The sequence below is a fragment of the Neorhizobium sp. NPDC001467 genome (genome assembly GCF_050275975.1).
Classification (GTDB): domain Bacteria; phylum Pseudomonadota; class Alphaproteobacteria; order Rhizobiales; family Rhizobiaceae; genus Neorhizobium.
In genome coordinates, this window is record NZ_JBNNPS010000001.1 from 224,319 (window position 1) to 279,416 (window position 55,098).

General features: G+C 62.8%; 50 protein-coding genes and 4 pseudogenes (2 of these 54 running past the window's edge). 22 read left to right on the forward strand and 32 right to left on the reverse strand.

The window, feature by feature from the left end:
* Both ACQKKX_RS01100 and ACQKKX_RS01105 read left to right on the forward strand, forming a co-directional pair.
* Positions 1–1,088: the 3' portion of a glutamate synthase subunit beta gene (locus ACQKKX_RS01100; protein WP_427567992.1), read on the forward strand. It extends 367 nt beyond the left edge of the window; the window shows 1,088 of its 1,455 coding nt (coding positions 368–1,455); its start codon lies off the left edge, out of view; its stop codon occupies positions 1,086–1,088.
* Positions 1,089–1,194: 106 nt separating this feature from the next.
* Complete coding sequence (locus ACQKKX_RS01105) at positions 1,195–1,665, forward strand: hypothetical protein (protein ID WP_427569313.1); 471 nt, start codon at positions 1,195–1,197, stop codon at positions 1,663–1,665.
* Here ACQKKX_RS01105 and ACQKKX_RS01110 read toward each other — a convergent pair.
* Complete coding sequence (locus ACQKKX_RS01110; RefSeq protein ID WP_427567994.1) at positions 1,649–2,905, reverse strand: SGNH/GDSL hydrolase family protein; 1,257 nt, start codon at positions 2,903–2,905, stop codon at positions 1,649–1,651. The two genes, ACQKKX_RS01105 and ACQKKX_RS01110, sit on opposite strands and share 17 nt — an antisense overlap.
* 83 nt (positions 2,906–2,988) lie before the next feature.
* On the reverse strand, positions 2,989–4,203 hold the full coding sequence (locus ACQKKX_RS01115) for a lytic murein transglycosylase (protein WP_427569314.1): 1,215 nt from the start codon (positions 4,201–4,203) through the stop codon (positions 2,989–2,991).
* Positions 4,204–4,412: 209 nt separating this feature from the next.
* Between ACQKKX_RS01115 and galU the strand changes: the two genes are divergently transcribed.
* The gene (gene galU / locus ACQKKX_RS01120) at positions 4,413–5,297 is read left to right on the forward strand and encodes a UTP--glucose-1-phosphate uridylyltransferase GalU (protein ID WP_427567996.1); all 885 of its coding nucleotides are present in this window, start codon (positions 4,413–4,415) and stop codon (positions 5,295–5,297) included.
* A 67-nt stretch (positions 5,298–5,364) separates the two neighbouring features.
* Here the strand turns inward: galU and ACQKKX_RS01125 are convergent, their stop codons facing one another.
* The gene (locus tag ACQKKX_RS01125; protein WP_427567998.1) at positions 5,365–6,924 is read right to left on the reverse strand and encodes an outer membrane beta-barrel protein; all 1,560 of its coding nucleotides are present in this window, start codon (positions 6,922–6,924) and stop codon (positions 5,365–5,367) included.
* Positions 6,925–7,556: 632 nt separating this feature from the next.
* On the opposite strand from ACQKKX_RS01125, the gene ACQKKX_RS01130 reads away from it, so the two are divergent.
* Positions 7,557–8,531, forward strand: coding sequence for a KpsF/GutQ family sugar-phosphate isomerase (locus tag ACQKKX_RS01130; protein ID WP_427569315.1), 975 nt, complete (start codon positions 7,557–7,559; stop codon positions 8,529–8,531).
* Between the two features lie 69 nt (positions 8,532–8,600).
* Here ACQKKX_RS01130 and ACQKKX_RS01135 read toward each other — a convergent pair whose 3' ends face one another.
* From ACQKKX_RS01135 to ACQKKX_RS01145, 3 genes are all read right to left on the reverse strand, one after another.
* Positions 8,601–9,059 (reverse strand): NfeD family protein, encoded by a 459-nt coding sequence (locus ACQKKX_RS01135; RefSeq protein WP_427568000.1) that lies wholly within the window; start codon positions 9,057–9,059, stop codon positions 8,601–8,603.
* A 5-nt stretch (positions 9,060–9,064) separates the two neighbouring features.
* Positions 9,065–10,087: an SPFH domain-containing protein gene (locus ACQKKX_RS01140; RefSeq protein WP_427568001.1), complete on the reverse strand. Its 1,023-nt coding sequence runs from the start codon at positions 10,085–10,087 to the stop codon at positions 9,065–9,067.
* 98 nt (positions 10,088–10,185) lie between these two features.
* Positions 10,186–10,557, reverse strand: coding sequence for a helix-turn-helix domain-containing protein (locus ACQKKX_RS01145; RefSeq protein WP_427568003.1), 372 nt, complete (start codon positions 10,555–10,557; stop codon positions 10,186–10,188).
* A gap of 206 nt (positions 10,558–10,763) precedes the next feature.
* Between ACQKKX_RS01145 and queC the strand changes: the two genes are divergently transcribed.
* A complete protein-coding gene (gene queC, locus ACQKKX_RS01150) occupies positions 10,764–11,450 on the forward strand; it encodes a 7-cyano-7-deazaguanine synthase QueC (RefSeq protein ID WP_427568005.1) in 687 nt (228 codons plus the stop codon).
* 275 nt (positions 11,451–11,725) lie between these two features.
* Positions 11,726–13,288: an FAD-dependent monooxygenase gene (locus tag ACQKKX_RS01155; RefSeq protein WP_427568007.1), complete on the forward strand. Its 1,563-nt coding sequence runs from the start codon at positions 11,726–11,728 to the stop codon at positions 13,286–13,288.
* On the opposite strand, the gene ACQKKX_RS01160 is transcribed toward ACQKKX_RS01155, so the two are convergent.
* The 7 genes from ACQKKX_RS01160 to ACQKKX_RS01190 form a co-directional block, all read right to left on the reverse strand.
* Positions 13,276–13,965, reverse strand: a complete 690-nt coding sequence (locus ACQKKX_RS01160; RefSeq protein ID WP_427568009.1) for an SDR family oxidoreductase — start codon at positions 13,963–13,965, stop codon at positions 13,276–13,278. The genes ACQKKX_RS01155 and ACQKKX_RS01160 overlap by 13 nt on opposite strands.
* A 19-nt stretch (positions 13,966–13,984) precedes the next feature.
* Positions 13,985–15,019, reverse strand: coding sequence for a ferrochelatase (hemH, locus tag ACQKKX_RS01165; protein ID WP_427568010.1), 1,035 nt, complete (start codon positions 15,017–15,019; stop codon positions 13,985–13,987).
* 139 nt (positions 15,020–15,158) lie between these two features.
* On the reverse strand, positions 15,159–17,165 hold the full coding sequence (locus tag ACQKKX_RS01170; RefSeq protein WP_427568012.1) for a 5'-nucleotidase C-terminal domain-containing protein: 2,007 nt from the start codon (positions 17,163–17,165) through the stop codon (positions 15,159–15,161).
* Positions 17,166–17,339: 174 nt separating this feature from the next.
* Entirely contained in the window at positions 17,340–18,503 is a 1,164-nt protein-coding gene (locus tag ACQKKX_RS01175) for a hypothetical protein (protein ID WP_427568014.1), read from the reverse strand.
* 204 nt (positions 18,504–18,707) lie between these two features.
* Positions 18,708–19,076 carry an outer membrane lipoprotein Omp10 gene (omp10, locus tag ACQKKX_RS01180; protein WP_427568016.1) on the reverse strand — a complete coding sequence of 123 codons (369 nt, stop codon included), beginning with the start codon at positions 19,074–19,076 and terminating at the stop codon, positions 18,708–18,710.
* Positions 19,077–19,224: 148 nt separating this feature from the next.
* Positions 19,225–20,676, reverse strand: a complete 1,452-nt coding sequence (locus ACQKKX_RS01185; protein WP_427568018.1) for a homospermidine synthase — start codon at positions 20,674–20,676, stop codon at positions 19,225–19,227.
* A gap of 136 nt (positions 20,677–20,812) precedes the next feature.
* A complete protein-coding gene (locus ACQKKX_RS01190) occupies positions 20,813–21,793 on the reverse strand; it encodes a heme-dependent oxidative N-demethylase family protein (protein WP_427568020.1) in 981 nt (326 codons plus the stop codon).
* Positions 21,794–21,902: 109 nt separating this feature from the next.
* Between ACQKKX_RS01190 and ACQKKX_RS01195 the strand changes: the two genes are divergently transcribed.
* Positions 21,903–23,198: a hypothetical protein gene (locus ACQKKX_RS01195; protein WP_427568022.1), complete on the forward strand. Its 1,296-nt coding sequence runs from the start codon at positions 21,903–21,905 to the stop codon at positions 23,196–23,198.
* Here the strand turns inward: ACQKKX_RS01195 and ACQKKX_RS01200 are convergent.
* Positions 23,187–24,080: a LysR family transcriptional regulator gene (locus ACQKKX_RS01200; RefSeq protein WP_427568024.1), complete on the reverse strand. Its 894-nt coding sequence runs from the start codon at positions 24,078–24,080 to the stop codon at positions 23,187–23,189. The genes ACQKKX_RS01195 and ACQKKX_RS01200 overlap by 12 nt on opposite strands.
* 112 nt (positions 24,081–24,192) lie before the next feature.
* Between ACQKKX_RS01200 and ACQKKX_RS01205 the strand changes: the two genes are divergently transcribed.
* Positions 24,193–24,927: an SDR family oxidoreductase gene (locus ACQKKX_RS01205; RefSeq protein ID WP_427568026.1), complete on the forward strand. Its 735-nt coding sequence runs from the start codon at positions 24,193–24,195 to the stop codon at positions 24,925–24,927.
* An 11-nt stretch (positions 24,928–24,938) separates the two neighbouring features.
* Positions 24,939–25,274, forward strand: a complete 336-nt coding sequence (locus ACQKKX_RS01210; RefSeq protein ID WP_427568028.1) for an Atu4866 domain-containing protein — start codon at positions 24,939–24,941, stop codon at positions 25,272–25,274.
* Between the two features lie 170 nt (positions 25,275–25,444).
* On the opposite strand, the gene ACQKKX_RS01215 is transcribed toward ACQKKX_RS01210, so the two are convergent.
* The 3 genes from ACQKKX_RS01215 to ACQKKX_RS01225 form a co-directional block, all read right to left on the reverse strand.
* A complete protein-coding gene (locus tag ACQKKX_RS01215) occupies positions 25,445–26,104 on the reverse strand; it encodes an aminotransferase class IV family protein (protein ID WP_427568030.1) in 660 nt (219 codons plus the stop codon).
* Complete coding sequence (locus tag ACQKKX_RS01220; RefSeq protein ID WP_427569316.1) at positions 26,053–27,213, reverse strand: aminodeoxychorismate synthase component I; 1,161 nt, start codon at positions 27,211–27,213, stop codon at positions 26,053–26,055. The genes ACQKKX_RS01215 and ACQKKX_RS01220 overlap by 52 nt, the downstream gene beginning before the upstream one ends.
* Positions 27,214–27,413: 200 nt before the next feature.
* A complete protein-coding gene (locus ACQKKX_RS01225) occupies positions 27,414–29,291 on the reverse strand; it encodes a M3 family oligoendopeptidase (protein WP_427568031.1) in 1,878 nt (625 codons plus the stop codon).
* A 195-nt stretch (positions 29,292–29,486) separates the two neighbouring features.
* Between ACQKKX_RS01225 and ACQKKX_RS01230 the strand changes: the two are divergent.
* From ACQKKX_RS01230 to ACQKKX_RS01240, 3 genes and pseudogenes are all read left to right on the forward strand, one after another.
* A pseudogene (locus tag ACQKKX_RS01230) lies at positions 29,487–30,678 on the forward strand (sigma-54-dependent transcriptional regulator); the annotation flags it as partial.
* 149 nt (positions 30,679–30,827) lie between these two features.
* Positions 30,828–31,010: pseudogene (locus tag ACQKKX_RS01235) on the forward strand (helix-turn-helix domain-containing protein); the annotation flags it as partial.
* A gap of 377 nt (positions 31,011–31,387) precedes the next feature.
* Complete coding sequence (locus tag ACQKKX_RS01240; RefSeq protein ID WP_427569317.1) at positions 31,388–33,139, forward strand: DUF882 domain-containing protein; 1,752 nt, start codon at positions 31,388–31,390, stop codon at positions 33,137–33,139.
* Between the two features lie 657 nt (positions 33,140–33,796).
* Here ACQKKX_RS01240 and ACQKKX_RS01245 read toward each other — a convergent pair.
* The 4 genes from ACQKKX_RS01245 to ACQKKX_RS01260 form a co-directional block, all read right to left on the reverse strand.
* Positions 33,797–34,135 (reverse strand): hypothetical protein, encoded by a 339-nt coding sequence (locus ACQKKX_RS01245; RefSeq protein WP_427568033.1) that lies wholly within the window; start codon positions 34,133–34,135, stop codon positions 33,797–33,799.
* Between the two features lie 227 nt (positions 34,136–34,362).
* Entirely contained in the window at positions 34,363–34,641 is a 279-nt protein-coding gene (locus ACQKKX_RS01250; protein WP_427568035.1) for a DUF2312 domain-containing protein, read from the reverse strand.
* 111 nt (positions 34,642–34,752) lie between these two features.
* Positions 34,753–35,061, reverse strand: a complete 309-nt coding sequence (locus ACQKKX_RS01255; protein ID WP_427568037.1) for a DUF1244 domain-containing protein — start codon at positions 35,059–35,061, stop codon at positions 34,753–34,755.
* A gap of 33 nt (positions 35,062–35,094) precedes the next feature.
* Entirely contained in the window at positions 35,095–35,889 is a 795-nt protein-coding gene (locus ACQKKX_RS01260; RefSeq protein WP_427568039.1) for an N-formylglutamate amidohydrolase, read from the reverse strand.
* 273 nt (positions 35,890–36,162) lie between these two features.
* Between ACQKKX_RS01260 and ACQKKX_RS01265 the strand changes: the two are divergent.
* The 3 genes and pseudogenes from ACQKKX_RS01265 to ACQKKX_RS01275 all read left to right on the forward strand — a co-directional run.
* Positions 36,163–36,573: pseudogene (locus ACQKKX_RS01265) on the forward strand (DUF1036 domain-containing protein); the annotation flags it as partial.
* Entirely contained in the window at positions 36,573–38,012 is a 1,440-nt protein-coding gene (gene pyk / locus ACQKKX_RS01270; protein ID WP_427568041.1) for a pyruvate kinase, read from the forward strand. The pseudogene ACQKKX_RS01265 and the gene pyk, both read left to right, overlap by 1 nt.
* 79 nt (positions 38,013–38,091) lie before the next feature.
* A pseudogene (locus ACQKKX_RS01275) lies at positions 38,092–38,622 on the forward strand (GNAT family N-acetyltransferase).
* A gap of 9 nt (positions 38,623–38,631) precedes the next feature.
* Here the strand turns inward: ACQKKX_RS01275 and ACQKKX_RS01280 are convergent.
* The 6 genes from ACQKKX_RS01280 to ACQKKX_RS01305 form a co-directional block, all read right to left on the reverse strand.
* Positions 38,632–39,672, reverse strand: coding sequence for an alpha/beta fold hydrolase (locus ACQKKX_RS01280; RefSeq protein WP_427568043.1), 1,041 nt, complete (start codon positions 39,670–39,672; stop codon positions 38,632–38,634).
* 172 nt (positions 39,673–39,844) lie between these two features.
* Complete coding sequence (locus ACQKKX_RS01285; protein ID WP_427568045.1) at positions 39,845–40,363, reverse strand: tetratricopeptide repeat protein; 519 nt, start codon at positions 40,361–40,363, stop codon at positions 39,845–39,847.
* Positions 40,364–40,756: 393 nt separating this feature from the next.
* Positions 40,757–40,882: a type B 50S ribosomal protein L36 gene (gene ykgO / locus ACQKKX_RS01290; protein ID WP_006726873.1), complete on the reverse strand. Its 126-nt coding sequence runs from the start codon at positions 40,880–40,882 to the stop codon at positions 40,757–40,759.
* 321 nt (positions 40,883–41,203) lie between these two features.
* Positions 41,204–42,262 carry a 5-(carboxyamino)imidazole ribonucleotide synthase gene (locus ACQKKX_RS01295; protein ID WP_427568047.1) on the reverse strand — a complete coding sequence of 353 codons (1,059 nt, stop codon included), beginning with the start codon at positions 42,260–42,262 and terminating at the stop codon, positions 41,204–41,206.
* A gap of 19 nt (positions 42,263–42,281) precedes the next feature.
* Complete coding sequence (gene purE, locus ACQKKX_RS01300) at positions 42,282–42,749, reverse strand: 5-(carboxyamino)imidazole ribonucleotide mutase (RefSeq protein WP_427569318.1); 468 nt, start codon at positions 42,747–42,749, stop codon at positions 42,282–42,284.
* Between the two features lie 41 nt (positions 42,750–42,790).
* A complete protein-coding gene (locus ACQKKX_RS01305) occupies positions 42,791–42,994 on the reverse strand; it encodes a YdcH family protein (protein WP_427568049.1) in 204 nt (67 codons plus the stop codon).
* 399 nt (positions 42,995–43,393) lie between these two features.
* On the opposite strand from ACQKKX_RS01305, the gene ACQKKX_RS01310 reads away from it, so the two are divergent.
* Complete coding sequence (locus tag ACQKKX_RS01310) at positions 43,394–43,570, forward strand: YdcH family protein (RefSeq protein WP_427568051.1); 177 nt, start codon at positions 43,394–43,396, stop codon at positions 43,568–43,570.
* Between the two features lie 228 nt (positions 43,571–43,798).
* Here ACQKKX_RS01310 and ACQKKX_RS01315 read toward each other — a convergent pair whose 3' ends face one another.
* Positions 43,799–44,563, reverse strand: a complete 765-nt coding sequence (locus tag ACQKKX_RS01315; RefSeq protein ID WP_427569319.1) for a sulfite exporter TauE/SafE family protein — start codon at positions 44,561–44,563, stop codon at positions 43,799–43,801.
* A gap of 213 nt (positions 44,564–44,776) precedes the next feature.
* Between ACQKKX_RS01315 and ACQKKX_RS01320 the strand changes: the two genes are divergently transcribed.
* Positions 44,777–45,430, forward strand: coding sequence for a thiamine phosphate synthase (locus ACQKKX_RS01320; RefSeq protein ID WP_427568053.1), 654 nt, complete (start codon positions 44,777–44,779; stop codon positions 45,428–45,430).
* Positions 45,431–45,438: 8 nt separating this feature from the next.
* Entirely contained in the window at positions 45,439–46,545 is a 1,107-nt protein-coding gene (locus tag ACQKKX_RS01325) for a tetratricopeptide repeat protein (protein WP_427568055.1), read from the forward strand.
* Here the strand turns inward: ACQKKX_RS01325 and ACQKKX_RS01330 are convergent, their stop codons facing one another.
* Positions 46,546–46,896 (reverse strand): hypothetical protein, encoded by a 351-nt coding sequence (locus ACQKKX_RS01330; protein WP_427568057.1) that lies wholly within the window; start codon positions 46,894–46,896, stop codon positions 46,546–46,548. It lies immediately after the preceding gene.
* A gap of 222 nt (positions 46,897–47,118) precedes the next feature.
* On the opposite strand from ACQKKX_RS01330, the gene ACQKKX_RS01335 reads away from it, so the two are divergent.
* The 3 genes from ACQKKX_RS01335 (at position 47,119) to ACQKKX_RS01345 (ending at position 50,190) form a co-directional block, all read left to right on the forward strand.
* Entirely contained in the window at positions 47,119–47,919 is an 801-nt protein-coding gene (locus ACQKKX_RS01335) for an inositol monophosphatase family protein (protein WP_427568059.1), read from the forward strand.
* A 138-nt stretch (positions 47,920–48,057) separates the two neighbouring features.
* The gene (locus tag ACQKKX_RS01340) at positions 48,058–49,155 is read left to right on the forward strand and encodes a flagellar motor protein MotA (RefSeq protein WP_427568061.1); all 1,098 of its coding nucleotides are present in this window, start codon (positions 48,058–48,060) and stop codon (positions 49,153–49,155) included.
* A gap of 3 nt (positions 49,156–49,158) precedes the next feature.
* A complete protein-coding gene (locus ACQKKX_RS01345) occupies positions 49,159–50,190 on the forward strand; it encodes a peptidoglycan -binding protein (RefSeq protein WP_427568063.1) in 1,032 nt (343 codons plus the stop codon).
* Positions 50,191–50,193: 3 nt separating this feature from the next.
* Here ACQKKX_RS01345 and ACQKKX_RS01350 read toward each other — a convergent pair whose 3' ends face one another.
* A complete protein-coding gene (locus ACQKKX_RS01350) occupies positions 50,194–51,129 on the reverse strand; it encodes a helix-turn-helix domain-containing protein (RefSeq protein WP_427568065.1) in 936 nt (311 codons plus the stop codon).
* Positions 51,130–51,317: 188 nt separating this feature from the next.
* Here ACQKKX_RS01350 and ACQKKX_RS01355 point away from each other — a divergent pair, with 188 nt between their 5' ends.
* Positions 51,318–52,085 carry an SDR family oxidoreductase gene (locus ACQKKX_RS01355; protein ID WP_427568067.1) on the forward strand — a complete coding sequence of 256 codons (768 nt, stop codon included), beginning with the start codon at positions 51,318–51,320 and terminating at the stop codon, positions 52,083–52,085.
* Positions 52,086–52,129: 44 nt separating this feature from the next.
* On the opposite strand, the gene ACQKKX_RS01360 is transcribed toward ACQKKX_RS01355, so the two are convergent.
* Both ACQKKX_RS01360 and ACQKKX_RS01365 read right to left on the reverse strand, forming a co-directional pair.
* Positions 52,130–53,401: a glucoamylase family protein gene (locus tag ACQKKX_RS01360; protein WP_427568069.1), complete on the reverse strand. Its 1,272-nt coding sequence runs from the start codon at positions 53,399–53,401 to the stop codon at positions 52,130–52,132.
* Positions 53,402–53,496: 95 nt separating this feature from the next.
* Positions 53,497–55,098 carry the 3' portion of an ABC transporter transmembrane domain-containing protein gene (locus ACQKKX_RS01365; protein WP_427569320.1) on the reverse strand. 147 nt of this gene lie beyond the right edge of the window, so 1,602 of the gene's 1,749 nt are visible here — the last part of the coding sequence; its start codon lies off the right edge, out of view — the gene reads right to left on this strand; it ends in the stop codon at positions 53,497–53,499.

The window sequence follows — 55,098 nt, forward strand, 5'->3', positions numbered from 1 at the left end:
AGGCGATTGCCGACAAGGCCTATGAACTGGGCTATATCGTGCCGCAGCCGGCGACGGTGAAGACCGGCCGCAAGGTGGCGATCATCGGCTCCGGCCCCGCCGGCATGGCCGCTGCCCAGCAGCTCGCCCGCGCCGGTCACGAAGTTCATGTGTTCGAGCGCGAAACGAAGGCCGGCGGCCTGCTGCGTTACGGCATTCCAGACTTCAAGATGGAGAAGAACTTTATCGACCGCCGTGTCGAACAGATGACCGGCGAAGGCGTCACGTTTCATTGCGGCGTCAATGTCGGCGTCGACAAGCCGACGGAAGAACTCATGGCCGAACATGACGCCGTGATCTATTGCGGTGGTTCGGAAACCCCGCGTCCGGCCGGCATTCCCGGCGTCGAACTGCACGGCGTCTACGATGCCATGCCGTATCTCGTTCAGCAGAACCGCCGCGTCGGTCGCGAAAACATCGATTCGACGGGCTGGCCGGCAGAGCCAATCCTTGCCGGCGCCAAGCATGTCGTCGTTGTTGGCGGCGGCGATACGGCATCGGACTGCGTCGGCACGGCTTTCCGTCAGGGCGCCGTCAAGGTGACCCAGCTCGATATCCGTCCGATGCCGCCGGAAAAGGAAGACAAGCTCGCCGTCTGGCCGTTCTGGGCGACCAAGATGCGCACCTCGTCTTCGCAGGCCGAAGGCGCCAACCGCGAATTCCAGGTGGCGACGCTCGAATTCGTCGGCGAGGACGGCATGCTGACCGGCGTGCGCTGCTGCCAGGTGGACGAGCGTCGCAAGCCGATCGCCGGCACGGATTTCATCATCAAGGCCGATCTCGCCTTCATCGCCATCGGCTTTTCCGGCCCGATGACCACGGGCGTGCTGTCGGAACTGGACGGCAAGCTGACGCTGAATACCGACCGTCGCGGCTCCACCAACGTCGTTGCAAACGAGCGCGACTACAAGACCTCGATCGACAAGCTTTACGTCGCCGGCGACGTGCGTCGCGGCCAATCGCTGGTGGTCTGGGCGATCCGCGAGGGCCGTCAGGTGGCGCGTGCGGTGGACGAGGCGCTGATGGGCGCTTCGGTTCTGCCGCGGTAAGCGCAGTCGCTTCGTTATCGAATATCGGCCCTCTCGCTCGCCGCGAGGGGGCTTTTTTTGCCGTCATCGTTTGACGGAAAAGCGGAATCAACGCACCTTCCTAGCCATGTACATCCTCACGCACGGCATCAAGAAAAACCCGGAAAAGCGATGGGCCCTGCCCGATCGCATTTTCTTCGGGCATGGCGCCTGCGCATTGTTGGCTGGCACTTTTCTGCGTTTACCTCCGCTACTCGGCTTTCATGCGGAGCGCATTATTCCTGCAGATGATTTTGCCGGTGGCCATGCCTATGTGACGGATGGCGTCATCGTCTTTGATTATCACGGATATTCGTTGCGCGAGCGGTTGCTGGCGCACCATGCCAAGGGCTGGTCGAAGAGATATCCGGGCTGGAGCTGTTCAATCGAAACCGTCGATTTCGATCTGCTCGACACAGCGGAACTGAACAGCCGCAAAATGCTGGGGCCGGATCAGTATCTGCATGACGTCATCCCGCGCGCGCAGGCCTTCATCGACAAGGTCGATCATCCAGCAGCTTCCGACAGAGCGCGCGCCCTGCTTACTGCGTCGTCTTGATGCGGTAATCGTCCACACGACCCACCGGGGCCTGCGGCAGCTCGCCGCGTGTGACCAGAAGATCGCGCGCGGATTGGCTGGTTGCCGGTGCCGGAGCGCCGGCGCCAAGGAGTTCCTGGCCACCGTCGAGATCCGGGTCGGAAAGCGCGATCGGCTGGGTCGATACGATGCCGGTATTGGGCGTTCCGGGAAGCACGGGGAGCGCCGGCAGGTTGCTGCCGTCGAGGTTGACCATGTCGGCCGCCGGCGCATCGCCAAGGTGGCGGCGGGCGACCTTTTCAACGTAGAAGGCAAGCTTGCGGCGTCCGGCTTCCGTCATGTTGATGCCGTCGGAACTGCGCAGGCGCACCTGCTGGCCGTTGACGTCCGAACCGGTTATGACGAACTTGCCCTCCTCATCCACGAACCCGTCCCAGATATCAACGAACTCGCCGCCGATTTCCTCCGTCTGGGTCCGGTAGATGGTGTTGAGCGTCACCGCGTCCGCCGTCATCGACGCCGACTGAAAGGCGGGCAGGCCGACCCATAGCAGCGGCAGGTCGTGGTCGCGAACGATCTGCCCGAACTCCTGCACGCGCTGCTTGTAGATCTCGAACCAGCGTTCGGTGCGGAATTTTTCACGCGCGTCATTGCTGTCGATCTGCTGGCGGTCATTGGCGCCGATCATCACGACGACGAGCGCCGGCTTTTCGTTGGCGATCAGCTGGGGCAGGCCCTGAGGCCAGTCGTAATGGTCCTGGCGCACCAGACCGGATGCCGTCTTGCCCTCGTCGACCACGACGACGCCCGGATTTTCGGCGAATGCCGCTTCCAGCCCGCCGGCAAGCCGCCCGGCCAGAAAGTCGCCGACGACGAGCACTTTCCTCGCATTGTCGAGCTTTTGGGCGGGTTCCGGTTTCGTGGGAACTGAGGTGACGGATGTTGCCGGCGCGGTGCGCACAGGCCGGCGCGGTGCGCCTGCTGTGGTAGGAGCAGGGGCGGGGGCGGCCCGCCGCTTGCGGCGCGGCTGCATGTCCATGACGGACGAATCGCGCCGGCTCCGATCGTTGAAGAACAGGTCCATCAGCGTGCGGCGACGCGGCTGCTCGTAGCGCCGCTCCTCCAGATAGTATCGTCTTTCCTGCGCCGCGGCAGGTTCGGCATGGATCGGCAGGGTGGCGATCAGCGCCATTGCCGCCAGCAGGAAGCGCGCGCCGCCGGTCTTCAGTCGGGTGCCGAGGGGGAGCCGTGCAGACGTCATGTCCCTGCTGTCCATCTCATTGCGGGCTGCGTCTGGATCGCAGCCCGTCTTTCCAGCGGTTGATGTTCCGATCGCGCCTTACCTCAGCGGATCGCCTTCAAGAGCGAATGCGACGGTTCGCCATCCTGCTGCATGCCGAGACGCTTCTGGATGGCGGCAATGGCGGCCTTCGAACCGGAGCCGAAATTGCCGTCGACTTCGCCGTCATAATAGCCGAGCTCCTTCATGCGCGACTGCAGCTCGAATTTCTCCGAGATGTCGAGCGTGCCTTCGGGGCGCGGCCAGCGCTGCTGCATGCCGCCGTAGCCGGCAATCTGGTCGGCAAGAAGGCCGACGGCGAGCGCGTAACTATCGGCGGCATTGTATTTCTTGATGGTGAAGAAGTTTTTCATCATCAGGAAGGCCGGACCGTTGCCCCCGGCCATCAGCTTGAGGGTCGCACGATCGCCGCCGCGCGGAAAACCCTTGCCGTTGGGGCGGGTAAAGCCGAGCGCGGCCCATTGGGCGATCGTCTTTGTCTGGCCTTCATATTTTGCCGCACCGGCGGGCAGGGCTGCCTCGTAACCCCAGGTCTTTCCCGAGACCCAGCCGTTCTTGGACAGAAGGTTGGCGGCGGTGGCCAGCGCATCGGGGATAGAATGCCAGATATCGCGCTTGCCGTTCCCATCGGCATCGACCGCGTAAAGAAGGTAGCTGGTGGGGATGAACTGCGTATGGCCCATGGCGCCGGCCCAGGAACCGGTCAGCTGCTTCGGCGTCACGTCACCCGCCTGGAGGATCTTGAGGGCGGCGATCAGCTGGGTACGACCGAACTTGGCGCGCTTGGGATCGGCCCAGGCGAGCGTTGCCAGCGCCTGCGGCACGTGATGCAGGCGTTCCGGGTTTTCGAGCGCCGCGCCGTAATTGGACTCCATCGACCAGATGGCCAGGATGATGTTCTGGTCGACGCCGGACTGCCGCTCGATGGCGTTGAGGAGACGCGCATGGCGGGCCTTCATCTCGCGACCGATCTTGACGGTATAGGGGTTCACGCGGCTGTCCAGATAATCCCAGATCTGCGACTTGAACTCGGGCTGATACTGCGCCTTCTGCAGCACGTCCCGGTCAGGCGTGGTGATGCCTGCAAACGCCTTGTTATAGGTCGCGCGGGTAATGCCGCTCTGGGCCGCAGTGTCGTAGAAATTTGCGATCCAAGCCTTGAAACCTTGGTCTGCCTGAGCATCTATCGGAGTGGTCGCGAGCGTCATGCCGGCGATCATCGAGAGGGCGAGCGCTTGAAAGCGACGGGTGCGAAACATGGTCATCGACTGCGTATCCGTTGTTCTTCCAGTCAGGGTTTTCACCGGTGATGGCGGCCGGCCTGCGGTCAGTGTAGAACGTCAGAATAAACAAATTCTTTACCATGAGACCATTGATCTGTCATTGCCCCGAAAAGGTTGAAATATATCCCTAGAGGCCTTTGGCGGGCGACCGACAGACAAATAGATTGTGCTTTTAGGAGGCATGAGTGGGACACCAAAAGATTCGTAAGGCAGTATTTCCGGTGGCAGGCATGGGGACGCGCTTTTTGCCCGCGACCAAGGCCGTGCCGAAGGAAATGCTCACCGTCGTCGACAAGCCGGTCATCCAGTATGTGGTGGACGAGGCGATCGAAGCGGGCATCGAACATCTCGTGTTCGTCACCGGTCGCGGCAAAGGCGTAATCGAGGATTATTTCGACATCCAGTTCGAACTGGAAGCCCTCCTCAAGGAGCGCAACAAGAATGCCGAACTGACCATCCTGTCCGACCTCCTGCCGCAGGCCGGCATGGCGAGCTTCACCCGCCAGCAGGCGCCGCTCGGTCTCGGCCACGCCGTCTGGTGCGCGCGCGATATCGTCGGCAACGAGCCTTTCGCCGTGCTTTTGCCTGACATGATCATGTCGGCCGAGAAGGGCTGCCTCAAGGGCATGGTCGAGCTTTACGAAAAGACCGGCGGCAACATTCTCGCCGTCGAGGAGTGCGATCCGGAACAGGCTCACAAATACGGCATCGTCGGCGTCGGCGAGACGGTCGGCGAAGGCTTCAAGATCACCGAAATGGTCGAGAAGCCGGCCAAGGGTACGGCACCGTCGAACTTCTTCATCAATGGCCGCTACATCCTGCAGCCGGAAGTGTTCGATATTCTGGAAACCCAGGAGCGCGGCGCCGGCAACGAAATCCAGCTTACCGACGGCATGCTGACGCTGGCCAAGTCACAGGAATTCGCGGCCTACAAGTTTACCGGCGAGACCTATGACTGCGGCGCCAAGGATGGCTTCATCCTCGCCAACGTCGCCTTTGCGCTGAAGCGGGCCGATATTCGTCCGACCGTCGAAAACGGCCTGAAGGCGCTGGTGTCCAAGCTCGGCTGAGTTCTGGTGAATTGAATGAGAGAAGGCTTCGGGGTGATGCTCCGGGGCCTTTTTCGTGTCCGCAAGATCACCGCCGCAGCGTCAGGCCGGCACCGATCTGCACGGTCCTGGTCGGCGAAGTGCTGGCGTTTTCCTCGTGCTCGTAGGTCACGTCGCCTGTCAGGTCGAGATAGCGATTGATCCGGTAGGTGATGCCGGCGCCGAGTTCGTAGGTGCTTTCGTCGCGACCGGATGGGAAGTCGCGCAGCGTCGTGGCGCCGGTCAGCCGGGCGATCAGGTCGTTTCGCAACTGGTGCTGCACGGCCGTGGAGAAGCGGTATTCCGCCCAGCCATTCGCACCCGGAGCCGTTGCATCCTGCAAGGTGGTGCGCAGGCCGAAATCGATGTCCGTGCCGCGGCGTGGCGACCAGGTGGCGTTGCCGTCCAAGGCCAGCGCGCCGAGATCGCTCAGGCGGCCGTCATCATATCTGGCGACGACATAACCGACGCCCAGCTCGCCACGCAGCTTTTCGGAAAAGTCGAATTCGACGCCGGTGCGGGCGGCGTAATTGTTGGACGAGCGTCGATAACCGGAAGAATCGACGCGTTCGTCGTAGACGGCGCGGCCGGCGGCAAATTCGAGGAAGGGAATGATGGCCGGCGACAGTTCGTAGCCGATACGCAGGCGGCCGTCGAAACCGGTACGGTCACGGTCGGAGCGGCTGACGCGGGTTCCATCGGAAAGATCGACATCGCCATAGACCGAGCGCGCTACCGCAACCGCCGCCGTGCCGCGCAACACGCCGAAATCGCGCTCTACGGCCGCCCCGCCGCCGAAGCGCTGAACGGTCGACTGGGTGCTGGCGCCGGCCACCGCGTTGGGGTCGCTGTTGCTTTCGCGCTCCAGCGCGTAATTGCCCGTCAGGTTGGCGATCGTATCGTTGGAAAGGTCGAGCCGCAGGTCGGTGTCGATGCGGCCTTCCGGTTCGAAATCGGCGCTGTTGCTGGTGCGACCGGACAGCGTTTTCTCAAACGTGCCTTCACCCGTCACCGTCAGCGCGTGGCGCGACCAGTCGGAGGAGAGTGTGCCGCGGATGGCGGTGGACAGATAGTTGCGGCTGGCCCGGCCGTTCACCGTGCGCTCGGTTTCGTGGTTGACGCTCTGGTTGACGCTTGGCCGCAGGGTGAAGGTGCCGAGCCGGACGCCCATGCCGTCGTCGCTCCGGGTCAGCGGATTGTCGATGCCATCGCGATCCGGCTCTGGCGGGTTGAGCGGTCCCTCGACCGGCTGGTTAAGGTCGAGTTCTGCCAGTGGGGCGGCATCGTCAGGGCCGCGCGGATCTCCCGCTGCCTGCCCGTCCATGGGCTGGCGCGGATCGCCGAACCCGGCCGGCGCAGCATCGGGATCGGCATATGGGTCGCCGGCCGGATCAGCGGGATTTGCAGGCATTCCCGCGAGCGGCGTGATGCCGTTCGACGCGCCCAGCGCGCCGGTGGACGGGCTGCGTGCGGCGGCCGTCGTCCTGTAGGAGGTGCCGCTCGTCGCGGTCGCGGCGGAGGTCGGGCGAGTGCCGGATTGGCCGGAATAGGGGCTTTGCGCGCTCGGGGCGCCGGGCATCAGGAGCGTCGAGGCGAGAAGGACGAGCATTGTGCCGCGGACCGGTCGGTTGCGGCCGGGCATGCACGGGCGTGGCGCGGCGGTAGCACGCGAGGGACCGGCCGCGGATATCTCCGTCGCCGAAGCCGCCCGTCCAAGGGCCGCTGCCGATCGAGCCTGGTATCCTTTGCCGTTCATCGCGTCGCCTGAGGAGGGTCAATATTATCCAAGGGTAAATCAGCATGGTTAACGAAGCGTTGCGTTGCCGCCACCAGGAGTGTGAGGGCATGACCGGTGCGCGGTGACGGATGCGTTCGCAATGGAATTGGGGGCGATGGGCGTCGCGGAACTGTAAGCACCGGCAGAGCGGGTGAGCAGTCTTGGTCGATGTTGGAGACTGGCGGACCGAAAAAACCGGCGGACTGGCAGACTTGCTAACTGGTAGACCGGCACGCTGGCAGAGGCCAAGCGGTCGAGGATGCAGGCTAAGAGGGAAGGCCGCAGGCCCCCCGAATTGCGACGCGCCGCCGCAACAGCCTCGGGACAAGGGCACTCCAGCTGCCTTGCAGGCCGCGGCGACGAGGCACGACATGACGTTCGGTGCGAGCCGGCCGGCGTCCCCGATGGACTCCGGGCCGCAACCGCGATACATGCTCGCCATGACCCAGAACCCATCCGCGACCATGCCCGAAACCGATGTCATCCAGTCCGCGCTACGAACCGTCGCGTTCGAAAAACAGGGGCTGGATGCCCTTGAAGCGGCCCTCAGTGATGGACTGGCCGAGCCGTTTCGCCGGGCGATCGATCTGATCCTCGCCACGACGGGGCGCGTCATCGTCACCGGCGTCGGCAAAAGCGGTCATATCGGTGTGAAACTGGCGGCAAGCCTGTCGTCGACCGGAACGCCCACCTCCTTCGTTCACGCCGCCGAAGCCGCCCATGGCGATCTCGGCATGATCGCCCAGAACGATGCGGTTTTGGCAATTTCCAAGGGCGGCGAAAGCGCCGAGCTGAAAAGCATCGTCGCCTATACGCGGCGTTTCTCCATTCCGCTCATCGCCATGACATGCAACGCGGCGTCGTCGCTCGGACGCGAGGCGGACGTGGTGCTGCTTCTGCCGGATGCGACGGAGGCCTGTCCGCATGGTCTGGCGCCAACGACTTCCACACTCTTGCAGATGGCGCTCGGTGACGCGCTCGCGGTGGCGCTTCTGGAGGCACGCGGCTTCACGCCGATGGATTTTCGCGTCTTTCACCCCGGCGGCAAGCTGGGCGCGAGCCTTACCCATGTGCGCGACATCATGCATACAGGCGACCGCGTTCCGTTGGTTGCGAAGGGGACACCGCTGGCGCAGGCCATCACCGTCCTGTCGCACAAGCATTTCGGCTGCGTCGGCGTGCTGGATGAGGAAGGGCGGCTGTGCGGCCTCGTGACCGAGGGCGACATAGCGCGCAACCTGTCGCGCAACTTGGCGGAACTGTGCGTCGACGACATTATGACCCGCCAGCCGAAGACGATCAAACCGTCGGTTCTGGCCACTGCGGCGCTGGCACAGCTCAACCAGTACAAGATCGGCGCGCTGATCGTCATCGACGAGGACAACCGGCCGCTCGGCCTCATCCATTTCCACGATCTGCTGCGGATCGGCGTCGCCTGACATTGACCGGCATTGTCGGTGGCTGGGCCGGTGGCTGGGCCGGTGAGTGGGCCGGTCTTTTGGCCGATATCAGGCCGGCTCGACGGTAAGATCGCGTCCGCTCGACGCGACGACTTTCACGCGCGCGCCTGCCGGCAGGTCGGGGCCCATGATCGACCATGTCGTATCGTCGAGCCGAATGCGACCCCGCCCTTCAAGGATCGGTTCGGCAAGCGTGGCGGTACGGCCGACAAGGCTTTCACCGCGCCGGTTGAGCCAGGGTTCGTCGGTCTTGCTGCCCTGGCCGCTGTAGAAACGCCGGCCGGCGAGCGCGAATGCGATGGAGAGCACGGCAAACAGCAGAAGCTGTACCTGCCAGCCCCAGAAAGCCGTACCCCAAAGCGCCAGCGACAGCGCGCCAATCACCACGGCGGCAGCCCCGACCCAGATCAGGAAGAAACCCGGAACGACCAGTTCGAGCGCGAGCAGGACCAGGCCTACGATCCACCAGCTCCACGGGCCGCCACTGTTCCAGAGTTCGATCACCATGGTTTTCAGCTTTCGCTAGAGCCGAACGGCGGAACCGTCGGCGGGCGGCGGATGGTCGGCTGACGGGGCTGCGTTGCACGGGACGGGGCGGCTGGGCCATCGCCGTCGCCGCCAAAGACCTCCCTGGCAATCGCCCCGATACCGCTCAGCGAACCGATCAGAGACGATGCCTCGAGCGGCATCAGCACGATCTTGGAATTGCCGGCCTTGCCGATCTCGACCAGCGCCTCGGTATATTTCTGCGCCACGAAATAGTTGATGGCCTGCACGTCGCCGGCGGCGATGGCTTCCGATACGACCTGGGTTGCGCGGGCTTCGGCTTCTGCCAGGCGTTCTCGCGCCTCGGCATCGCGGAAGGCGGCTTCGCGTTCGCCCTCGGCCTGCAGGACGGCTGCCTGCTTGGCGCCTTCGGCGCGCAGGATCTGGGCGTTACGCGCGCCTTCGGCCTCAAGGATCTGGGCGCGTTTCTCACGCTCCGCCTTCATCTGGCGGCCCATCGAGGCAACGAGGTCGGCCGGCGGCTGGATGTCCTTGATTTCGATACGGGTGACCTTGATGCCCCAGGGTTGGACGGCTTCGTCAACGACGCGCAGAAGACGGTCATTGATGATGTCGCGGTTGGACAGAAGTTCGTCGAGATCCATCGATCCCATGACCGAGCGGATATTGGTCATGGTGAGGTTCTGCACGGCGACTTCCAGATTGGTGACCTGATAGGCCGCCTGGGCGGGATTGAGCACCTGGTAGAAGGCGACGGCATCGGCGGAGACGCTTGCATTGTCCTTGGTGATGACTTCCTGCGTCGGGATGTGCAGAACCTGTTCCATGACATTCATGCGCGCCCCGATACGCTCGATAAAGGGGGTCAGGATATTGAGGCCTGGCTGCAAGGTGCGCGTGTATTTGCCGAACCGTTCGACCGTATAGCAATAGCCCTGCGGCACCGTCTTGACGAGTGCGAACAGCAGCAGGATCGCCAGAATGACGATGCCGATGACGAAAATGTCGAACCCGGTGAGGTTCAGCATGGGGCCCCCTTATGGTCAGATGGATCGGCAACGATCCTATGCAAGCGCGCCGGAGGAGACAAGCACAAGCAGGGCGCAGGGGAGATTCCGCTTGATGTTCACCGACTTCGCTGCCGGTTCGCGGGAATTTCCCGGATCAGGCGGGTCAGCATAGGCAGGATATGCGGCGGGCGTTCGCGCAGGTGTTCGATCAGCTCCCGTTCCATGCCGCTCAGTCGCGCGCCGCTCGCATCGATCTCCTTGGGCGCTCCTGACAAGAGCCAGTCAAGAGAAATGCCCAGAAGATCCGAGAGCCGTTGTGCATTGTCGATCGACATGGCATGGCCATGCATCCATTTCGAGACCGCAGCCGGCGAGATATCGAGATCGGCGGCCAGCGCCATGATCTTTTGCGGCCCGCGGGCGCCGACGGCCTGTCTGAGACGGTCGCCCCGTGCGCGGTCTATCTTCTGGAACGGACGCCCTGCCAATGAATCGCCTCCTGCGGGTCTTTCTTATTCATATCGTCCAGTGGTTGTGTTAATCAATCGCATTTTTGTGTAAATTGCAATCCGATGTCTGACGATATGCGATTATCGCAATACTTGGGAAATAGGTTTTCCGGCCGGGATGAAAGAGTTAAATAGGCGCCGCAATGCCGGTCGCAGCCTACCCGGTCAAAACAAGGAACCTTCCCATGAAGACATTGGTCGTCTGCTCCGGCGGACTCGATTCCGTTTCGCTTGCCCATCGCATCGCCGCCAGGGGCGATCTCATGGGCCTGATTTCCTTCGATTACGGTCAGCGCCATCGCAAGGAAATCGAGTATGCGGCAGCCTGTGCGAAGCGGCTCGGCGTGTTCCATCAGATCATCGACATGCGCATGATCGGCAGCCAGCTGACCGGTTCGGCCTTGACGGACGATCTCGACGTTCCCGACGGCCACTATGCCGAGGAGACGATGCGCGTGACGGTGGTGCCGAACCGCAATGCCATCATGCTCACGGTCGCTTTCGGCGTGGCAGCGGCGCGGCAGGCGGATGCGGTGGCAATCGCCGTGCATGGCGGCGATCACTTCATCTATCCCGATTGCCGGCCTGACTTCATCGAAAGTTTCGCCGCGATGCAGCGGCATGCCTTGGAGGGATACGCCTCCGTTCAGCTGCTTGCGCCCTATGTGAACGGCTCCAAGGCCGATATCGTCAGCGACGGCGCAAGGCATGAGACGCCTTTCGCCGAGACCTGGTCCTGCTACAAGGGCGGCGACAGGCATTGCGGCCGATGCGGCACCTGTGTCGAGCGGCGCGAGGCTTTTCACCTGGCTGGTGTCGACGATCCGACCGACTATGCGGATGCGGATTTCTGGAAGGTCGCAACCGCATGACCGGCAATCGGAGACCTGCGCCAACGTGCGCCTGACGTGTTGGCACTGACCGTAATGACGTAGATCGCCTTGACCTTGGCGCCCTGGCACTAACGCCCCTGGCAAGAACTGTCTGGCATCCGTGCATTCGCCGGCCTGGTTCCGCCACCCTGTCGCCGTTCCCGACCTTCGCCGCGATGGTTCTCATGCGGTGTGACAAGTCCCGCGTGCGATCTTCCCGCTTTGCCTTTCGCGCGGTTGCGTTAGATTGCTAACGATATGGGGAGGAGGAACGCATGGACAGAAGCGTGTTGATCGTGGGGGCGGGACCGACCGGGCTGGTTCTTGCCCTGTGGCTGGCCAGAATGGGCGTGGCGGTACGCATCGTGTCCAGCGCCGCCGGGCCGGGTTCGGCCTCGCGCGCGCTGGCCGTTCATGCGCGTACGCTCGAACTCTATGACCAGCTCGGCCTTGCCGAGGCGGTGATCGCAAAAGGCCATCGCGTCGATGGCGTCAATCTGTGGGTGGGCGGCAGCCGCAAGGCACGTGCCGGCTTCGGCGATATCGGTAAAGATCTCACCCCGTATCCTTTCCTGCATATCTATCCGCAAAACCAGCATGAGGAGCTGCTGATCGCGCGGCTGGAGGCCGAAGGCGTGCGCATCGAATGGAACACCACGTTCATCGAGCACAAGGAGACCGCGGAGGGCATTTCCGCCCGGCTGGTGCTTGCGGATGGAGGCGAGGTTCTCTGCGATGCGGCCTTTCTTGCCGGCTGCGACGGTGCGAGCTCTTCAGTGCGCAAGAGCCTCGGGATCGGCTTTCCGGGCGACACCTACCAGCAGACCTTCTATGTCGCCGATGTCGAGGCCTCCGGCCCGCCGATGAATGGCGAACTCAACATCGCGCTCGACCAGGCCGAATTCCTCGCCGTCTTTCCGCTCGACGAGGGGCGCCGTGCGCGGCTGATCGGAACGGTGGAAGAGGAGGCGACGCGGGTCGGCACCCGGCATTTCGAGGCGCTGAAGGACCGGGCCGTCAGCGATCTCGCCATCGAGGTGACGGCGATCAACTGGTTTTCGACCTACCGGGTCCATCACCGGGTCGCCGACCGGTTCCGCGAGGGCCGCACCTTTCTTCTGGGCGACGCAGCGCATATTCACAGCCCGGCCGGCGGGCAGGGCATGAATACCGGGATCGGCGATGCCATCAATCTGGCATGGAAGCTCAAGGCCGTGCTCGATGGCGGCGTGCACGATGCCGCTGCCGCCAATCGCCTGCTCAACACGTTCGAGGAGGAACGTCTTGCCTTCGCCCGCAGTCTGGTGCGCACCACCGATCAGGCGTTCTCGCTCGCCACGGCCGATGGCGGGCTGGCGCAATTCGTGCGCAAGCGACTGGTGCCGCTGTTGATGCCGATGGCGGTGCAGATCGAGCCCTTGCGCGAATTCGTGTTTCGCACCCTGTCGCAGCTGATGATCCACTATCGCGGCGACTATCTGAGCCGCGGCGAAGCGGGAGACGTCCATGGCGGCGACCGGCTGCCATGGTTCGACCTTGGCGATGGCCGTTCCAACCATGACGGTTTTCGCGACCTCTGCTGGCAGGTGCATGTCTATGGTTATGCCGGCAGCGATGTCGAGGAGTGGTGCCGTGAAAGCGGTCTGCCGCTGCACGTGTTTCCGTGGCAGTCAGCCTTCGAGGAGGCGGGGATCGGCCGCGATGCCGCCTATCTCATCCGGCCGGACAGCTATGTGGCGAGTGCCGCCCATGCGGCCCTGCCAGAGGCGCTCGAGCGTTATTTCTCCGATCACGGCATCACTTTGCCGGCAAAGGCCGTGCAAGCCTATTCGGCGTAGATCATCTTGCGGGTCATGCCGCCATCGACGGTCAGGACCTGACCGGTGACGAAGCCGGCGCTTTCGAGATATAGCACGGCATCGGCAATATCCTTGGATCGGCCGACGCGTCCGGCCGGATGCTGCGCCTCGTCCTCCTGGCTGAGTTCCGTCTCACCGCTGATCCAGCCCGGTGCGATGGCGTTGACGCGGATTTTTGGCCCGAGGCTTACGGCGAGCGCATGGGTGAGCGCCACCAGTCCGCCCTTGGAGGCCGCATAGGCCTCGGAATTGGGCTCCGACATGAAGGCACGGGTTGACGCCATGTTGACGATCGAGCCGCCCTCGCGCATCAGCGGCGCGACCGTGCGCGTCATCAGGAAGGCCCCGGTCAGGTGGCTGTCGATGACGCGGCGCCAGTCGCCGAGCGAGAGATCGAGAAGGGGCGTGCCGAGCGCACCGCCGGTGGCACCGGCATTGTTGACGAGAAGATCGACCCGGTCCCAGCCGAGTTCGGCCACCGCGATTTCCACCGAGGCTTCATCGGAGACATCGCACTGGATCGACCGCACGCCTTCGCCGGGATGCGGCTTTTCAACGAGATCGAACGAAGCGACCTCGAAGCCCCGCAGGACGAGTGCCTCGCAGATACCCGTACCGATCAACCCTGCGCCGCCGGTAACAATGGCCTTTTTCATGCGGTTCTCCGTTTTGCGGTTACACCCAGCCCTGCAACTCGCGTCGCACCACCGTCTCCAGCACGTTCATGCCGTCGACGCTGTCATTGAGGCAGGGAATGTGGACGAATTTCTCGCCGCCGTGATGCATGAAGATCTCGCCCGCCTCGCCGGCGATTTCCTCAAGCGTTTCGAGGCAATCCGAGACGAAGCCGGGGTTCATGATGGCGACGCGCTTGATGCCTTCGGCGGCGAGCCCTTCCATCGTCTTGTCGGTATAGGGCTGCAGCCATTCTTCCGGACCGAAACGCGACTGGAAGGTGACACGCAGCTGGTCTTCGCGATAGCCGAGCGCCTCGCGAAGCAGCCGCGCCGTCTTCTGACAGAAACAGTAATAGGGATCGCCCGCCCGGAAATAGGATTGCGGGATGCCATGGAAGGACGTGATCAGCAGTTGCGGTTCCCAGTCGAGTGTCGCCAGCGTATTGCGCACGGAATTGGCCAGCGCCTCGATATAGGCCGGATCGTCGTGATAGGTCGGCACGGTGCGAACGGCCGGCTGCCAGCGCATCTTCATCAGGTGCTCGAAAGCCTTGTCGTTGACGGTGGCGGTGGTAGCTGCCGCATATTGCGGATAAAGCGGGAAGAGCACGATGCGATCGCAGCCCTGCGCCTTCAAGGCATCGATCTTCAAGGCGATCGACGGATTGCCGTAGCGCATCGCCCAGTCGACCACGACGTTGGGCAGGTCCGTCAGCCGCGAGGCCATCAGCTCCCCCTGGTTGCGGGTGTAGGTGCGCAGGTAGCTTTCGTCGAGATCCTTGTTCCAGATCTCCTCATAAGCCTTGCCCACCTTCTGCGGACGCTTGTTCAGCACGATGCCGTAAAGGATCGGGTACCAGTAGAGTTTCGACCATTCGATGACACGGCTGTCGGACAGGAATTCCGCCAGATAGCGTCGCATCGACCAGTAGTCGGTGCCGTCGGGCGTGCCGAGATTGACGAGCAGGACGCCCACCTTGCCATAGGAGATTTTCGGGTGGTCGGCAGGCGTGACGGCGGAAGGAACGATCATTCGGGTATCCGGGTAAGAGGACGGGATCTGCGCCCATGGCTGGCCGCCGACCGATGCGCCTTATGTAGAAACAAACAACGGCCCGGGAAAGACCCGGGCCGTTGTTTAGCGTAGGACAAATTGTCTTGAGCGAGCCCGCTTACTTTGCGGGCAAGTCCAGCTCCTTGCCGACCTGGATCAGGTTCGGGTTGCGCAACTGGTTGGTCCGGGAAATTTCGCTCCAGCGTGTGCCGTCGCCATAGGCGCTTTCGGCGATCGTCCACAGCGAATCGCCCTTGACCACCGTGTATTTGCTCGGGCCGGAGGCCGGCTGCGCGGTCTGGCCGGGGGCTTCGACGGCGGCCGGTGCAGTGGTCGTTGCGTCAGGTGCAGGCGTTGCCGGAGCAGGCGCGGCGGGTGCCGTTTCAGCAGGGGCGGGAGCAGGGCTCGCCGGTGCCTGCGCCGTGGTTGTCGGAGCAGGGGCGGGAGCGGATGCGCTCGGGGCGGCCGGGGCGGCGGGTTTTGCCGCGTCGGCCTTCGGTGTCGGCTTGTAGTCGGCCGGCGTCAGGTCGGTAATGCGGCCGTCCGTGTAGGGCTTGTAGGGGGCGTTGGCGCCGACATAGGCGGCGGTAACGTCGGCAAGGTCCGGACCGTAGTCATAGGCGTTCTGGGCGCCGGTCTTGAACGACGCGTAACCGTCACCGCCGGCGCGCATGAAATTGTTGGAAACGACGCCATAGGTCTTGGCCGGATCGATGGCCACGAAGTTGTCGCCTTCCTTCACCTGCACGTCGCTGACCCTGGAGCCGGCCGGCTTGGCCTTGTCGAAGGAGAATTTGAGACCCGCGACCTGCGGGAAGCGACCGGCGCCGTCATCGATCTGGCTCACGCCGTTTTCGAGTGCCTTGACGATGTCCGCGCCGGAAAGCTGGAAGGTGGCGAGCGTGTTCTGGAACGGCAGCACGCTGATGACATCGCCCTGGGTGACGTCACCGGCCGAGATCGAAGCGCGCAGACCGCCGCCATTGATGATGGCGATGGTCATGCCCTGGCCCTTGCCGGCCTCGAGCATGGCGTCAGCGACGAGGTTGCCCATCGAGCATTCCCTGGCGCGGCAAACCGTGCGGTCGCCTTCGATCTTGTCGGAAGACTGACCGATCACCTTCTTGCGCAGTTCATCGATCGGCTTGGCCAGTTCGGTGACCATGGCGGCGACCGTCTGGTCAGGTTCGAACGCCTTGTCGACGAGGATCGGGTCGCCCTTGGCGGACTTCACGACACCGTTGTCATCGAAGACAATGCTGACTTCGCCGAGATATTTGCTGTAGGAGGCGGCAGAGAGCACCGGCACCTTGTAGCCGCCGGCATTGTCGACGAAGGTCGGGTAGGGGCCTTCGGCCTTGGCATCGGTGTTGGACAGAAGCGTGTGCGAATGGCCGCCGACAATAACGTCGATATCGGCGATCTTGGCAAGAACGTCCATGTCGCGCTTGTAACCGACATGGGTGAGCGCGATGATCTTGTTGACGCCGTCGGCCTTCAGCTTGGCAATTTCGGCCTCGATGGCGGCGACATCGTCGTCGATCTTCACGTTCACGCCGGGATTGGCGATCTCGTTGGTATCGGTGGTGACGACGCCGATGATGCCGATCTTCTGGCCGCCAACCTCGACAACGGTCGAAGGCTTGACGCGGTCGCCGAGCGTGGATGGCGCCGTGACCTTGACGTTGGCGCCCAGCACCGGGAATTTCGCACCTTCAAGGAAGGGCAGGATGGCGGTTTCGCCATCGTCGAATTCATGGTTGCCGACCGTCATGGCATCGAAGCCGATGGCGTTCATCACTTCCAGTTCGGCCTTGCCCTTGAGGGTCGAATAAAACAGCGAGCCCTGGAAATTGTCGCCGGCATTGAGCGAGAGCACGTTCTTGCCCGACAGGGCTGAACGGCGCTGCTCGAATGCGGTCTTCAGGCGGGCGGCGCCGCCGAAGCATTCCTGCGCTGCCTTTTCCTTGTCCGAGCACGTGCTGTCGTTCTTGTTGATCTCTTCCACGCGTGAGTGGAAATCGTTGATATGCAGGATGTTGAGTTCGAAATCAGCAAAGGCTGCACCGCTGGAAAGGGCCATGACCGATGCGGTCAGCAGGCCGAATTTCAATCTCTTCAACATATCTCTCTCCATTATCAATAGGCCTTATCGAGGCCTGTTCCACCCTGTTCTAGTTCTCAAATATGACAGGTTTTCCGGGCCTCATGCTTTCATCAACAGCGGGGTCATTCAAGGGGAAATGTGACAGCCAGGTGCGATGCTTAAGGTGCACCGGGCAGCGAAGCCGGCCGCCTGTCATGGCGTGTCGGAAACCGTCGATCGAAGCGGGATCGCGGGCTCGGCCTGAGGCCCGTCGCTTCCATAGTCTCGGTTGACCGCGTGCTGGATCAGAGCCATCGCGACCGGAGGCAGAAGCAGGCACCATGTCGCCAGCCAGCCGATCGACAGCAACCGGGGCCGGCCTTTCTCCCTTGCACGGTCGTTGAGCAGCTCACCCAGCGTCATCAGGAGGACGGGCAGACCAAGCGGCACGAAAAGGGCGACGAGGAGCGCGGCAAGAGGCGACACCAGCCGCTGCGAGGCCTGCGCGCCCGCCAGTTCGCCATGGATGCGATAGACCCAGTAGAGGAGATAGATGAGGGCGCCGAACGTGATGATCACGAGCGCCAGCGACAGGAACAGGACGACCGGCGAGGGACCGTCGGCAAAGATATGCGCCCGGAAAAAATCAGTCCCGATGGCTGCCACCATCCACAGGACCGGCGCCGAGAGCAGGACGCATGCGAGCAGCATTGGGGATCGTTGTCTCGGGCTGAGCGGATGATGACGCGGACGGGGGACGTCTTCGAAAGCAAGCCGTTTTGCCGGTGCGATCGCGAGGATCGCCATGACCATGCAGATGAAGACGGCGGCCACAACGGTCGTCACTCCCTGATCGTCATAGAGAAGGGACACGAGGATGGGGCCGAGAAACGATAGAAGGACCGCGCCGGACAGCAGCGCCATGGCGCATGCAAAATCAATCCTGCCCGGACGGCCGCCGACAAGAAAGACCGCCGTGGCCAGCGGAAACAGGGCCTGCACCGTGCCGATCGAAAGCCCGAGCAGAAACAGGAAGGGAGCCGTCTGCGAAAGCGGCTGCAGAAACGCAAAGGCTGCGAGAAGGATTGCGCAGACCGCCAGGGGCACGATCAGTGCGGCCCTGCCCGAGCGGCCGGCAACGACAAAGGCGATGAATGCCGCGCCGATCCATCCGACGCCAGTGCCGGAATAATAGAGGCTCGTGCTGGCAACGCTGAGCCCGGCCATGGACGATATTGCGGGAATGACGGCGCCGAAACCCTGCGCGCCGACCGACACGAACAGCCATGCCGCAAACAACGCCCAGTAACGGTATGTGCCGAGAAAATCGGCCAGCGTCCATTGGACCGGGCCGGGCGCGTTGTGAAATGTTTCCATGGCTTCGGCAGGTCCTCGTTTCGATGACGACGCAATATCGCGAGCAAAGGAGGAATGGCAATGTGGAGGCCAGCCGATTCCGGTGCCCGGCATGCTTTTGGGTATTTTCCGGCCCCGGCGCAAAGGTTGGTCGGCCACGAAAAAAACCGGCGGCGACAGGCATGTCGCGGCCGGTTTCGATGGCGATCTGCGTCGGCGGAGCGGTTAGCTGCGGCGCGAGAGCGAGAACTGCGAACCGCTGTCGGCGGTGCAGTTCAGCTGGTTCATGTTGACCAGTGCACAGTTGACCTTGGACTGCGTCTTGCGCACCAGCGAGGTCATGTTGATCTCGACCAGTGTCGGCGACAGGTTGACGTAATTGCCCGATGCGAGAAGCGCGTTGTTGTCGGTCGAGCGTGTGTTGAACGTGCCGCCCTGGAAGGTGGAGATGATGCCGTTCGGATCCGACCACGTGCCTTCGACGCCCTGCGGCTGGGCCGGGGCGGCAGACGCCATCTGGCGCGGCGGGGGAGAGGACACGCAGGCGCTCAGGCACGCGGTGGCGACCAGCGCCAGACTCAATTTCAGCTTCATACTATCAATCTCCGCAAGTCGGCTTCCCGTCGGAACATGCCGTCACAGCCTATGTAACGCAAGAGGTCGGCTTTGAAAGACCGACCCGGCAAATCTCACCATGAAAAACGCCCGCACGATGGCGGGCGTTCGACATTCACAGGCGCGCTCAGCGCACCAGAATGTTCCTGAACTGCCAGGCATCCTTCTCGTCGATGTCTTCCGGGAACAGGCCCGGACGGTCTTCGAGCGGCGTCCAGTCGGTATAATGACCTTCGACCGGGCCGAGATAAGGCGTCTGCACTTCCAGGCAGCGCTTGTAATCGACTTCGTCGGCCTCGACGATGCCGGCCTTCGGGTTTTCAAGCGCCCAGACCATGCCGGCGAGAACGGCGGAGGTCACCTGCAGGCCGGTGGCGTTCTGGTAAGGCGCGATGCGGCGGGTTTCTTCCAGCGACAGGCGCGACCCGTACCAGTAGGCGTTCTTCTCGTGGCCGTAGAGCAGTACGCCGAGTTCGTCGATGCCGTCCTCCAGTTCGTCCTCATCGAGGACGTGCAGGACGGGTTGCGCCTTGCCGCCATTGCCGAACATTTCGTGTAGCGACAGCACGGCGTCATTGGCGGGGTGATAGGCGTAATGGCAGGTCGGGCGATAGACGACTTCGCCGTCCTTCTCGACGGTGTAATAGTCGGCGATCGAGATCGACTCGTTATGGGTCACGAGGAAGCCGTATTGCGGGCCCGGCGTCGGGCACCAGGTGCGCACGCGCGTGTTGGCGCCCGGCTGTTCCAGATAGATGGCCGCCTGGCAGCCCTTCTTGTGCTTCTTGGCGTTTTTCGGCATCCAGTTTTCATGAGTGCCCCAGCCGAGTTCGGCCGGCTGCAGACCTTCCGAAATGAAGCCTTCGACCGACCATGTGTTCCAGAACACGTTGAGTGGCTTGGGATGCTTGGTGCGCTGGGTGTCGCGCTCGGCAATATGCACGCCCTTGACGCCAAGCTTTTTCATCAGCTTGGCCCAGCCCTCGCGGTCGTTCTGGTCCGGCTCGTCGAACTTCAGACCGGTGTCGTTGGCAAGGTTGACCAGCGCCTGCTTGACGAACCACGAGACCATGCCGGGATTGGCGCCGCAGGTGGAAACGGCGGTGGTGCCGCCCGGGTTCTTCTTCTTCTCGTGGCGCACGGTTTCGCGCAGCGCATAATTGGTGCGCTCGGAATTCTTCATGCTCTTGTCAAAATAGAAGCCGAGCCAGGGCTCGACGACGGTGTCGATATAAAGGACGTCGAGCTTGCGGCACAGCTTCATCAGGTCAAGCGAGCCGGTATCGACCGACAGGTTGACGCAGAAACCCTGACCGCCCTTGCCGTCGTCGAGCAGCGGTTTCAGCAGGCTCTTGTAATTGTCCTTGGTGACATGGTCCTTGACATGGCGCACGCCGTGCTTCTTGAGGATCGCCATGTCGGCCGCGTCGTCGCGGGGGTCGATGACAACCATCCGGCTCTTGTCGAACTTGAAATGGCGCTCGATCAGCGGCAGCGTGCCGCGACCGATCGAGCCAAAGCCGATCAGCACGATCGGGCCGGTGATTTCGGCATAAACCGGGTAGTTCTGCTCAGACATGTCATGCTCCCTAACGATCGACTGCTGTTGTTTCGCCGCGTCTAAGCTTTTCACGCTTAATGGGCCAGTGTGACGGATATTGCGGCACGCATTTCGATGCCGGTTCGATTGCGCTGCGCTAGATCATATTTCGACGTCACAATAAAGCGTTTGTTCCATTCTCGTCAGCCCCTGATGGCGGTCCCTCGGGCCGGACGGGCGGGGTCTGTATCTGCCGCAGATGCATCAGCAGTTCCGCCCGTTTGCGGTGGACGCCCTTGTATTTAGCCTCGTCGATCGTCAGCCGTTCCAGCTGGTCGGCCATGCCGGCGCCAAGCCGCTGCGCATCCGGCTCGGCGAGGATGGCGGCAAGCGGATCGAGATAGATGCGGATGGTGAAAAGGATATCGCCGCAGACCGGCAGCTTGGTCAGCGTCTGGCGCTCGACGCGGATCACCGCGTCCCGCGCCGGCACCACCTCGACCGTTTCCGCGGGCAGGGACTGCGGATGATAAAGCGCGTGCCGCCAGTTGATCGACCAGTTCATGCGCCGGACCGGATGGCCCGGCTGCAGCCGGTCGAACATCCGGTTTATGAGTTCGGCATTGCGGCTGCCACCTTCAAAGCCTGGCACGGGTGCATGCACCTCGTCCATCACCTTGCCGAATTTTTGCGAGAGTTCCCACGAGGACGGAAAGGCAAGGAAGGCGGCGGCAAGACGCCAGCCGTTTTCCCCCCTTCGCATGATGACCAGATCATCCTGCACCAGCAGGCCGGCGCGGTGGAGCGGCAGAATGGTTTCGTCGGCCAGATCGACCGTGTGACCGGCAAGGTGAATACGGTTTCCGTCGCGGCGATAAATGTGCGGGTGGCGGGTCGTAAGGGTGAGAACCATTCGCTCGAGCACTTCGCGCTGGGCGTCATCAGTGTCCCGTTCGGCGCGCAGAACCTCGTCGCCATGCTCGGCCACGAGCCGGCGCTTTTCCGTCAGTTCGGGCCCGAGATTGTCGTCCGGCTCGAACCAGAATTGGGGATCCAGCGGCGACAGGCCGATGGCAAAAAGTGGCGATGAACCATCATAGGGCGTATAGGTCGGCGACATAAGGTGCAGGCTGGCCGCCCCGGCAGCGCTTGTCAATCTCGCATCTGCCGGTGTTGAGTGGGACAGTTCGCCGCTCCTCCGATTATCTTGGAATGTGCGGTTGGATGCCCATCAAAACGACATGATTTCCCATTGATGCAGGGCCATGACACAGAGTGAAGCAGACAACGCCCGCGCGGCGCTGATCGTCCATGGCAGCTATGCGCCGGGGGGCGAAAACCATTCGCGACTGGCGTTTTTCCCGGGCGCGTGGCGGAAGGGTTTCGTTCTGGGGGCGCGACAGACGAGTGGTGACGATATCGCACCGGGACAAGAGCCGGTGGAGGCCTGGCTGCTCGATTTTCCCCGGCCGCAGGCGGATCGCCAATCTGCGCAGTATCAGGCATGGGCACGTCGGCTTTCCGATCTCTGGGCGGGCCTTGATGCGGTCATGGGCAAGAGCATGGCGCGCGACATCCGTCCCTGGTGGCCAGAGGGCCATCAGGTGATCGAGGGCGTGGCCGGTTTTTCGGAGAGTGAAACAGCCAACGACGAAACGGCGAGCGGTGAACGCACCTGCGACGGAAGCCCAGGCCGCGTTGACGGGATGACGCTGGCGACAATCTATCTGCCGCTTCATAGGGTTGCCGAGCGTGCGGACATTTTCCAGCAGGACGCCGCAGATGTCGGGCAGGCGCAGACAGATGGGGGCGCGGAGGAGGTTCTGGCCCGCGCGAAGGAAGACGATCTCGAAACGCAGTGGCGACAGACCTTTACCGGCGCTGCGGAACACGACCACAGCCAGTTCATCGGGCTCATCAAGGATGCCGATCCGGATCGGCTGGACAGCCTGTTCGGCGATCTTCCCGATGGCGGCCGGTTTCTCGAACGACTGAAACGGCTGCTTGCCGATCATATGCCGCGCGAACGGCGCACCCTTTCGGCGGAGGTCCAGCCGCTTGCCCGCAATTCCCGCCCGCTCGAGGTTCTTGTCGAGCTGGCGCGGCGCGACATTGCCCAGCGTGCCGGCTTCCTGCATGCGCGCGGCAAGGCAAGCCATGCCGAGGCGCTCGAAAATCTTACCTTCGTTACCGGAAAGCCGGACAATCCGGAATGGGAAAGGGCCGCCGACGCGCTCGACGCCTTTGCCGACGAGATTCGCTCGTCCGGCCCCAGGCGGCCGGCCTGGCATTATTGTTTGAAGGATGCATGCCACGGCATTGCCTCCGATTACGTTTTGCAGGACTGGCTCATGCTGTTCCTGCTGCAGCCCGATCTGCCGCAACCGAGGCCGAGACCGCGCGGCGGCCTCATTTCCCGGCTCGGCCTGCGCCGCGGTTCGCCGTCGCTCGATCTGGAGCCGGCCTATTCGCTGTGGAAGGCGGGCGGGCGCTACGAAATCGATGGGGATCGGTGCTGCGTCTACGAAGTCGAGCGGCGGGACGGTTCGTCAGCGCCGTGAGGCGCGCAGGTGATCCACCAGCGCGCGCAGTTTCGGCGCCATGTTTCTTCGGCTCGGATAATAGAGATAGAAGCCGGAAAACCACGGGCAGAAATCTTCGAGAACCGGCACCAGTTCGCCGCGCGCCAGCGGTTCGCGAAACGTGTCCTCCATGCCGAAGGAAATGCCGGCGCCGGCAACGGCAAGACGCACCATCAGCGTCATGTCGGTCGTGGTGATCGTGTCGGCGACAGCGACCGCAAACTCCTTACCATCCTCCTCGAATTCCCAGCGATAGGGCGCGATATGCGGTGCGACCCGCCAGCCGATGCAGCGGTGGGCGGAAAGCTCGCGCGGATGGGCGGGCGTGCCGAACCGGTTTAAGTAGGATGGGGCGGCAACGGCAAGCTGGCGCTGGTCGCCCGAAACCGGCACGGCGATCATGTCCTGCGCTATGACTTCGCCCAGCCGTACGCCGGCATCATAGCCTTCGGCGACGATATCGAATTCCGCGTCGGTAACGGTGATGTGCAGGCGCACATCCGGGTTCTGTTCGGCAAAGGCGGCAAGAAGCGGACCGGAGAGAAAACCCTCGGCGATCGACGACACCGCCAGATTGAGGCGCCCGCGCGGCAGGTCGCGGCTGTCGGCGGTATTGTCCAGGGCGCCGCGCATATCCGAAAGTGCGGGCGCCGCCTGGGCGTAAAGCCGTTCCCCGGCTTCCGTCAGCGAAACGCTGCGCGTGGTGCGCGATACAAGCGCGACGCCGAGCGTTTCCTCCAGTCTGCGGATCGTCTGGCTGACCGCCGAGCGGGTCACGCCGAGCCGGTCGGCGGCCGCGCGAAAACTTTTCTCCTCGGCGACCAGAGCGAAAACGGCAAGCGCGTTGAAATCAGGCAGCATTGGTTAGTTCTTCTTGCCGGTCTGTAAAGCAATGGGCGGCTTATCGGGACAATGCACACAAACTATCTTCCAGACAACCGCAATGAAGCGGTCAGTTTTCGGGAGAAAAACAATGGACAGGAACATGGACAAGGTCGTTCTCATCACCGGCGCTTCGAGTGGTATTGGCGTCGGCATCGCGCATGAACTGGCCAGCGCCGGCGCTACCGTGGTGCTCGGTGCGCGCCGCACCGACCGGCTGGATGCCGTCGCAGAGGAAATCCGTGCGGCCGGCGGCAAGGTCATGACCCGCAAGCTCGATGTGACCGACCGCGCCGACGTGGCCGCTTTTGCAGAAGCTGCGCGAAACACGTTCGGGCGGGTGGATGTGATCGTCAACAATGCCGGCGTGATGCCGCTGTCGCCCATGTCCTCGCTCAAGGTGGAGGAATGGGATCGCATGGTCGACGTCAACATCAAGGGCGTCCTTTACGGAATCGCCGCCGTGCTGCCAGAGATGACGGCCCGCGGTTCCGGCCAGATCATCAACATCGCCTCGGTCGGCGCGCTTTCCGTATCGCCAACGGCCGCGGTCTATTGCGCCACCAAATACGCGGTGCGGGCGATTTCCGACGGTCTTCGCCAGGAAAACGACAAGCTGCGCGTCACCTGCATCCATCCCGGCGTGGTGGAAAGCGAACTGGCCTCGACCATCACCGATCCGGTTGCGGCCGAAGGCATGAAGAGCTACCGCGCCATCGCCCTGACGCCGGATGCCATTGGCCGCGCCGTGCGTTTCGCCATCGAACAGCCCGACGACGTCGATGTCAGCGAGATCGTCGTCCGCTCCGTGCGCTCTCCGTATTGAGGGAGATCATGATGACCCGCCGCCAGCTTATCCTGCGCACCGCCGTTTCTCTGGCGGCGGTGTTCGCCCATCCCGTTTTTGCAGAGGACGCCATGAACAAGACAGAGCAGACCCACCCCTATGTCGGCATGTGGGTGACCGAAGACGGTCGCATCCGCCACGAATTGCTGCCGAATAACCGTTACGACGAAGCCCGCGGCCAGCGCGAGAGCGCCTATCGGGGCCGCTACGAAGTGACCGGCACCCATATCGAATATTGGGACGATACCGGTTTCACCGCCGATGGCGAGTTTGTCAGCCTGGACGTGCTGCACCATGGCGGCATGGTGTTTTACCGAAGGAAATAAGTGGGTTTTCCGTTCATTCTGCTGACAAAGCGGCGAACCTCTCCAGCGTCATCCCAGGGCTTGACCCTGGGATCCACGCCACACCCAACGGAGCGCCTGGGTTTGGATCCTCGGCTCAAGGCCGAGGATGACGAACAATCTTGAAGTCGCTGCCTTCATTGGGCTGGGGCTCACCCCACCAGTTCCGCCCTGATCAGGCCGCGCAATGAATTGCCGACAAAAATCTGCCGTCCTGCCAGATCCGTTTCCTTCACCAGACCAGATTTGGCACGGCCTTCGCGGATCAGGTCGCCGCGCAGAATGCCGGCGAGCAGGCCGGACGAGATCGGCGGTGTGGTCAGCGTGCCATCGGCCTGTTCGACGAAAATGTTGGTGATCGTTCCTTCGCACAGTTCGTCGCGTTCGTTGAGAAGCAGGACCTCGTCCACTTCCTCGACCGCATACTCGGCGCGGGCGGCTTCATAGACCTCCCGTCGGGTGGTCTTGTGGCGGTACATCAGGTCATCGGAGGGCATGCGCGTTTCGGCAATTTTTATGCGCCAGACCGTGTCCTGCGAAAGCGGGCTGAAAGCGGTGGTGGTGATGTCGATATTGCCGCGAAACGTCATCTCCAGCCGCACCCGCAAAGGCGTATCGCCTTCGCCGGCCGCCTTGAGACGCTGCAGAAGATCGTCCGGGCCGGAGCGGAAACCGAGCGCATCGGCGGAGCGTTTCAGGCGGCGCATATGCTGCTCGATGCGGGCGTAACCGGTATCCGGTTCCCAGCGCATGGTTTCGATCAGCGACAGATCGGCTGGCTTCCCGCCGCGAACCTTGCCTTTAGCAGACATTCCTCATACTCCGCCTCTGCGGTGGAATCGAACACGATGCCCCCGCCCACATTGAAGACCGCGCGCCCGCCCTTGAAAAGAGAGATCGTGCGAATGGCCACCGAAAATCGCATCGGCCCGGCCGGATCGCACCAGCCGATCGCGCCGCAATAGGCATCGCGTGGCCCGTCCTCCAGTTCCGACAGAATGCGCATCGCCCACATTTTCGGGGCGCCGGTGATCGAACCGCAGGGAAAGAGAGCGGCGAGAATCTCCGGCAAGCCCGTGTCGGGCAACAATCGGGCACGAACATGGCTGACCATCTGGTGCACGGTCGGATAGGTCTCGATCTCGAAGAGTTTCGGCACGGACAGGGTGCCGACCTCGGTGACGGCGGAAATGTCGTTGCGCAGCAGATCGACGATCATGCGGTTTTCGGCCAGCGTCTTTTCGTCGTTGCGCATGGCGGCGATGATATCCCGGTCCTCCGCCTCGCTCTTTCCACGCGCGGCAGTCCCTTTCATCGGATGCGTTTCGATCATCCCGTCGGCATCGACGCGGAAGAACAGTTCCGGCGAGCGGGAGAGGATGGTCGGGCCGCCCATTTCGGTAGCGAGGTCGATCAGCGCGCCGTAGCGCACCGGCTGGCGTTCGATAAGAGACCAGAACAGCGCGTTTTCATCGCCCTCCCAGCGGGCGGTGATCGGCATCGTCAGATTGGCCTGATAGCAGTCGCCGCGTGCAATATGCCGATGCAGGCGTTCGAAGCGGTCGGCATAGGTCGAAAAATTCCAGCCGGCGCGGAAATCGCTGAGCGTCGCCTTTCCGATTTCCGCCGCGGGGTTGGCCAGTGGGTGGTGGTTGCCGGCGGGCGCATCGAATATGCCCATGGCGATCAGCGGCGTATCGCGCCCGTCCTCGATCAGGGCGCGCAGCTTCGGTTCAAAGATATGGCCCGTTTCGTAGGACAGGTAGCCGGCAAGCCAGAAGCCGTTTTGGCGCGCGGTTTCGAGTTTTTCGAGGGCGGGCAGGATATCGTCGGCGGTGCGGGCAAGAACGATCTCGCGCGGTCGCTCGAAAACCAGGCTCTCCTGCGTCTGGTCGTCGCGAAAAAGGGCATAGGGCGACATGGTTTTCACGCGGTCCGGTCCTTGGAACACGCCCCGGCCGGGCGCGGCGTTCTGGTAGACCCGGACGGGCGGATATACAAGCGGGCGTGACGGAGTGGGGCGCGTAATGCCGTGCTGTCATTCGCCCGTCACCAGTGGGCCTGGTGGGATAGGCAGGGTGGCGGCCGGACTTTCGCCCGGCCGGGATCGTCCTCTCGGCGTCAGGCGGCCTTGTCCAGCGCCTCCAGTTCGTCGATCAGGCTTTCGATCATCGAAAGACCTTTCGTCCAGAAAGCCGGATCGGAAGCGTCGAGGCCAAACGGTTTCAAGAGTTCGGAATAGTGTTTCGAGCCGCCTGCCTTGAGAAGATCGAAATACTTTTCCTGAAAGCCCGGAGCGGCGTTCTGATAGACCGCGTAAAGCGAGTTCACCAGGCAGTCGCCGAAGGCATAGGCATAGACATAGAAGGGCGAGTGAATGAAGTGGGGGATATAGGTCCACCAGGTTTCGTAGCCCTCCGAGATCTTTATCGCCGGGCCAAGGCTTTCCTCCTGAACCGACAGCCACAATTCGCCGATCTCATCGGCGGTCAGTTCGCCTTCCTTGCGGGCGGTGTGCACCTTTCGCTCGAATTCGTAAAAGGCGATCTGGCGCACGACCGTATTGATCATGTCCTCGACCTTCTGGGCGAGCATGGCCTTGCGCTCTCGTCTGTCTTTCGTTTTTTCCAGCAGCGCGCGGAAGGTGAGCATTTCGCCAAAGACGGAGGCCGTTTCCGCGAGCGTCAGCGGCGTCTGGCACATCAGCGCGCCCTGTGCGCCGGCCAGAACCTGATGCACGCCATGACCCAGTTCATGGGCGAGCGTCATGACGTCGCGCGGCTTGCCGAGATAGTTGACGAGAACATAAGGGTGCGCCGAAGGCACGGTCGGATGTGCGAAGGCGCCCGGAGCCTTGCCGGGGCGGGCAGGGGCATCGATCCAATGTTCATCAAAGAAGCGGCGGGCGATATCGGCCATTTCCGGTGAAAACGCCCCATAGGCCGATAGGATCGTGTCCTTCGCCTGCGACCACGGGATGATGGCATTGGGCGTTTCCGGCAGCGGTGCGTTGCGATCCCAGAAATTCATGGTCTCCATGCCGAGCCATCTGGCCTTCATGGCGTAATAACGATGCGACAGGCGTGGATAGGCATCCTTCACTGCCGCCGCCAGCGCATCCACGGTTTCGCGTTCGACGCGGTTCGCAAGATGCCGGCTGTCGGCAATATCGTCGAAACCGCGCCACCGGTCGGAGATCGCCTTGTCCTTGGCCAGCGTGTTGGTAATCAGCGTGAAGACGCGCAGATTATCCTTGAACGTCGCGGAAAGTGCTGCCGCTGCCTTGGCCCGCGTTTCGGGTTCCGGCTCCTGCAGCATGTTGAGCGTGACCTCCAACGGCTGCTTTTCGCCGTCCACCTCGAAACGCAGGTCCGCCATGGTCTCGTCGAACAGACGGTTAAAGGCGGCCGCCGAGGTCATCGATTTGTCGAGAAAAAGCTGTTCCAGCTTGTCGTCCAGCTGGAAAGGTTTGTCTTTCCGCAGATCCACGATCCACGGCTGGTAATGGGCGACAGCCGGATCGCGGGCAATGGCGGCGTCGATCATCGTATCGTCGATACGGTTCAGTTCCAGTGCGAAAAACAGAAGGTGGGAGGAAAGGTCCGTCAGTTTCGCCTGAACGTCGCCATAGAACTTGCCGTTGGCCGGGTTCGACGTGTCGGAAAAATAGGTGAGGCCGGCATAGGAGCCGATCTTGCCGAACAGGTCGTCGAGCGCATCATATTGCGCGATGGCCGCCCCCAGCCCTTCCGCGCCGGTTTTTGTCGCGGCGGCTTCAAGCTTGCCTTTCCAGGTCGCCTCGAAGGCACGGGCGCGCTCGCCGGCATGATCGAGATCCGTCTTCAGTGCCGCACCGTCGCGGCTGTCGTACAAATGCTCGAGCCGCCATGTCGGCAAGTCTTCCAGTGCGCCGTTGGCGGCGCTCGCGGTGGCGCTGTCTGCCGCCACCACGATACCGTGCCTACGGGCCGGGCCATTCGGGCGAACATCAGACGTCATCGTGCGAATTTCCTTCCTATTTCAATATTGAGCATCGCACGGACCGGATTTCGGGCGGAACCGGCGAGGGTGCTCTCTTTTGAGCTCAAGCCATTAAAATGCAAGTCTTTCTCAAAACGGGATGTTCAAGCCTTTCATGACACAACCTCGATTACAGGTGCCATTAGGGCACTGCCCATCATTTCGGGAGCAAGCATGACTGCGCACATTCTTGTCGTGGACGACGATCCGGTCCAACGCCGTCTTTTGAAGAACGCCGTCGAGCGTCACGGCCATTCCTGCCATCTGGCCGAGAACGGCCGGATCGCGCTGGAGTTCCTTCGTCGCAACCGCGCGCAGTTCAATGCCGTCGTGCTCGACCTGATGATGCCCGAACTGGATGGTCTCGGCTTCCTCGATGCCGCCAACGAACTCGACCTGAATATTCCGATCATCGTGCAGACCGGGCAGGGCTCGATCGAAACGGTGGTGCAGGCGATGCGCGCCGGCGCCTTCGATTTCGTGGTCAAGCCGGTCTCGCCGGAACGCATCGCAGCCTCGATCGCCAACGCGCTGAAGCTGGATCAGAAGGAAACCAAGACCCGTACCGTGCGCCGCAACCGCAACGGGCCGATCGGCTTTGCCGATATCGTTTCCGCAAGCCCCGACATGCTGCGGGTGATCGATCTGGCCGAACGCGCCGCCCATTCCGGCATTCCGGTCGTGCTCGAAGGCGAATCGGGCGTCGGCAAGGAAATGGTGGCGCGCGCCATCCAGAGCGGCAGCGATCGTTCGGGAAAGCCGTTCATCACCGTCAATTGCGGTGCGATCCCGCACAATCTGGTCGAAAGCATCCTGTTTGGCCATGAAAAGGGTGCCTTTACCGGCGCCATCGATCGCCATACCGGCAAGTTCGTGGAAGCCGATGGCGGCACGCTTTTCCTCGACGAGATCGGCGATCTGCCGCTTGAGGTGCAGGTCAAGCTGCTGCGTGCCGTGCAGCAGGGGGAAATCGAGACGGTTGGTTCCTCCAAGACCCAGAAGGTCGATGTCCGGCTTATTTCTGCGACCAACAAGGACCTGATCGAGGAGGTCCGCGCCGGGCGGTTCCGCGAGGATCTCTATTATCGCCTCAACGTCTTCCCGATCACCATTCCGGCGCTGCGCCGCCGCAAGGAGGACATCCCGCATCTGGCGCGCGTCTTTACCGAGCGGTTCTCGATCGAACAGAAGCTCGACCGCAACCTGACACTGAGCGCCGGGGCTTTGGCGCTGCTGACCGCATACGACTGGCCGGGCAATATCCGCCAGCTGGAAAATTCGATCTTCCGCGCCGTCGTGCTGGCGAGCGGCACCGAATTGACGGAAGACGATTTTCCGCAGATCGCCGCCCAGCTGCCGGAATTCCGCAGCGAGGAATTGCGGGCGATCGCCGTGGACATGCCGCAGCCGGTGGCGTCGGCTCCGATCCGCGCCGAGGATATCGGCATCCCGGCATCCGAGCGACGCGACATGCCGGCCCTGCATGTTCCAGACAACGTCATCGTCAGCACCGACGAGGCCGGCGACGTGCGCAAGCTTGCCGATGTCGAGGAGGAACTGATCCGGTTCGCGCTCAAATTCTACCGCGGCCAGATGAGCCAGGTGGCGCGCAAGCTCGGCATCGGCCGATCGACGCTCTACCGCAAGCTCAAGGATTACGGAATCGACCCCGACAATCCGTTGCGCGAGGCCGCCTGAACGGCCGCGTTGCACGGGCAGGGCCGCCAAATTGCACCCTCCGGTATCAAGATATCGCCGTCCGCGGCGATCTTTCCTGTTAATCCTGGCGCAAGTCTGGACTGGTAAACACAGTCAATCTTTTATAAGTCCTTTGTTGACGATAAAAGAATTGCTTGTGCGCATGTGGCGGATTTGCCATGGTGTCACCGCAATTCACAGTCATGTGAGGCAGCATTGGCTTTGCTGTCAATCGGACGGGGATCGACTTGTCGTATCAAAATGAAAACACCACGCCCGGAAATGGGACAGGGCGCCGCGGGTTTGCCGCTCGTTGTCTGTCCGGCTCCAGGCGCGTTGTGGCCGTTGCCGCCTTGACGCTTGCCGTGCTGCCGGTGATGTCGACCCTGTCGGCAACCCGCGCCGCGGCCGAGACCCGCAGCCTCAAGCTCTATTACACCCATACGCGCGAAAAGGCGGAAATCGTCTTCAAGCGCAATGGCCGCTTCGATCCGAAGGGACTGGCGCAACTCAACCAGTTTCTGCGCGACTGGCGTCGCAACGAACCGACCAAGATGGATCCGCGCCTTTTCGATCTGGTGTGGGAAGTCTATCGCCGTGTCGGCGCCCAGGATTACATCCACATCGTTTCCGCCTACCGTTCTCCGGCCACCAACGGCATGCTGCGTTCGCGCACCAAGGGTGTCGCCAAGAACAGCCAGCATACGCAGGGCAAGGCGATGGACTTCTTCATCCCCGGCGTAAAACTGGCGACCCTGCGTTCCACCGCCATGCAGTTGCAGGTCGGCGGCGTTGGTTTCTACCCGACCTCGGGCTCGCCCTTCGTGCATCTCGATGTCGGCGGCGTGCGCGCCTGGCCGCGCATGTCGCGCGAGGAACTGGTGCGCATCTTCCCGAAGGGCAATACGATCCATCTGCCGGCCGACGGCAAGCCGCTGCCGGGTTACGATCAGGCGCTGGCCGATTACAAGAAGCGCGTTGGTGCCGATTCGATCGAGATCGCCAGCACGGCCGGGCCGGCGTCTTCGGCCGTCGTGAGGAAAAAGAAGAATCTGCTGGCCATGCTGTTTGGCGGCGGCGACGAGGATGAAGATCCCGAAGCCATCACCACGCCGGCCCCTGCCGCGCCGGGTCGCCCATCGGCGCCCGCGACCGCGGAGGATGGCGAAAGCGAGAGCGCGCCGGTCATGGTGGCCTCTGCCCAGCCGCAGGCCCCCGATATCGCCGCCCCCGTTCCGCAGTCGCGCCCGGCCTTCCGCCAGGACGGCAGCACCAGCCTTGCCAATGCGCTCTATTCGCAAGGCGGCCGCAGTGCCGCTCAGGACGCGCTCCAGGCCGCCATGCCGGCGCAGTCGGGTGAAAATTTTGCCGACCTGCAGCAATACACGATCCCGGTTCCGACCCTGCTTGGCCCGCGCGGCATGAAGGGCGACGCCGATACCAGTGCGATGACCGCTTATGCCGGCGCCCTCAACCGTGCCGAACTGAACGGCTCCGCTTTGCCGGTGCCTGCGCATCGCCCGGCTTTCTCCGCGGCGCCGATGAATGCGTCGCTGCCGGCACAGCAGGCTCAGCCGCAACAGGTCCAGCAACAGGTACAGCAGTCGCAGCAGCTTGCCGCCGCGGCCCCCGAAGCGGTGCCCAATACGCTTGATGCGCAGGCCCAACACCTCGCCGCCGGCGGCCAGGTTGCCCAGGGTTCGCAGGCGCTGACGCCGGAACTGGTCGCCGCTCTTGCCAGAAGCGCCGAACATGACCGCACGACCGCGGCCGCCGTGCCGCTTCCGGGCAAGCGCCCGGTTCAGGTCGCACTTGCAAGCCCTGCGGCTGACGGCCATGCCGGTCGCACCGTCTTCGGCGACGGTTTCGATGCACCGAAGCCGGTTGCCAAGGCGCCGGTAAAGCAGACGGCCTCCGCCAATTCCTCATCCGGCACCGCAACGCCGGCCGACAGTTCGCTGACCGGCGACATGCTGGCGCAGTGGGCGCAGACCAAGGGCAAGACCGAACCTTCGGCCAAGGCGCCACGCGTCGTATCCTCGTCGCGTTCGTTCAGCACCGGCAATGCCGCCATGAACGATGGCTTCAAGCCTGCCCGTCCGGTGCAGATCGATCCGGGCCGTTTCTAGACAGCGCATTCGGATAGGATTTCAAAAGCCCGCGCGGAATGCTCCGCGCGGGCTTTTCGTTTGGCGCCCACGATCATGTCGGATCTCGGCGGTGTGGGTTGAGGGAAAGGCAATCTTCTGACGACGTGCGGCGAGAGCGTGTTTCACCGCCTTTGCGGGCACCCGGGTGAGGCTGTTGAGGCGGCATCTGAGGAGATGGGTAAGTCAGGATCAGAGCCGCCGGCCTGATGCTCCCCCGGCCACGTGCGCGATAAGGTCAGGGCCATGCTTCGACGATGTCGATCGGATCGGGTTGGGGTGGTCTGCGTGATCCGGCAATGCTGCGCCGGTACGGTCGAGCTATGAGGCGGGTTCTAGACCTGGTATCCCCGCAGGCCGATCCGAGCAGAAGCCTCACCGGCGGAAGGTTCGGTAAGCGTATCTGCGGCGCTACAGGCCCCGATCACCGTCTCTCCGACCTCGTGCAAGTGCCACCGCCGCCGCGCCGATCACACCCGACCCCACCTTCGGCACCAACGCCGCCGCCGCCATGGCCAATCTGACCTCTGCTGCAACTGCTGGAACCGTCGCAGCCGTTCTGTCCTGTGACGCAAGCGCTGCCGTCACCTTGGTCGCCGCCCCGCCGACCTCCGACGCAAAGGCTCGCCGCAGCGCCGATCATGCCGTCCCGGCCTGGGGCGCAAACGTCGCCGTTGCCTCGGTCATCCGCCCGGCCTTTGCCGCAACGGCCGTCGGCCCGATCAAGATCGGCCTGGCCTGCGGTTCCAACGTCGTCGCCGCCACGGTCCCTGCCGCGCCGATCTGTGACGCAAAGGCCACCGCCGCTACGATCACGATCGGCCTGGCCGGTGGCTCCAGCGTCGCCGCCGCCTCGGTCCCCGCCATCCCGACCCGTGGTGCAAACGCCGCTGCCGCCTCGGCCCCCGCGGGCTGGCCTTCGGTGCAAAGGCTGCCGCTGTCCGGTCGGCCCCTGGGCGTGCGAGGCAAGCGGTACACCAACAACGTCCTCAAAAATCGGCATTCGCGGCGGTCGTCCGGCGTTCAACAGATCGCGCGGCCTATGCCGGCCAATAGCCCGGCAACCGGTGCATCGGGCAGGCGATTGTGGGTCGTCCCACGCGGCACCCGCAACGCGACAGGTCGACGACGGTCAGATGCCGCAATGCATAAGGGCGGCCCGCTTGCGCTGCCGCCCCTTTTTTCGTCGGATATCTGCCTGCCGGTCAGGCGGCTTCATCTTCCTCGGTGCCGGCGCCGGGGATCATGCCGAGCGCGGACAGATAGGTGTCGAGGATAAGGTCCTCTTCCATCCGCTCCTGATCGTCCTTCTTGCGAAGGGCAATGACCTTTTTCATGATCTTGGTGTCGTAGCCCATGGCCTTGGCCTCGCCATAGACATCCTTGATGTCGTCGGCAATGGTCTTCTTTTCTTCTTCCAGTCTCTCGATGCGCTCGATAAAGGCGCGGAGTTGGTCGCGGGCGACGCCATGGGCATCAGACATCGGGGCCTCCTAACAGTCTCGACAATTTTACGGGTGGTGTCACCTGCCGCGAAGTGCCGGCAAGGTCAAGCCGTTTTACGCATGAAGCCATCCAGTCGAATGGTTGCAGCCTCAGCCATGGTCCGGCTTGTGGCGTTCGAATGCGGCTTTTTGAGCGTCGGATGCCTGGTCCTGATGCAGGTTTTTCCATTGGTCATAGGGCATGCCATAGACAATTTCGCGTGACGCGTCCTTGGTAAGCGGGATGCCCTTTTCCTGCGCCGCATCGAGATACCAGTTGGACAGGCAGTTGCGGCAGAAGCCTGCGAGGTTCATGAGGTCGATGTTTTGCACATCCGTGCGCTCACGCAGGTGTTGTACCAGACGGCGGAAGGCTGCGGCCTCGAGTTCGGTCTTCGTTTGTTCATCAAGCGCGCTCATGGGCGTGATCTCCTTGTTGGCGTCTGCTTCGCGCTAGGCAGAGTAGGGGCCGGTGCGCGAGGCAAACAGGCGTGTTTCATGCAGCGCCGGGTCGGCATTCATGCGGGAAAAGACGGGCGCCAGCCGCTGCGCCCATTGCGCAATGCCGCCCTCGTCGCCGATCAGGTCCTGGCGCACTTCCAGAAGCGCATGCGGTCTGCCGGTGCGCATGCAGTGGCGATACATCGTGTCGTTCTTCAAGGCGCCATCATAGGGCTCGTTGTCGCCGATCGAAAGCGCCGGGTCTGCGCGTAGCATCTCCAGCAATGGCCGCACAGCGCGCGGATCGTTGTCCCAGAGAACGGACGCATGCCACGGACGCGCCACGCCCTTCCAGGCCGGCGTGAACGAGTGCAGCGACAGGACGAGCGGCGTTTTTCCGCTTTCCTCGGCGGCCCTTGCGATCGTCGCTTCCACGGCCCGGTGATAGGGGCGATGAAAACTGTCGAGCCGGTACTGCCATTCGCCGGCTGTGATCGGATGGTTTGCCGCAATGACCGCACCATCGGAGATGCGCATGATGAGGGTCGGGTCGTCCTCGCCACGATTGGGGTCGATCAGCAGCCGCGAAAAGCCGCAGAGCACCGCCGGAATGTCGAGCATCGACGCAAGCTGCCGGGTCAGGCCCTCGATGCCGATATCGTAGGCGATATGCCGCTCGAAGGCGGTTGCATCAAGGCCGAGCGTGCCGTAGCCGGGCGGCAGGCGGTTCATGGCATGGTCTGCGAGAAGCACCATGGCCCTGTCATATTTGCCCTCTACGATCTCATGGGATTTGAATTCCTGCATGGCGTTTCGCGCAGCCTGTCGAATGTCTGTCTGGGGTGGTTTTAGACCCGCCGCTTGATCGCATGCGAAGGGCGGGCATGCAAGGCGAAGTCGTCGGAACTGCAGGAAATGGCCCACCAAACGGACGCTAAACGATTAGACTTTCGTTTGACTTTCGCGCGTCATCGCGCCAAGACAGTGCCATCTGATTTAGCAGGGGATCCGCTGGAAACCGTGTCGAAACAATCCTTGTCTTCCTTCACCGCTCTTTTGTCGCCAGGTCTTTTCGGGATGGCGCTGGCCGCTGCCACGACGCTGTTTGCGCCCGGCGAAGCCCGTGCGGATTTCCGCGTGTGCAACGGCACCCAGAACCTCGTGGGCGTCGGCATCGGCTACCGCGCCCAGGAGGGCTGGATCTCCGAAGGCTGGTGGCAGGTGCCGGCTTCCAGCTGCGCCACGCTGATCGAGGGCGAGCTGCAATCGCGCTATTATTATCTTTACGCTGAGGATTCCGCCCGGGGCGGGCGCTGGACCGGCGATGTCAGCATGTGCGTCGCCGAAAACGAGTTCAAGATCACCGGTGTCGGCGACTGCTTCGCGCGCGGTTACCAGAAGATGGGCTTCAAGGAATACGACACCGGTCGTCAGGGCAGCTGGATGGTCCAGCTTTCCGACAATACAGGCACGCAGGAAGGCCAGAACTGATGAAGCGTAATCGCAAAGTGAAAATTCTTGCAACTCTCGGTCCGGCCTCCTCCGAAGAGGCGATGATCGAAAAGCTGCACGAAGCGGGCGCCGATCTTTTCCGCATCAACATGAGCCATGCCAGCCACGACCTGATGCGCACGCTGATCACGCGTATTCGCGCCGTGGAAGCGCGTTCGGGCCGCCCGATCGGCATTCTCGCCGATCTTCAGGGCCCCAAGCTGCGCGTTGGAAAGTTCGCCAACGGCAAGGTAACGCTCACCCCCGGCCAGACGTTCACGCTCGACAACAACGAAGAACCGGGCGATGAAAACCGTGTCTTCCTGCCGCATCCGGAAATTCTCGAAGCCGTCAAGGCCGGCGACCGGCTGTTGATCGACGATGGCAAGCTGTCGCTGAAGGCGGTGAAGGCGGATGGCAAGTCGATCACCTGTACCGTCATTGCCGGCACCAGCATTTCCGACCGCAAGGGCGTGAGCCTGCCCGATACGCTGCTCGGCGTCGGCGTGCTGACCGACAAGGACCGTGTCGACCTCGACGCCGTTCTCGCCACCGACGATGTCGACTGGGTTGCGCTTTCCTTCGTACAGCGCCCGGAAGACTTGGCCGAGGTGCGCAAGATCTCAAAGGGTCGCGTCGGCCTGATGTCGAAGATCGAAAAGCCGCAGGCGCTCGAGCGCATCGACGAGATCATCGAGCTGTCCGACGCGCTGATGGTGGCCCGTGGCGACCTCGGCGTCGAAATGCCGATCGAAATGGTGCCGGGCATCCAGAAGCAGCTGACCCGCGCTTGCCGCCGCGCCGGCAAGCCGGTCGTTGTTGCCACCCAGATGCTCGAATCGATGATCACCGCGCCGGTGCCGACCCGTGCCGAAGTCTCGGACGTGTCGATCGCCGTTTTCGAAGGCGCCGATGCGGTCATGCTGTCGGCCGAATCTGCCTCCGGCCAGTATCCGGTCGAAGCCGTGTCGATGATGGCCTCGATCGCCCATCAGGTCGAGCAGGACCCGCTTTATCCCAGCATCATCTACGCGCAGCGCGCCACGCCGGAAGCGACCGGCGCCGACGCGATTTCGCTCGCCGCCCGCCAGATCGCCGAAACGCTGAAACTGGCTGCGATCGTCACCTATACCTCGTCCGGGACGACCGGCCTGCGCGCCTCGCGCGAACGGCCGAACGTGCCGATCATCGCGCTGTCTCCGCGGGTGCAGACGGCGCGTCGTCTGTCGGTCTGCTGGGGCATGCACTGTGTCGTCACCCATGATGCGACCGATCTCGACGACATGGTCAACCGCGCCTGCCGCATCGTCGCCGAAGAACAGTTCGGCAAGCCGGGTGACCGCATCATCATCTCCGCCGGGGTTCCGCTCGGGACGCCGGGCGCCACCAACATGGTGCGTATTGCCTATATCGGTGCCGATGGCCAGAGCGCTGTCTGATCATCTCGTTCAGACAGTACAATGAGATTTGAGCGGCCGGAGCAATCCGGCCGTTTTTTGTTTTTCAGGGATGTTTTCCATGAACCATTTGCCGACTGCCGAGATCCCCCCACTTGCCGGCCCACGCCTGAAACTGCGCGCGCCGCGCATGGAGGATTGGCCGGCCTATTGCGCCTTCATGGCGACGGACCGTTCCATCTACATGGGCGGCCCGCATAAGGAGGCAATCGCCTGGGGCATGTTCTGCCATGACGTCGCGCAATGGCATCTACTTGGGCACGGCGCGTTGATGATCGAAGCGGGCGAAGGTGAGGCCGCCGCCGGACAATGTGTCGGCCAGATCGGTATCAATGCCGGGCCGCTGTTTCCCGAACGCGAACTCGGCTGGATGCTGTATGACGGTTTCGAGGGTAAAGGATATGCATTCGAGGCGGCCAGCCTGATGCGTGACTGAGCTTTTCGGACGCTCAAGCTTGAGACGCTGGTGAGTTATATCCATCCCGAAAATGCGGCGTCCTGCCGTCTGGCCGAAAGACTGGGCGCGGTGCTGGATGCGGATGCGGCACGGCATGATCCGGCGGATCTGGTCTATCGGCATCCCAGTCCGTAAGCGACGCGATCAGTTCCGCTCGATCGTCACGCCCACCGCCGGTTTGGCCGGCGCGCCGCTTTGCTGCAGCCGTGACTCTGCCGATCTTGCTGTCGCCTGCAGGTCGCGCTCCAGCCCCGCCACCTTTTCGATGGCCGCGATGCAGAGGTCGGTGACGACGTAATCCGGCTTGTGGCCGAGCCCGTGGACCATCACCAGTTCGGAACCTGAAATGTCGCGTGCCAACCCCTGCGCGTGGATTTCTTCCAGCACGATCGGATCGCGGTCGCCGGTGATGATGACGGTCGGGGCCTTGATCTTCCGGTAGCGTGGCACGATGCGGTTGACATAGGCGTTGAGATTGAAGACGTCGATGGCATTGGCACGAAACGTGGCGGGGCGCAGGACGAGGGCAGGCGCGCCCTCTTCGACATAGCGATCGCGGCGATGGTTGGGGCTGAATACGGCCTTGGTCGCACCGTCCATCAGCATCATGCCGGCGGGCAGCGCGACGAGACGCGTGAACAGCCAGCCGATCACCGGCTTTGCGGCAAGGCTGTAATACCAGTCGACGCCGCCCGGCCACGGATGCGTGGCGGGTGAGAGGAAGACGAGGCCCGCTGTCTTTTCCGGGTGGAAGACGGCAAAACTTGCGGCAATGGCGCCGCCGAAGGAATGCGAGACGATGATGGCGCGTTTCATGCCATAGGCGTCCATCAAGCGGGCAACGGCGGCGGCCTGGCCGTCCGGCGTATCGTTCTGATGCCCGCCGCGCTCGGAATAGCCGTGGCCGGGGCGATCGACGAACAGCATCTCGGCGCGTCCGCGCAAGGGGGCGAGAAAGGCCGCTTCCTGGTCGCGCAGATTGCCGCTCGCACCGTGAATGAAGACAAGCGGCGGCAGATCGGCCTTGTCGCCAGCCGGCACGTGCAGCGCATTCAGCCGGTAGCCGCCGACATCGGTGAGCGTGCCGATATTGGGAAATCGCCGTTCGATGGCGGCGGCCTGCACGGCAGTCAAGGCGAATGCCGCCGCCACAAGGATGACGAGAACGATGAGAATGATCAGCATGACGAGCATTGGGCGGGAGAGCACGGGTTTGCCGAGGGAGGGGTGAGGCGGAGTGACGGGCGGGATCATAGGCGAGATAACGAAAGATCGGCATCAAAGTTTCGGCCGGGGGTAGGCCGCGCACTGATTGCCATGGCGAAACAACAGCGGACGGTTCGCCTTGGGCCTTCGTTCAGGTCCGGCTGCCAGCGATCTTTTCCGACAGTTTTTCCATCTGCTCGCGTGCTTCCTTGTCGGCCGGGTAGATGGCGAGATATTGTACCAGCGCCTTTTGCGCCGCGGCGTCCTGCTCGGCCTCCATCAGGATCGCCACCATGCCGGCAATGGCGCCGAAATGGCGCGGCTCGCGTTTCAGCACCTCGTTGATATCGGCCATCGCCTTGCGTGGATCGCCCATCGTGTAATGCAGCGTGGCGCGCTGGTGCCACGAACCGGTAAAATCCGGATCGATGATCGTGGCACGGTCGAGGAAATCGAGAGCGGCGCCATTGTTCTTCTTTTCCACCGCCTCGGCGGCCCATTGCAGAAGCAGATCGACCGTGGGGCTGCCGGAACGGGTCCAGTCCGTCTGGATTTCCTCGGCAATGCTCTTTGCCTTGTCCGGATCGCTTTCGCGTTTCAGCCGTGAAAGCAGGCTGTCGATTTTTTCTGTTGGCTCGAGGTCGGCTGCGGGCGGCTGGGGCGATGCCACGGCCTGGTGTGGCCGCGGCTCCTGGGCGCCAGCGCCCGGCGCGGGCGGCGCTTTCCCTTGCCGGTCGGGCACAGAGTAGGGCCCCGGTGGGGCCGGAGCGGGCGTAAGCGGGGGAAGGGGCTGATCCGGCGCCTGGAGCTCGGGCGGCATGACCACGCCCGGCAAATCATTGTCGCCCGGGACTGTGCGATTCGGCGTTTCCTGTGCCGTGGCAATGGCAGGCAGCGAAAGACCGGCCACGGGCATGGACAGAAGAGCAAAAGTCAAAGGCGTGGCAAAACGGAAAAAGCGCATGGCGGGAAGGATAATCCGCCTGCGCTCGATATCAAACCGAAATCGGTCTCTTATCAACAATGTGATCCGCGGCGGCTTCATGAAAGCCGCCTGGCGCAATCAGCCCTGGCGGGCCTTGAAGCGCGGGTTCTGCTTGTTGATGATGTAGATGCGGCCCTTGCGGCGAACCAGACGGTTATCGCGGTGACGAGCCTTCAGCGCCTTGAGCGAGTTCTTGATCTTCATTGTACTGATCCAGCAGTCTGTGGGCCGTTAAGCCGCTTGTCTCTATCAATCAAAAGCGCGCCGCTTTGGTCATCAAAGGTTGGCGCGCCTTTTGGTTGGCGTCGAGATACAATCAGCGTCGGCGCATGTCAACCATATGACGCGGTTTTCGCGGCAATCTGCCCGCGCAGATGGGGATTATCCTTTTCTTTTTCGCCGATGACGCGGTTGTGCATCCGTCGGCATAGCCGCAAGGGCGGGCCGTCGCGCGTCAGGCCCTCAGGGGGAGCCGGAGACGGACCGGCTTCCTGTCGCGATGGGGAGAAGCGGGAATCGGTCGCGTCAGTCCAGAAGCTGTGTGACGTGGCCCATCTTGCGACCTGGCCGGGCTTCCGTCTTGCCGTAAAGATGCAGATAGGCGTTTTTCCGCTGCAGCCATTCCGGCAATGCGTCGATATCGTCGCCGATCAGGTTGGTCATCACGCAATCGGAATGACGCACGGGATTGCCCAAAGGCAGACCGGCGACCGCGCGAATATGCTGTTCGAACTGCGAGATGATGCAGGCGGCTTCCGTCCAATGGCCGGAATTGTGCACGCGCGGAGCGATCTCGTTGGCGATCAGCCCGCCATCCGGCATGACGAAGAACTCCATGCCGATGACGCCGACATAATCGAGCGCGGACAGCAGCTTTTCTGCCGCCTCACGGGCGCTCTGCGCCGTCGCGTCACCGATGCGGGCAGGCAGCGTGGAGGTGTGCAGGATGCCGTTGCGATGGACATTTTCGGCCGGGTCGTAACATTCGACCGCGCCATCGATGCCGCGGGCCGCAATGATCGAGACTTCGCGCTCGAAGGCGACAAAGCTCTCGAGGATGAGCGGTACACCGCCCAGAGCGTCAAATGCGCCGGTCAGATCCTCACCGCCACGAAACACGCGCTGGCCCTTGCCGTCATAGCCCATGCGGCAGGTTTTCAAGACGCCCTGTCCGCCGAATTCGGCCAGGGCTGCTTCGAGTTCGCCTTGGTCGTTGACGGCGTGGAATCCTGCGGTTTCGATGCCGTAATCGTTGAGGAACCGTTTTTCCGTCAGGCGATCCTGTGCGACATCCAGCGCCCGGGCGGGCGGATAGACGGGCACCGAACGGGCCAGCGTCTCTGCGGCGGTCACCGGCACGTTTTCAAATTCGTAAGTGACGACGTCGCAGCGGCTGGCCAGTTCGGCGAGCGCCGCCGGATCGTCGTAGGCCGCGGTGATCTGCGCGTTGGCCACCTGGGCGGCCGGGCAATCCGCCTGCGGCTCGAGAATGATGGTCGAAAAATTCAGGCGGGCCGCGGCCATTGCCAGCATGCGGCCGAGCTGGCCGCCACCGATAATGCCGATCGTCTTCATCTTGGTCATGCGGTTCTTCTTTGGCGGCTCAAGGGGCCTCGTCACTTGGATATTCGGCGACTGACGCGGTGTGATCGGCGCGGTATATGTCGAGACGGTCGGCCAGGTCTTCGTCGGACAGCGCCAGCACGGCGGCTGCCATCAGGGCTGCATTGATGGCGCCGGCGCGACCGATGGCCATCGTGCCGACGGGAATGCCGCCCGGCATCTGCACGATCGAATATAGACTGTCGAGGCCGCTCATCGTTTTCGACTGAACCGGCACGCCGAAGACCGGCAGCGGCGTCAGCGATGCGGTCATGCCCGGAAGATGCGCGGCACCGCCGGCACCGGCGATGATGACCTTGAACCCTTCGTCGCGGGCGCCCTTGGCGAATTCGTACATGCGGTCCGGCGTGCGGTGGGCAGACACGATGCGCGCTTCGTAACCGATGTCGAGCGCATCAAGCGTATCGGCGGCGTTCTTCATGGTTTCCCAGTCGGACTGGCTGCCCATGATGATGGCGACGGCGGGTCTGTCGGTCACGGCAAAACCTCTCAGGCGATGATGTCGGGAAGGATCTGGTCTTCGAGCTGGGTCATCTTGTCCTTGATGACGAGCTTCTTCTTTTTCATCCGCTGGACCCGCAGGGCATCCGCACCTACCGTAATCATGGCGTTGATGGCGGTGTCGTAATCCTCATGCTCCTGGCGCAAACGCGCGAGTGCGAGCCTGATATCCGCCTGCTCCTGATCGGCCATGACCTTGTCCCCATTCATGCCGGGCCATTGCCGGCCCCGAAATAGTGGGCAAGCTCCTACCATCAAACCGGAACAAGGACTAGTCTGCGCATGTCTCATTTGGCTGCAAGTCAGTCGCTGAACACAACTTCCGTCGCCGCCTCGTGTTCGCATGGTTAAGCCTGTGCCGGCGATGGCGAGCCTGGAAGGGGCTGAGGCAGCTATGGTAGCAGGATAAGGGCACGCAATTTCATTTTAGCGATCGATCATAATTCGTTATCAATGCCATGAATTTGCCCCTTTCTTATCAAGATTTCACCTTCGACATCGCAGTTTGATCGTGTCACACTTCCTTCGTAAACCTGAAGCCTCCAACCGATTGGATGGCTGGAGGCGGGTTCATTAGGAAGGATATGCCACATGACCGTGCAGGCTCATATTGCATCGCTAGAGAAGAAACACGAGGTTCTTGAGGATGAACTTCAGAGTGTTCTTGCGTCTCCCTCCACCGACGATCAGGAGATCGCCGACCTGAAAAGGCGCAAACTGCGTATCAAGGATGAGCTGGAACGTCTGAAAGGTTCCACGCGTCACTGATCCTGTCTTGCCAGTAACGAGTTTCGAGCCGTCGCCCGATCACCCAAAACGAGGGGGTCGCAGCGGCGGCTCTTTAGTTTGAGATATAGCGAAGCATTTACAACGGCTTGGCGGGCATTCGCTACAGTGTCTGTTCATGGGCGTGAAGTCTTACCTGAACGCCGCCCTTGAAACGCGACCACGGTCGAGACGATCTTGGGCGAAGCCGCCTTCACGCGCGTTTTCCGCTCACGCCAGCCCGTCCCAGAGCAGCTTGAGGCCAGCGGCCAGCGCCAGCGCATACATCAACGGGTAAAACAGCTCGATGCGCATGCGTCGCACCAGTGCGGCGCCGGCCATGGTTGCGAGGAAGGCGACCGGCAGAAGCGTCGCCGACGCCGTCAGGTTGCGGCCGTCGAAGGCACCGAGCGCGACATAGGGGACGACCTTCACGGCGTTGACCAAAGCAAAGAAGCGCACGCTTGCGCCGGTATAGGCGCGCGGATCGAGCCGCATCGGCATGACGTAGATCTGGAACGGCGGGCCGCCGGCATGCGCGACGAAACTGGCATAGCCCGACAGCATGCCCCAGAAGCCTGCGGCCGCCGGACGATGCGGCGCTGGCGGCGTGTCGCGAGCGTCGGGTTTTCTCCATTTCTGGTGGAAATAGCGTAGCGCAAACAGGATGGTGGCAAGGGCGATGACGACACGCAGTGCATCGGCCGAGACCATGGCGGAGGTTGCCCAGCCGAGCGCGATGCCGACAATGCCGCCCGGCAGTATCATCATCAGCGTCCTGCGGTCATTGTGCTTGCGCCAGGCCCACAACGCCACCAGATCCATCATGATGAGAATGGGAAGGAAGATCGCTGCCGCCTCGACGGGTCCGACCACCAGCGCCATTAACGGCACGCCCATCAGCGCCAGGGCGCCACCGAGACCGCCCTTGGAAAGGCCGACGAGAACGACAGCCGGAACGGCTGCCAGAAAGAAATCGAACGAGGGAAGAAACATCAAGCGCAGTTGATCCTTGTGCCGCTCCGGTCTATCGCAATTGCCAAAACCGCATCGACCCGCAAAACCGTCAGGGTTTAAGGCGACGATGCGCAAGTCTTACATTTCCGCAACATCCTTTGTGAACCAGATATGGAGCATAAAGGCCATCATGGGCGAGGGCGCTTCTCCTGCAAACGGTTCGCCCCGCAATCGTCAAGAATGGAAACACCCATGTCCGCACTGAATGACCGCTGCCGCCTCGTGCTGATCCTGCCCGACCTGGCGGAGGACGCGATGCTGGCCGAGCAGCTTTCCGCAGCGCTTGAGGGCGGCGATGTCGCCTCCGTCATCGTGCCGCAATACGATCTCGCCGAGCAGGCCTTCCAGGCCCGGGCGGAAAAGCTGGTGCCGATCATTCAGGATGCCGGGGCGGCGGCGATGATCTGCGGCGACACACGGGTCGCCGGTCGCGCCAAGGCCGATGGCCTGCATATGGCCGGTTCGCTGGAAGAACTCGGTGAGGCAATCGAGAAATTCACGCCGAAGCTGATGGTCGGCGCCGGTGCGGCGGCCGACCGCCACAAGGCGCTCGAAGTCGGGGAACTGCGTCCCGATTACATTTTCTTCGGCAAGCTCGAAGGCGACATCAAGCCCGAGGCGCATCCGAAAAACGTTGCGCTCGGCGAATGGTGGGCGGCAATGGTGGAAATTCCCTGCATCGTGATGGGCGGCACCGATGTGTCTTCCGCACTTGTGGTGGCGGAGGCCGGCGCCGAATTCGTGGCCATGCGGCTGGCCGTGTTTTCGCATCCCGAAGGCCCGCGCACGGCCGTCGCGCAAATCAACGCGCTGTTGGACGAAAAAGCGCCACGGTTTGACGCTTGATGGGTTCCATGAGCCGCGCCCGCAAAATATCCGTGATCCGAAAAATCATGCCCGCCATGGCGATCGTGTCGGCGCTCGTGCCGGTTGTTGTCCAGGCGCAGCAGTCGAAGGCGGCACCGCGCGCCGTCTCGCGTCCGATCGACACGGATACGCAGTCGTTCCAGGGCGCCCGCGATGCCGGAAGCAATGGCGCGGGCGGCGACATTCCCTCGAGCGGCATCACGCTTTATCAGCGCATGGGCACCGCTCTGCCCGACCTGCCGCCGGAAAAGCCGTTCAAGGGCAAGATCGACGAGGCTTACGGCGCCTATCAGCGCGGTCTTTACGTGACGGCGCTGTCGATAGCTCTGCCGAAAGCGGAAAAGGGCGATGCCGCATCGCAGACCCTGGTGGCCGAAATGACGCTGCGCGGGCAAGGCATCAAGCAGGATATCAATTCGGCAGCCTTCTGGTTCGGGCGTGCCGCCGAAGGCGGTGATCCCGCAGCGATGTTCCAGTATGCGCTGATGCTGATCTCCGGCCGCGGTGTCAAACACGACAAGGCCAAGGCCGACGAATACATGCGCAAGGCCGCCGAGGCCGGCAATTCCTCGGCGCAGTTCAACTGGGGCCAGATCCTGATTTCGCAGAACCCCGGCGAAAAGGGCCTGAAACTGGCGCTGCCTTTCTATGAAAAGGCGGCGGTGCAGGGGCTGGCGGACGCGCAATATGCCGTCTCGCAGCTTTACGTGGCGATCAAGGACCTGCCGCCGGAAAAGACCCGTCGGGCGCGCGAGTTCCTGGAACGCGCCGCCAAGGCCGGTTTCGATACGGCCCAGCTCGACATGGGCATCTGGCTGGTGAACGGCGTCGGCGGCGAGCGTGATTTCGACGAGGGCTTCACCTGGCTGAGGGTGGCGGCGGTGCGCGGCAATGTGGTGGCGCAGAACAAGCTGGCGCATCTCTATATCAACGCGCTGGGCACCCGGCCCGATCCGGTGGAAGCCGCCAAGTGGTATGTTCTGTCGCGCCGCGCCGGGCTGCCCGATCCCGTGCTTGAGGATTTCTATCTGGGGATCAACGAGGAAATCCAGAAAAAGGCGGTCGAGGCCGCCAACCGGTTCCGCCGCAGCTGATCAGCCGAGCGAGGCCTTCAAGGCAAACAGCGCGCCGCGGATGATGACGCCATGGGCGAGCGCCAGAACGAAGACAGTGCCGAGCCAGATCGCCAGGTAGCGACCCTGGATGGCCGCGATACGGCCGTCGATCTTCGGTCCGATGGCAAACAGCAGCGTGGCGAGTGCTGCCGCCGCGGGCAGAAGCGAAAGAGCAATCCCTGCCGATGCGAAACTGGTCGGCTCGCCCGAAAGGGTGAAATGGATCGGCAGCTGCGTGCCCGGCGGCAGTGCGACGACAAGGCCGATCGAAAGTGAGCTCATGGTGATCAGCAGGCCAAGGCTGACGAACAGCGGCAATGCGATGGGCAATTTCTTAACTCCTGCTGGCGATGTGGCGCGCTCAAGCGGTGGGCCCGCGGCTCCGGTCCGGCGCTTGTCGCAAAGGCGAGGAGAGCTGGCAAGCGTCAACGATGTCGCGCCTCACTTGAATTTGGCGCGGTTTTATGGTCATGAAGCCGCACATCACGACAAACTGACAAATAAGGCGCCCCGTCAAAAGACTGCGCGGGGCAAATCCCGAGGATATCCCGCATGGCACGCTCCGCCCTTCTCAACGTCATGGTTCAGGCTGCCGTCAAGGCGGGCAAATCGCTTACCCGCGATTTCGGCGAGGTGCAGAACCTTCAGGTTTCCGTCAAGGGACCGGGCGATTTCGTCTCGCAGGCCGATTTCAAGGCGGAAAAGATCGTCCATGACGAACTGATGAAGTCTCGCCCGACCTACGGTTTCCTTGGCGAGGAAGGCGGCGAGGAAAAGGGCACCGACGGCGCGCATCGCTGGATCGTCGATCCGCTCGACGGCACGACCAACTTCCTGCACGGCATTCCGCAATTTGCCACCTCGATCGCGCTCGAACGCAATGGCGAAATCGTTGCCGGCGTCATCTTCAACCCGGCGACGGATGAACTGTTTACCGCCGAAAAGGGCGGTGGTGCGTTCTTGAACGACCGTCGTCTGCGCGTTGCTGCGCGCCGCGTTCTGTCCGATTGCGTCATCGGTTGCGGCGTGCCGCATCTGGGCCGCGGCAATCACGGCAAATTCCTCGTCGAATTGCGGCATGTGATGGGGGAAGTGGCGGGCGTGCGCCGCATGGGTGCTGCCGCACTCGACCTCGCCTATGTCGCCGCCGGCCGCCTCGACGGTTTCTGGGAAGCCGATCTCAATGCCTGGGACATGGCGGCCGGTCTCATCCTCATCAAGGAAGCGGGCGGTTTTGCCTCCGACATGAAGGGCGGCCAGAACATGTTCGAAACCAAGACGGTGGTTGCCGGCAACGAGCTGATCCAGAAGGCGCTGCTCGAGGTGTCCAACCGCCCTGTTCCGAACCGCTGAATAGCGGCCGACGGTAAGACCCGTCACCCGACGCTTTGTCGGGTTCGGGTAAAATCCCCATGCTTTTCCGGTGCTTCGGCACTTCAATTCGTCGCAATTTTAAAATAGCCTTCGTTCAAGATATGCGGAGGCTGTTTTATGACGAATGACTCTTTGGGGGATGTGGACGTTTCGCAACAGGCTCCGCGCGATTACGGCCACAAGCTTTCCAACCCGATCCCCTTTCTGTGGACGATGACGATCTTCCTGATCATCGTCGGCTTCCTTGCCGCCATCCTCTTCCGGCAGGCCCAGCACGCCTTCATGACCAACCCGGGGCTCAACGGCGTGATACTCGGCGTTCTTCTGATCGGCATCTTCCTGGTCTACGCGCAGATCGTGTCGCTGATCCCGGAAGTCCGCTGGTTCAATTCCTTCCGCGCTGCCGGCAGTGCCGACAAGGTCGGAAGCGAGCCCCGGCTTCTGGCGCCGATGCGCGCGCTGCTCGGCCGTCGCCGCAAGGTGGCGCTGTCGACCGCGACGTTGCAATCCATCCTCGATTCGATCGGCACGCGGCTCGACGAGAAGCGTGACACCTCGCGCTATCTGATCGGCCTTCTTGTCTTTCTCGGTCTTTTGGGGACATTCTGGGGTCTGATCGGCACGATCGGCTCGATCAGCGATGTCATTCAGGGTCTCGATCCGGCATCCGGCAACAATAACGACATTCTGGCGGCGCTCAAAAGCGGCTTGACCGCCCCGCTCTCCGGCATGGGCACCGCCTTCTCGTCCTCGCTGCTCGGTCTTTCCGGCTCGCTGGTTCTCGGTTTTCTCGATCTGCAGGCCGGCCGCGCCCAGAACCGGTTCTATACGGAATTGGAAAACTGGCTGTCTTCCGTCACCGATGACGGTCACGGCCATGCCCTGGTGCCGGGCGTCGCGCCGGCTGCGACCGCTTCCGCGGACGAGTTGCGGGCGCTGACGGAACAGTTGCAGAGACTGGCGACCGCGCAGGCGCAGGCACAGGGCGGACCGCAGGCCGAACGCTCGCTCTCCGCCATGGCCAATCTCGCCGAAGGCATTCAGGGACTGGTCAAGAACATGCGCAGCGAACAGCAGATGCTGCGCGACTGGATCGAGGCGCAGCAGGAGGAATCCAAAGCCATGCGCAAGTCCCTCGACCGCCTGAGCGAAAAGCTCGGCGCCGAAAAGGTGGCGTCCGGCAGGACGTTCTCCGACAAAAGCGGGGACAAATAAGCGATGGCGCTCGGCAGACACCGTCGCGGCGATCGTGGCGTCGATTACTGGCCGGGGTTCGTCGACGCACTGTCGACGCTGCTCCTCGCCATCATGTTCCTGCTCACGGTCTTCGTTCTCGCGCAGTTCATTTTGTCGCGCGAAATTTCCGGTCGTGACGAGGTGCTGAACCGCCTTAACAGCCAGATTTCCGAACTGACGGAACTGCTGGCGCTGGAAAAGAGCGGCAAGACCGATCTGGAAGACACTTTGGCCAACCTGCAATCCTCGCTTACTACCTCGGAAAGCGAGCGCTCGCGGCTGCAATCGCTGCTTGATCGCGGTGCCGGTGCCGGCGATGCCGTCAATGCCCGTGTCGGTGCCCTGACCGACGAGCTGACGCAGGAAAGGCAAATTTCCGCCCGGGCCGCCAGCCAGATCGAACTGCTGAACCAGCAGATCGCCGCTTTGCGCGCGCAGATCGCGGCGGTGGAAGGCGCCTTGCAGGCATCCGAAGCCAAGGACCAGTCGTCGCAGGCACGTATCGCCGATCTCGGCCGCCGTCTCAACGTGGCGCTGGCGCAGCGTGTGCAGGAACTCAACCGCTACCGCTCCGACTTCTTCGGCCGGTTGCGGGAAATCCTGTCCGACCGCGAAAACATTCGCATCGTCGGCGACCGATTCGTCTTCCAGTCGGAAGTGCTGTTTCCGGTCGGCGGCAACGAACTGGACGATGCGGGCCGCGTGGAAATGGACAAGCTGGCCTCAGCACTGCTGGAACTGGCCCAGGAAATTCCGGCAGAAATCAATTGGGTGCTGCGGGTCGACGGGCATACGGACAACGCACCGCTTTCCGGTACCGGCCGCTATCGCGACAATTGGGAGCTTTCCTCGGCGCGCGCCACATCGGTGGTCAAATACCTGATCACCAAGGGCGTGCCCGCCAACCGATTGGTCGCCGCCGGTTTTGGCGAGTTCCAGCCGATCGCCGAGGGCGACACGTTGGAGGTGCGCTCGCAAAACAGGCGTATCGAGCTGAAGCTGACGGAGCGGTGAGGGTTAAATCTCCTTGCGAAATATCGTCGGCGTCGTGCCGGTCAGCTTGCGGAAGCTGGCCGCGAAGGATGATGGCGTCTGGTAACCGACGGCAAGGGCCACGGCCGTCACCGGCAGATCGGTCGTTGCCAGCATGTGGCGGGCCTGCGTGATGCGCAGCGCCGTCAGCCATTCATGCGGCGTCTGGCTGGTGGCGAGGCGAAAGGCGGTGCAAAAATGAAAACGGCTCATGCCGACCAGCGCCGCCAGTTCATCCAGACGGATTTCCCGGTCGATATAATCCTGCATGTAGTTCGTCACGCGTTTCACCTGCCAGTCGGCCAGCCCCTTGCGCACGGTCGGCAGTGTTAGCGAGGCATGGGCGGAATGGGCGCGCACCAGCTGGGTGCAGAGAAGATCGATCGCCTGTTCGACGAAGAGCGATGACGACGTGTCGTCTTGCGCGGCCTCACGGCTCAGCAGTTCCAGAATGCCGGCGGCGGAAAGATCCTCGAAACATATGCGGCCGATCAGTTCGATATGGCGGCCCTTGGCCAGCACGTCGGCCGAGGATTGCAGGCGTTCGTCTGACAGATAGACGTGGCTGACTTCGATCGGGCCTTCCACGTCCCAGCGCCCGTCCTGACCTTCCGGGATCAGCGTCATCGAGCCCGGCCGCGTACGGGCGCTCATGCGTCGCGCGCCCTGCCGCCAGCTGCTTTCCTGTGCGGCACCGTAATAGGTCATCAGCACATGGGTCTGCATGCCGGGCAGGTGAGCGTGGAATTCGCCGTGGCTCCAGCGTTTCGTCATACGCGTGCCGCCGCGCAGGACACTGTCGGCAAGGGCAGGCGGCTGGTCGAGAATATCGCCGATGGCTGCCGGGGCATCGTGGATGTCGGGGGCAGGCGTTGCGGGCAAGGGCGCGCGCTGTGCCGAAAGGCGTGTTGCCGTGCTCAACGTGCTGCCTCCCGTTCCCCTTTGCCCGTTATCGAGAGTGTGACAGGTGATCGGTGAAGGCAAGGGGCTATCCGACCGCAAGATTGCGATAGTCGCCGCAATCGCCGAACGGCGAACCGCCTCTGCTGCGGGTAGGTTTCTCTCACCCTGACCGGAACGGTACAGGCTTTTTTTCAAGGAGAGATCCCATGAGCATTCCGGAAAAGATCGTCGTTATCGGCGGAACCGGCCTGATCGGTTCGAAACTCGTTGCCCTGCTGCGCGACGGTGGCCATGAAGTGATTGCGGCCTCGCCGCGCACGGGCATCAATGCCTTGACCGGCGAAGGGCTGGTGGAAGCGATGACCGGCACCGATGCGGTGATCGACGTCTCCAACATCGCCTCCTTCGATGGCAAGGAGGTGCGCAACTTCTTCGAGACCTCGGCCAGACACCTGATTGCTGCCGAAAAGGCCGCAAAGGTTCGCCATCATGTGACGCTGTCGATTGTTGGGATCACTGGCGAGGGGCCGAACGGTTATCTCAATGGCAAGGTGGCGCAGGAAAACGCCATCAAGGCATCGGGTCTGCCCTATACGATCCTGCGCGCCACGCAGTTTTACGAATTCGTCGCCACCATTGCCGATGGCCATATGGTCGATGGCGTGGTGCGTCTGCCGGACGCGCTGTTCCAGCCGGTCGCCGCCGATGATGTCGCCGCTGCCCTTGCCAAGGCCGCGCTGTCCTTGCCCGTGAACGGCACCATCGATCTGGCCGGCCCGGATCGAGCTTCCTTCGAGGCGATTGTTGGCGGTTTCCTGAAAAGGATCGATGATGCCCGTCCGGTCGAAACCGATGCCGACACCGGTTATTTCGGTCTGCCGGTCTCGGGCACAGCCTTGGTGCCGAAGGGCGAGACGCTGATTGGCGCCACCACGATCGAAACATGGTTCCGCCAGCACCCCGTTGCGGCCTGATGTTTTGGCTACCTGAAAGCGCTGGGCCGCTCGTTAATCGCCCTTCACCCCGAATGCTGGTTGCCCACCTGGAACTCCAGTCTGTTCAGCCCGCGCCGCACTTCCGGCGCCTGCATGAACAGGTTCCACAACAGGCCGGTGCGAAAGTTCTCGATCATCGCGACGATCGGCCCCTGATCGATGACGATGCAATGCGGTGCGGTCCAGCCGCCCGCCGGCATGAAGGCGTCCACGAAACCGTGCGGGCCGAATAGCCTGCCATTGCCGAAAGCCATGAAAGCGCGCAGAGACTTTTCCGCCTCGCGCGGCAGAAAGGGAAAGCTGGAAAGCGCAGCCGTCGGGGCAACTGCGCCGGCATCATGGGTCGGCGAATTGGCGGCATAGCCGTGCGGGATTTCCGAGGCGGTCAGGCCCCAGACGCCAGCCGTCCTGTAGGCGGGCACGGTGAGGCAATAATCGTGGTTGATGCGTGCATGCGCCACCGCCTGTTCCCAGTAGTCGCCGTAGCGGTCCTCCAGTCCGCGCGGATCCAGCGCGCAGAAGGCATATTGTGAGAGGAACAGCGGTCCGCCAAGCGGTTCCCCGAAGGGAAGCCGTGTGCCGTGATAGGTCTCGCCATTGACGAACGCGCCATGTCGCGTCCAGCCGGCATGGTAGTTTTGCGGGTCGATCGGATGCGTGTTCGAGCCGGCGGCCAGAATATAGGCGCACAGCGCCTCGTTCCAGCCGGTGATCGGCAGGTTCATGATCCAGTCCTGGCCGTCGCTCCAGTGCCAGTAGAGCGGCCCGTCGTCATCGCCGCGCGTATACCAGCGCCAATCGGTCTCGTCGTAGAGCCGGGTTATGCCCGCACGCAGTTCGGTCTCGGCCTCGCCATCTCCGGCAAAATACTCGCGCGCGCAGATCAGCCCCTGCATCAGCAGCGTTGTTTCCACGAGGTCGCCGCCGTCATCCCTTTGCGAAAACGGCAGGACGTCGCAGGTCGTGCCGTGGATGAGATGCGAAAACGCGCCGTGAAAGCGTGGCGCGCGAAAGAGGCTGTCGACGATGAGGGCGGTGCGCGCAAGCGACTGGTCCCGCGATATCCAGCCGCGTTCGGTCCCGACCAGAAGCGCCATCAGGCCGAAACCGACGCCGCTTAAGGCCACCGCATCGGTAACCATCTCGCCATCGGCACCGCGCTTTTCGAAAGGCAGGCCGGTTTGCGGGTGGGCGCCCTCCCAGAAATAGAGAAGGGTGCGGTACTGGACCTCATCGAGAAGGGCATCAAGGGGAAGCGAGGCCCGGTCGCGCTGCAGGTGATCTGTGACGTCCATACGGTCGAAACGCTTCAGGCCTTGTTGAGATCAAAGCGCGCCGGGTCCGGCGCAATGTCGCGCACGCTTGCCCGGCCGCGCCCGGGTCGTATCGCTTAATGGGTGAGGCCGTTCGAACGTTCCATGCCACGGTCGAATTGCAGGCGTGCCAGTTTGGCGTAGAGCCCGTCATCGGCGGCGAGGCTGTGATGGGTGCCCTGTTCGACGATATGGCCGTTTTCCATGACGACGATGCGATCGGCTTTCAGGACGGTGGCGAGGCGGTGGGCGATCACGATCGTGGTGCGATCCGTCATCAGCCCGTCCAGCGCCTTTTGCACCAGCGTTTCGCTTTCGGCGTCGAGCGCTGAGGTTGCTTCGTCAAGCAGCAGAACCGGCGCATCCTTCAAAATGGCGCGTGCAATCGCGATGCGCTGACGTTGGCCGCCGGAAAGGGTGATGCCACGCTCGCCGGCAAGCGTGTCGTAACCCTTGTCGAGAGCGCTGATGAAACCGTCCGCCTGCGCGGCAATGGCTGCGGCACGCACATCCTCGCGCGTGGCGTTCGGCTTTCCGAAAGCGATGTTGTCGTGGATCGAGGCGGCGAAAATGGTCACGTCCTGCGGCACGATCGCGAGGCGCGCGCGCAGGTCCGCAAGCCGTGCCTGCTTGATATCGACGCCATCGAGCTTCACGGCGCCGGCCACCGGATCGTAATAGCGCAGCAGCAGCGACAGGATGGTGCTCTTGCCGGCACCCGACGGGCCGACGATCGCGACCGTCTCGCCCGCCTTCACCTTGAGCGACAGGCCGTTCACGGTGACGGCGCTGACGCGGCTCGGATAGGCGAAGGAGACATTGTCGAACTCCACGTCGCCGCGTGCGGGTGAAGGGAGTGCGACAGGCTCGGCCGGATCGCGGATGGCCGGCACTTCGTGCAGCAGTTCCATCAGCCGTTCGGCGGCACCGCCGGCCTGGGAAAGATCGCCCCACACTTCCGACAGCTGGCCAAGCGAGCTGGCCAGAAGCACCGCGTAAAGCACGAACTGGCCAAGCGTACCGGCGCTCATCGTGCCAGCCAGCACATTCTGGGCGCCATACCACAGGACACCGACAATGCTGCCGAATACCAGGAGAATGCCGATGCCGGTCAAAAGCGCGCGCGAACGGATCGCCTTGCGGGCGGCTTCATAGGCGAATTCGACCGTGGCGCCGTAGCGGCGATCGGCATCCTGCTGACCGTTGAAGGCCTGGATGGTACGCACGGCACCGATCGTCTCGGAGGCGAAGGCAGAAGTTTCGGCGAGCCTGTCCTGCGCGGCGCGCGAGCGTCGGCGTACGGAACGGCCGAAGGCGACCAGCGGAAAGACGATCAGCGGAATGGCGCCCAGAACCATGCCGGACAGGGCAGGGCTGGTATAGATCATCATCACCATCGCCCCGAGACAGAGGATGAGATTGCGCAGCGCCTGCGAGGCCGAAGACCCGAAGGCAGACTTGATCTGCGTCGTATCGGCGGTGAGGCGCGACACCAGTTCGCCGGACTGGTTGATGTCGAAGAAGGAGGGCGAAAGCGCGGTGATACGGGCAAACACCTCGCGGCGGATATCGGCGACCACGCGCTCGCCGATGGTGATGACGTAATAGTAGCGCATGGCGCTGGCGAGCGCGAGAACGGCGGCCAGGATCAGCATCATCGCGAAATAGTTGTTGACGAA

Bases quoted from the DNA above. Each gene is read 5' to 3' on its own strand.
- pyk (WP_427568041.1), top strand. From the start codon at position 36,573: ATGAAGCGTAATCGCAAAGTGAAAATTCTTGCAACTCTCGGTCCGGCC.
- ACQKKX_RS01355 (WP_427568067.1), top strand. From the start codon at position 51,318: ATGAGCATTCCGGAAAAGATCGTCGTTATCGGCGGAACCGGCCTGATC.
- purE (WP_427569318.1), bottom strand. From the start codon at position 42,749: ATGGGCAGCCAGTCCGACTGGGAAACCATGAAGAACGCCGCCGATACG.
- ACQKKX_RS01170 (WP_427568012.1), bottom strand. From the start codon at position 17,165: ATGTTGAAGAGATTGAAATTCGGCCTGCTGACCGCATCGGTCATGGCC.
- omp10 (WP_427568016.1), bottom strand. From the start codon at position 19,076: ATGAAGCTGAAATTGAGTCTGGCGCTGGTCGCCACCGCGTGCCTGAGC.
- ACQKKX_RS01140 (WP_427568001.1), bottom strand. From the start codon at position 10,087: ATGCTGAACCTCACCGGGTTCGACATTTTCGTCATCGGCATCGTCATT.
- ACQKKX_RS01310 (WP_427568051.1), top strand. From the start codon at position 43,394: ATGACCGTGCAGGCTCATATTGCATCGCTAGAGAAGAAACACGAGGTT.
- ACQKKX_RS01115 (WP_427569314.1), bottom strand. From the start codon at position 4,203: ATGTTTCGCACCCGTCGCTTTCAAGCGCTCGCCCTCTCGATGATCGCC.
- ACQKKX_RS01205 (WP_427568026.1), top strand. From the start codon at position 24,193: ATGGACAGGAACATGGACAAGGTCGTTCTCATCACCGGCGCTTCGAGT.
- ACQKKX_RS01160 (WP_427568009.1), bottom strand. From the start codon at position 13,965: ATGAAAAAGGCCATTGTTACCGGCGGCGCAGGGTTGATCGGTACGGGT.
- ACQKKX_RS01335 (WP_427568059.1), top strand. From the start codon at position 47,119: ATGGCACGCTCCGCCCTTCTCAACGTCATGGTTCAGGCTGCCGTCAAG.
- ACQKKX_RS01260 (WP_427568039.1), bottom strand. From the start codon at position 35,889: ATGCAGGAATTCAAATCCCATGAGATCGTAGAGGGCAAATATGACAGG.
- hemH (WP_427568010.1), bottom strand. From the start codon at position 15,019: ATGATCGTTCCTTCCGCCGTCACGCCTGCCGACCACCCGAAAATCTCC.
- ACQKKX_RS01200 (WP_427568024.1), bottom strand. From the start codon at position 24,080: ATGCTGCCTGATTTCAACGCGCTTGCCGTTTTCGCTCTGGTCGCCGAG.
- ACQKKX_RS01130 (WP_427569315.1), top strand. From the start codon at position 7,557: ATGCCCGAAACCGATGTCATCCAGTCCGCGCTACGAACCGTCGCGTTC.
- ACQKKX_RS01110 (WP_427567994.1), bottom strand. From the start codon at position 2,905: ATGACGTCTGCACGGCTCCCCCTCGGCACCCGACTGAAGACCGGCGGC.
- ACQKKX_RS01215 (WP_427568030.1), bottom strand. From the start codon at position 26,104: ATGTCTGCTAAAGGCAAGGTTCGCGGCGGGAAGCCAGCCGATCTGTCG.
- ACQKKX_RS01340 (WP_427568061.1), top strand. From the start codon at position 48,058: ATGACGAATGACTCTTTGGGGGATGTGGACGTTTCGCAACAGGCTCCG.
- ACQKKX_RS01305 (WP_427568049.1), bottom strand. From the start codon at position 42,994: ATGGCCGATCAGGAGCAGGCGGATATCAGGCTCGCACTCGCGCGTTTG.
- ACQKKX_RS01125 (WP_427567998.1), bottom strand. From the start codon at position 6,924: ATGCTCGTCCTTCTCGCCTCGACGCTCCTGATGCCCGGCGCCCCGAGC.
- ACQKKX_RS01175 (WP_427568014.1), bottom strand. From the start codon at position 18,503: ATGGAAACATTTCACAACGCGCCCGGCCCGGTCCAATGGACGCTGGCC.
- ACQKKX_RS01320 (WP_427568053.1), top strand. From the start codon at position 44,777: ATGTCCGCACTGAATGACCGCTGCCGCCTCGTGCTGATCCTGCCCGAC.
- ACQKKX_RS01250 (WP_427568035.1), bottom strand. From the start codon at position 34,641: ATGTCTGATGCCCATGGCGTCGCCCGCGACCAACTCCGCGCCTTTATC.
- ACQKKX_RS01295 (WP_427568047.1), bottom strand. From the start codon at position 42,262: ATGACCAAGATGAAGACGATCGGCATTATCGGTGGCGGCCAGCTCGGC.
- ACQKKX_RS01345 (WP_427568063.1), top strand. From the start codon at position 49,159: ATGGCGCTCGGCAGACACCGTCGCGGCGATCGTGGCGTCGATTACTGG.
- ACQKKX_RS01280 (WP_427568043.1), bottom strand. From the start codon at position 39,672: ATGCTGATCATTCTCATCGTTCTCGTCATCCTTGTGGCGGCGGCATTC.
- ACQKKX_RS01325 (WP_427568055.1), top strand. From the start codon at position 45,439: ATGAGCCGCGCCCGCAAAATATCCGTGATCCGAAAAATCATGCCCGCC.
- ACQKKX_RS01225 (WP_427568031.1), bottom strand. From the start codon at position 29,291: ATGACGTCTGATGTTCGCCCGAATGGCCCGGCCCGTAGGCACGGTATC.
- ACQKKX_RS01315 (WP_427569319.1), bottom strand. From the start codon at position 44,563: ATGTTTCTTCCCTCGTTCGATTTCTTTCTGGCAGCCGTTCCGGCTGTC.
- ykgO (WP_006726873.1), bottom strand. From the start codon at position 40,882: ATGAAGATCAAGAACTCGCTCAAGGCGCTGAAGGCTCGTCACCGCGAT.
- ACQKKX_RS01360 (WP_427568069.1), bottom strand. From the start codon at position 53,401: ATGGACGTCACAGATCACCTGCAGCGCGACCGGGCCTCGCTTCCCCTT.
- ACQKKX_RS01220 (WP_427569316.1), bottom strand. From the start codon at position 27,213: ATGTCGCCCTATGCCCTTTTTCGCGACGACCAGACGCAGGAGAGCCTG.
- queC (WP_427568005.1), top strand. From the start codon at position 10,764: ATGAAGACATTGGTCGTCTGCTCCGGCGGACTCGATTCCGTTTCGCTT.
- ACQKKX_RS01105 (WP_427569313.1), top strand. From the start codon at position 1,195: ATGTACATCCTCACGCACGGCATCAAGAAAAACCCGGAAAAGCGATGG.
- ACQKKX_RS01210 (WP_427568028.1), top strand. From the start codon at position 24,939: ATGACCCGCCGCCAGCTTATCCTGCGCACCGCCGTTTCTCTGGCGGCG.
- ACQKKX_RS01155 (WP_427568007.1), top strand. From the start codon at position 11,726: ATGGACAGAAGCGTGTTGATCGTGGGGGCGGGACCGACCGGGCTGGTT.
- ACQKKX_RS01255 (WP_427568037.1), bottom strand. From the start codon at position 35,061: ATGAGCGCGCTTGATGAACAAACGAAGACCGAACTCGAGGCCGCAGCC.
- ACQKKX_RS01240 (WP_427569317.1), top strand. From the start codon at position 31,388: ATGTCGACCCTGTCGGCAACCCGCGCCGCGGCCGAGACCCGCAGCCTC.
- ACQKKX_RS01195 (WP_427568022.1), top strand. From the start codon at position 21,903: ATGACACAGAGTGAAGCAGACAACGCCCGCGCGGCGCTGATCGTCCAT.
- ACQKKX_RS01185 (WP_427568018.1), bottom strand. From the start codon at position 20,676: ATGTCTGAGCAGAACTACCCGGTTTATGCCGAAATCACCGGCCCGATC.
- ACQKKX_RS01135 (WP_427568000.1), bottom strand. From the start codon at position 9,059: ATGGTGATCGAACTCTGGAACAGTGGCGGCCCGTGGAGCTGGTGGATC.